Genomic DNA, 55128 nt, shown 5'->3' on the forward strand with positions numbered 1-55128 from the left:
CGCCTCAAGCGCCCTCACCCAAGCTTTCGAAACTGAAGTCTCTTACTGCTTGACCAGGATGCTCTACAGACGACCCGCGATGCCGATCCCCCTTCCGAAGAACTGGTCCGCGGCCAACGGCCAAAACACCGCCGCCTGCGCATCCCTTCTCGATTTCACGTTTAACGATGTCCAAGAACCAGTCCCCGCCCGACCCGACAGCGTTGCCTCCGGTGATCCGGTGGCTTTGCGCCCAAAGGTCTGGAAGATCGGAGAAGCGCGAACGATCGTCGCGCCGGCAGAGGGTCAACTTAGTGCTTTCGTCAGAGGCCGTCAAGCCCTTTGTTTTGACTTTCGCCAAACCGCCGAAAGCACTTTCGTGCCAGGCGGCCAAGCCGCACCGAAATCCCCTGCCCTTCCCTTCCCGAGGAGCCCCGCGATCAGCGGCCGTGATGGCCGTGTCCGCCGGGGAGGCGCTATATAGGGGAGAGCCGTCCGGCGATCCAGCGGAAAACACCCCGTCCGCTTTTTGCCACAGATCGGCCGTGGCACGGATCGTCCGCACATAAGTCTTCCCTGGGCCTTTGACGCAGGCACGGGCATTGGTGGACAGGCTCGGCGGCGGGCTTTATCCTTTGAAACATCACGCGGCGAACCATCGGAAGGGTGCCGCGTGCCTGCTGGCATAAAGGGGTCCGGCATGCGCCCACGCGCACGCGCAACCGCCGAGGTGATGGCCCAAGTGCTGCGGACGACGGCCAACCTCGCCTTTACCGAGGGGCTGAACCCGGCCCAATGGGCGGCCTTGCGCTATTTCGCCCAGGCGAACGCGAGCGCGCGCAGCGTCGTTGCCTTCGCGCGCCATCACGGCACGACCAAGGGCACGGCCAGCCAGACCATTTCCGCGCTGCTGAAGAAGGGATTGCTGGAGCGGCACCGCAGCGAGAGGGACCGCCGCTCCGTCAGCCTGATCCTGACGGAGCGGGGCCACGGCATCCTCGCCAACGATCCGCTGAACGAATTGGCGGCGGCCATCGCCAGCCTGAGCGACCAGCAGCATGGCGCGCTGGCCGACGGGCTCGACCAGGTTCTGCGCACGCTTCTCCTGCGGCGTGCTCAGCGCTCCGCCGGCCAGGGCGGGCGGAGCCGCGACGCGGATGAGGACGGTGAGCAGGACGAACGGGTCCGGCCGGCCGGTGCGGCGGCGGATTGACCGGCTGGCGCAGAGCGGACCGTGACGGGCTTCATGGGGAAAGGGCGTCGATGGCGCGGATTCTGGTGATCGACGACGTTCCTTCCGTCACGGCGCTGCTGCGCATGACGCTGGAGAATCGCGGCCACGCGGTGGTCGAGGCGCAGGACGGGGCCTCCGGCCTTGCCGAGGTCGCCAAGGCGCCCTTCGACCTCGTCGTCGTGGACATGATGATGCCCGGCATGGACGGCATGGAGCTGGTCAGGCGCTTGCGTGCGGATGGCGGCGCATTGGCGGGTGGTGGGCCGGCGGTGATCGCCATGTCCGGCGGCAGCGACGACTTCCCGGCCGCCTATTCGCTCAAGCTTTCCGAAATGCACGGCGCCGACAGGCTGTTGTTCAAGCCCTTCGACACCGACGAGCTGCTGGCCGCCGTCGACGACCTTCTGGCCGGACCCGCGGCCTGAACGCACGGGCGCAAACCGCCAAATCGTCCATGTGTGTGCCACCATGCTTGCAGCGGCGGGTGTCCCGGCCCATACAGGACGCCCCACAGCCTAGACTTGTTTTTGCGGCGCACACGGCCATGCACGATCCCCGACTTCTCCTCGACATCCTGTTCCTTCTGCTGAGCGCCATCGTCGTCGTGCCGCTGTTCCAGGCGCTGTGCGTTCCCGCGGTGCTGGGCTATCTGGTGGCGGGCGCGATGCTGGGTCCCCACACGCCGGGGCCGGTCGTGGACGTGGAAATGCCCCAGATCCTGTCGGAGTTCGGGGTCGTGTTCCTGCTGTTCGCCATCGGGCTGGAGTTGCCGCTGTCGCGGCTGCGGGCGATGCGCCGCTACATCTTCGGCCTTGGCCTGATGCAGGTCTTCTTCACCAGCGCGGCCATCGGCGGCGCGGCCTACGCACTGGGGGAGAGCGCGGCTGCGGCGCTGGTGATCGGCGGCATGCTGGCCTTCTCCTCCACCGCGACGGTGCTGAAGCTGCTGGTGGAGCGCGGGGAGACGGTGGCGCGGTTCGGCCGAATCTCCGTGGCGGTGCTGATCTTCCAGGATCTGGCGGTGGTGCCGCTGCTGACGCTGCTGCCCCTGCTGGCGGGAGGAGACACGAGCATCCCGCAGGCGCTGGCGCTCGCCGCCGTGAAAGCTGGCGGGGCCATCGGCGTGATCATGCTGCTGGGGCGCTTCGTGGTGCGTCCGCTCTACCAGTTCGTCGCCTCGGCCAACAGCCCGGAGGTCTTCACCGCCACCAACCTGTTCCTGGTGCTGGCGGTCGGCTGGCTGACGGCGGAGGCCGGCATGTCGATGGCGCTGGGCGCCTTCCTCGCCGGCATGCTGCTGGCCGACACCGCCTTCCGCCATCAGGTGGAGGCGGACATCGAACCGTTCCGGGGCCTTCTGCTCGGCCTGTTCTTCATGACCGTGGGGATGACGCTGGACCTTCCGGCCATGGGCGCGCGGATGGACGAAATCCTGATGCTGACCGCCGCGTTGCTGGCCGGCAAGAGCGTGTTGCTGTTCGCGCTATGCCGGCTGTCGGGGCTGGGTGTGGCGACGGCGCTGCGGGTCGGGCTGCTGCTCTCGCAAGGCGGCGAGTTCGCCTTCGTGCTGATCGGCAAGGCGACCGGCCTGTCCGTGCTGGACCCTGAGACGGGGCTGCTGCTGTCCTCCTCCGTGGCGCTCAGCATGGCGGTGACGCCGCTGATCGGCGCCGTCGCCCAGCGTCTGGCCCAGGCCATCGAGGCGCGGCTGGGCGCGGAGGCCTTCGGCATCGAGACCAACGACATGAAGGGCCATGTGCTGATCGCCGGCTATGGCCGGGTCGGGCGGGCCATCGCCCGCCTGCTGACCGCGCACGGCATCCCCTTCGTCGCGCTGGACCTCGACCCCCAGCGCGTCGCCAAGGCGCGGGCCGAGGGGTTGCCGGTCTATTACGGCGATTCCAGTCAGGTCGGGGTGCTGCGCGCCGCAGGCATCGAGCGGGCGCGGACCGCGGTGATCACCGTCAACCGGCCGGAGACGGCAGAGCGCGCGGTCGAATCGATTCGCCGGGCCGCGCCCAGCCTGTCCATCGTCGCCCGCGCCCATGACCTGAACCGGGGCGCCACGCTGAAGACGGCCGGCGCCAGTGCCGTGGTGCCGGAAACGATCGAGGCCAGCCTGCAGATGGCCAGCCTCGTCCTGCGCAGCGCCGGCGTGGAGGCGGAGGCCGTGGATCGCAGCCTCAAGGACGTCCGCGACCGCGGCTACGCCGAGCTGGCCGAGCAGCCCGGCGCCGAGGGGCGCGACAACGCCGCCTGAGTCACGGGACTTGAGTCACCGTTCCACCTTCCACAGGTCGAAGACGTCGCCCCGGTAGCGCTCCTCCACGCCCGGCGGCGGGCGCAGGCCGAACTGGTGGAAGGTGTTGGCGAACATCACCAGCACATAGTCGTACTTCTCGCGCCAGCCGATGTAGTGCGGGCAGGGTTCCACATGGTCGCGCTGGGTGGCCTCCTCCGGCCGGGTCAGCAGGCGCACGTCCACCGGCACGCCTTCGTAGATCGCCATGCAGCGGTCACGGTAGGGCTTGGTCACGGTCAGCGGCTGCTTGCCGGGGTGGCTGAACAGGGTCGGCACATAGGCGCGCCGCTCCACCGTGATGATCGAGGGCAGGTGGATCAGGCTCGGCAGCGCTACCAGCGAGTGGCGCCAGGGCGGCTGCGTCAGCAGGAACTCGCGCGTGTTGCAGCAGCCCGCCTCCTGCCCGGCCCAGGCGATCAGCACGCTGCTGCCCGGCTCGATCCGCTCCATGGCGCGGCGCAGGTCGGCCACGTCGCCCTGATAGCCGTACCAGTTGGAAACCAGCACCGCCGTGCGGACCCCGAGCAGGGCCAGGAAGGCCACCGCGAAGACCGCCGCCGCGCGCGGGCTGCCGAAGCGCACGTCCGTGCCGGCGACCAGCAAAAGCGCCGCCAGAATCCAGAAGCGGATGGAGACGAAGTAGGTGCCGAAGAAGGGGTCGGGGATCACCAGAAAGCAGACGACGAAGATGCCCACCACGAGCATCATCGCCTTCGACGCCCGCAGCCGCCGCGTCAGCGCCGCCAGCACCACCCCGCCGACGACCAGAAGCAGCGTCACCGCGTCCAGCAGCGTGTTGTAGTTCAGCGTCGGCGTCAGCATGTCGTTGAGGCGATAGCCCCAGTGCCGCAGCTCCGTCAGCTTCTTCAGGCGCCAGTAGATCTCCTTCACGATCAGCAGCGGCGACTTGTCGTGTGCGCCCACCGCCGCCGCGTCGGAATGGAGCAGTTGCATCCCCACCGTGGTGGCGAACAGCAGAACCGGCAGGATCAGCAGGGCGGCGAAGCGGGCGGCGTCGCGCCCGATGTTGGCGACCGTGAAGGGCTTTCGGCCGGCACCGACATACTTGGTCGCCTCCACGCCGAACAGGCAGAGCGCGTAGGCGCCCAGCACGATCGCGTGCGAGAAATAGAGGAACAGCGCGAAGGCCGCCCCAACGGGAAGCTGCGATCTCCTGCCCTCCAGCCCGATCCACAGGGACAGGCCGATCAGCAGGAAGGCGATCCCCAGCGTGAAGCTCATGAATCCGCCGATCAGCGTGGCGTTGTAGACGAACAGCGCCCCGCACAGCGGCCACAGGCTCCAGCGCTGGAACAGCGTCCGATGCAGCATCAGCACGCCGACCAGCGTCAGCACCACCGTCAGCGCCACATACAGCCGCCCGGCCACGTAGAGCGGCAGGAGGCTGGCGAGCGGCAGCATGACCGCTTCCATCAGCAGGTTCGGCACCGGCGTCAGGGAGGCGGTGTAGTGTTCGCCCAGGAACGGGTCGGTGCGGTAGTGCAGCAGCACGTCCACCCGCGCCAGATGGTTCGGGTAGTCGAGGAGCGGCGGCATCTCCACCAGCAGCAGCGGCAAAACCAGCAGGATCAGCGTGATCGCCAGCGGCAGCGCCGACGCCAGCGACGGGAACCACGCCCGCGACCCGACCCTCGCCCCCACCAGGACTCCGTCGTGCCGTGCGGCCTGTGACAGTCCGGGGTGCTCCATCCGCCTTCTCCTGCCTACGGTGCAATGCGGAATGGACAACACGTCCGTAGCATGGGAGGTCAAAAAGCAATGGCGTTACGGCTCAGCTTTCGGAATTAGTCCCCGGATCGGACGGGTCCCGCCCATCGTCATTGTGACTAAGCCCGCCGGGCAGAGTCCCCGACGCCATCAGAACGAAAACGCACAGCACCGGGAGCGATCGTGACCGCCTTGGACAGTTTCCTGACCGCACTCGGCCGCCGCACCGTCGGCCCCGGCGTTTTCCGGCCCTGGACCGACTGGACGCCCGGCGTCGACAGCGGCCCCGACGCACCGAAGGTCCGGCGCGCCCACCTGAAGGCCTATCTGGGCTCGCGGATCGACCGGGCGGAGCTGGTGCTGATCGCGGAGGCGGTCGGCTACCAGGGCGCCCGCTTCAGCGGCGTGCCCATGACCTGCGAGCGCACGCTGCTGGGCGCCAAGCCGGGCGTGCCGCCCGATCTGGTCTTCGCCGGCCCGAAGCGCCGCACCAGCGCCGAATCCATCGCCCGCAACACCGCCGAGCGCGCGGGCGGCTTCTGCGAGCCGACCGCGACCATCGTGTGGACGACCCTGTTGGGGCTGGGCCTCGCGGCGGACCGCTTCGTGCTGTGGAACAGCTTCGCCTTCCATCCGCACCGGTCGGACGAGCCGCTGACCAACCGCACCCCGACCGACCAGGAGGTGGAGGAGCAGGCCGACCTGTTGGACCGCTTCCTGGCGCTGTTCCCGGGCCGGACGGTGGTCGCCGTCGGCGAGACCGCCCGGCGGCGCTTGTCAACCCTCACCATGTCCGCGCTCGGCTCCACCGTCCCCGCCGTGCGCCATCCGGCGAACGGCGGCGCCACGGCCTTCCGGGAGGGGGTGAGAAGGGTCGTGCGGGGGTGAGTGCCCTTTACCGCCTCGGGAAGACCCGCGCGCGGTCGATGTGGACGGCGCAGCCGTCGCCGGGGCGGAGGCCGAGGACGGACAGGCGCTCGCGGTCCATTTCCGCTTCCAGCGTCAGGCCGGCCAGATCGACCTCGATCCGCGCGTCCGGGCCGACGACGTGGATGCCGGAGACGCGGCCGGGGCCGCCCGTGCAGGGGCTCAGCCCCAGGTCGTGCGGGCGCACATAGGCGATGGCCGGCCCCTGGACTCCGCCGTCGGTCGGGATCGACAGGGCGCCGTTGGCGGTGCGCGCCACGCCGTCGTTCACCGTGCAGTCGAAGCGGTTCACCTGCCCCAGGAACTCGTACACGAAGGCGGAGGCCGGGTGGTCATAGACCTCGGCCGGGCTGCCCACCTGCTCGATGCGGCCCTGGCTCATCACCACGACACGGTCGGCCAGCTCCAGCGCCTCCTCCTGGTCGTGGGTCACGAAGACGGAGGTGATGTGGATGTCGTCGTGCAGCTTGCGCAGCCAGCGCCGCAGTTCCTTGCGGACCTTGGCGTCGAGCGCGCCGAACGGCTCGTCCAGCAGCAGGACCTTCGGCTCGATGGCCAGCGCGCGGGCCAGCGCCACGCGCTGCCGCTGGCCGCCGGAGAGCTGCGCCGGGTAGCGGTCGGCGAAGTGGGCGAGTTGGACCAGCTCCAGCAGCTCCATCACCCGCCGCTTGATCTCCGCCCGGCCGAAGCGCTGCGCGCGCGGGCGAACGTTCAGGCCGAAGGCGACGTTATCGAACACCGTCATGTGCCGGAACAGGGCGTAGTGCTGGAAGACGAAGCCCACCTGACGCTCGCGCGGGGACAGGCCCAGCGCCTCTTCGCCGTGGAGTTGGAGGCTGCCGCTGTCGGCGTGCTCCAGCCCCGCCATGATGCGCAGCAGCGTCGTCTTGCCCGAGCCCGACGGCCCGAGCAGGGCCAGCAGTTCGCCCGAACGCACGTCGAGATCCACCGAGTCGAGCGCGGTGTAATGCCCGAACTGCTTGGTGATACCGGAAATCTGGATCGCCATGGTCGTGGATCGCCTCAATGACGGGTCGCGGCCAGCTCGGCCCCGAAGCGCCATTCCAGCAGCGTCTTCGCCACCAGCGTGACGAGGGCGAGCATGGCCAGCACCGAGGCCACCGAGAAGGCGGCGACGAAGTTGTATTCGTTGTAGAGAATCTCGACGTGCAGCGGCATCGTGTTGGTCTCGCCCCGGATGTGGCCGGAGACGACGGACACCGCGCCGAATTCGCCCATCGCGCGGGCGTTGCACAGCAGCACGCCGTACATCAGGCCCCACTTGATGTTGGGCAGCGTCACCCGCCGGAAGGTCTGCCAGCCGCTGGCGCCCAGCACCAGCGCCGCCTCCTCCTCCTCCGTGCCCTGCTCCTGCATCAGCGGGATCAGCTCGCGCGCGACGAAGGGGAAGGTGACGAAGATGGTGGCGAGCACGAGTCCCGGCACCGCGAAGATGATCTGGATGCCTTGCGACTTCAGGAACGGCCCGAACACCCCGTGCAGGCCGAACATCAGCACGTAGATGATGCCGGAGATGACCGGCGACACCGAAAAGGGCAGGTCGATCAGCGTGATCAGCAGGTCCTTGCCGCGGAAGTCGAACTTGGCGATGCACCAGGACGCGGTGATGCCGAACACCAGGTTCATGGGCACGGCGATGGCCGCGACGATCAGCGTCAGCCGGATGGCCGCCACCGCGTCGGGTTCGACCAGCGCGTCCCAATAGGCGTCCACGCCGCGGCTCAGCGCTTCGACGAAGACGGAGACCAGCGGCAGCACCAGGAACAGCAACAGGAAGGCCAGCGCCGTCGCGACCGCCAACCCGCGCACCCAGTTCCGATCGGCCAGCGCCGGGGGCTGACCGCTCTTGCTAGCGAGCATGGCGCGACCTCATCCAGGCTTGCAGAATGTTCAGGATCAGAAGCAGCACGAAGGACGCCATCAGCATCAGCGTGGCGACCGCCGACGCGCCGGCGTAGTCGTACTGCTCCAGCTTGATGACGATCAGCAGGGGCACGATCTCCGACACGCCGGGCATGTTGCCGGCGATGAAGATGACCGACCCGTACTCCCCCACCCCGCGCGCGAAGGACAGCGCGAAGCCGGTCAGCAGCGCCGGGAACAGCGCGGGGAACACCACCCTACGGAAGGTCTGCCAGCGCGTGGCGCCGAGCGAGGCCGCGGCCTCCTCCTCCTCCGGCGGCAGGTCCTGCAGGATCGGCTGCACCGTCCGCACCACGAAGGGCAGGCCGATGAAGGTCAGCGCGACGGCGATGCCCAGCGGCGTGAAGGCGACCTTCAGACCGAACCAGTCCATCAGCAGCTTGCCCACCCAGCCGTTGGGGGCGTACAGCGCGCTGAGCGCGATGCCGGCGACCGCCGTCGGCAGGGCGAAGGGCAGGTCGACCAGCGCGTCCACGAGGCGGGCGCCCGGAAAGCGGTAGCGGACCAGCACCCAGGCGACGATGAAGCCGAACACCGCGTTGATGCCGGCGGCAACCAGCGACAGGCCGAAGCTGATCTCGAAGGCCGCCAGAACGCGGGGCGTCAGCACCGCGCTCCAGAAGCCGGACCAGCCGAGCCCCGCAGCCTTCACCGCCAGCGCCGCCAGCGGCAGCAGCACGATCAGGCCGAGGTAGGTCAGGGTGAACCCCATGGTCAGCCCGAATCCGGGGATGACGCTGGGCTTCTTGAGCGTGCTCAGCACCGAGCCCCCCGTCGTGGGGAGCGCGGTGTCCGTTGTCGATGCCGCGACCACGGATCAGCGGCCCTTCTGGTAAATCTGGTCGAAGACGCCGCCATCCGCGAAATGCTTCTCCTGGGCCGCGCGCCAGCCGCCGAAGGACTGGTCGATGGTCACCAGCTTAACATTCGCGAAGCGGTCCGCATACTGGGTTGCCAGTTCCGGCAGGCGGGGGCGGTAGAAGTTCTTCACGGCGATCTCCTGCCCCTCCCGGCTGTAGAGGAACTGCAGATACGCCTCCGCGATCTTGCGGGTGCCCTTGCGGTCGACGACGCTGTCCACCACGGCGACCGGCGGTTCGGCCAGGATCGACAGGGACGGGGCGACAATCTCGAAATTTTTCGCCCCGAACTCCTGGAGCGCCAGATGCGCCTCGTTTTCCCAGGCGAGCAGCACGTCGCCGATGCCGCGCTGGCTGAAGGTGACGGTGGCGCCGCGGGCGCCGCTGTCCAGCACGGGGACGTTCTTGAACAGGTCGGCGACGAACTGCTTGGCCTTGGCCTCGTCGTTGCCGGTCTTGTCGAGCGCGTAGGCCCAGGCGGCCAGATAGTTCCAGCGCGCCCCGCCCGAGGTCTTCGGGTTCGGCGTGACGACCTGGACGCCCGGCTTCGCCAGATCGTCCCAGTCCTTGATCTGCTTGGGGTTGCCCTTGCGCACCAGGAACACGATGGTCGAGGTGTAGGGCGCGCTGTTGTTGGGCAGCCGCGACTGCCAGTTCTTGGCGAGCACCCCGGCGTCGGCGATCGCATCGATGTCGTAGGCCAGCGCCAGCGTCACCACGTCGGCGTCCAGCCCGTCGATCACCGAGCGCGCCTGCTTGCCCGACCCGCCGTGCGACTGCTTGATCGAGACGCTGCGGCCGCTCTCCGCCTTCCACGCCTTGGCGAAGGCCTGGTTGATTTCCACGTAGAATTCGCGCGTCGGGTCGTAGGAAACGTTCAGCAGCTTGTCCTGCGCCTGGGCGGCGGTGGCCATCAGGAGGGATAAGAGGACCCCCGTGGCCAGTGTCGACAAGCGGTGGCGGAACGACATGACGCACTCCATTCTGTTGACCGGACTCGGCGTAGGGCCGGGTTCTCGCTGGGCTGGGGCTTGCACTGTTCCGGCAGGGCGGACCGTCGCCGGCCCAATCTCATACCACAGTATTTACCCACTTTTATCGTGTTATATTTTCTATTTTTCCCCTAGAGTTTGCCAAACCGGCCGCCCGCTGCAAAGCCATTTTTCGTCGTCCCACGTCCAAGGCAAGACAGTTTCACACATTCATCCGAAGGGGCTGGTGAAGAGGCTGGTAGCAAAGCACCGTATCCGTATCATGGCGGCTCGCCTCCCCGCCCGACAACCGCTCCCGAACCGACCCCGCCACGATGCAGTCCACCCCCCTCTCCCCCGCCATCCTGACCGCCTTGCTGGAGGCCGAACGTGCGCTCGGCCGGCTGGCCGAGGTCATGCACGATCCGGAGCGGCGACGCCGGCTGTGGGCCGACGCGGCGCGGCGCGAGGCCTGCGCGGCGGCGCGACTCGACGGGGTGGCGGTGGACGCGACGGACTTCCTGGTGGCGACCGTCAATGCCGACCTCGTGCCCACCGCGGGGCGCGGCGCGGCGCAGTCGGTCCGCGCCCTGTGGCAGGGCGCCCGCTTCACCCAGGGCGTCATCGCCGCCCCCGCGCGGCGGGACGACTCAGCCCCGCCCCGGCCCGCCGGAGGTGCCGCCGCCGAGGCTTGGCGTGCCGTCGCGGAGCTGGAGGCCGGGTTGGAGGATTTGGGCGGCCCCCTGGACAGCCCGCCGGACGAGGGCACGGACGGGGAGTCGGGCGCCCGGTCGTTGGACGACCGCCCACCGGCCTGGACACTCGCCTGGATGGAGGCGCTGTGGCGCTGCCTGCAGGCGGAGGTGTCGGGGCGCGACCCCGGCCGGCTGGCCTTCTCCCCCCAGCGGGAGGAGGAGGCTGCGGCGCTGCTCCGGCGGCTGGACGGCGCCGGACAGGATCCGGCGCTGCTCGGCGGGGTGGGCATGCTGGCGGAACTGCTCCGTCCCGCGCCCGACCTGCGCATCCCGGCCTGGGCCGTGCCCGCGGCCCGGCTGATGGGGGCCGTGGCGGTGGCGCGAACCTGCCGCGTGCCGAACGTCTGGCTGCCGATGTCGGTGGCGATGCAAAGCGACCGCACCGCCGCCGGCATCGCCGCGCGCGGGCGGGAGGAGGACTGGCGGGGCTGGTTGGCCGACGCGGTGGCCGAGACCGCCCGGCGGGAGCGCGAACGCGCCCTGGCGCTGGAGCATGTGGCAGCGGGATGGCGTCGGCGCGTGGGCGTGAAGCGCCGCAACTCCCGCCTGCCCGACGTGCTGGACATCCTGTTCGAGGAGCCCGCCTTCACCGTGCGCCGCATTCAGAAGCGGCTGGGCAGCACCTTCCGCGGCGCGCAGCTTCTGGTGGATGAACTGCTGGAGGCCGGTGTGGTGCGCGAGGCCACGAACCGCGCGCTGGACCGCGTGTTCGTGGCCGTGGACCTGATGCCCTGACCCGCGCCCTCCCCCAGTCAGCCGCCTCCGGTCAACCGACGAGGCGCGGAAAGGAGACCACCTTCTCGTAGTTCATGTGATTGAAGAAGCGCTCCGGCGTAAAGGGGCCGGTGAAGCGGTCGCCGATCAGATCGTTGCGGACGTAAAAGCCGTTCGCGCTGTACAGCGTGCAGCCCACCAGCGTGTAGCCCTTCTCACTCGCCAGTCTGGCCATCGAGGTCAGCGACGCGCCGAAGTCGGACTGCCCGGCGCCCCACCGGTAGTCCGGATTGTAGGGCATCACGTATTCGACACCCGGATCGTAGCAGTGGTTGTGCTCCAGGCACACCACGCGCGGGTTGATGACGTCGATCGCCTTGAAGACGTGGTAATCGTTCCCGTCGATGTCGATGGACAGGAAATCGATCTCGCCACCGAGCCCGGCGCCGCTGATGATCGGGTTGATGTTGTCCTTGGTCACATACTCGTCATGAAACTTCAGGTCGCCGCGGGCGATGCGGTGACGGAAGTTCCATTTGATGCTGCCGACATAATCCGGATAACCTTCGATCCACAGTCCGGACCAGCCGGTTTCCAGCAGAAGGCGCGTGTTGTTCTCGCTGCCCACTTCGGCGCCGAATTCGACGAACACGCGGTTCGTCACCCCGATGCGCCGGAAAATCTCCGCTATGATCCCGTCCTCATCGGACTGACTGAAAATTTTCGCTCCAAACCACTCAAGACGGGTTTCGTCGCCCCCCGTGCGCTCTGCCCGATCCTCTTCAAGAGACATTGCCACTCCTGGAATTCGTTTTTTGTTTTCCGGCGGCAGGCAGACTTCGTTCCCCCCAAAGACCACCCCGCCCACACAGCATAAATGGATTACCGCTGAAGGGATATCTGCCGGAGCAGGCTGGGGCCAGCCGGGCTTTCCGGCTATGCAAGAGGGCCGGCTTTGGCCCGGACCGGCTCAAATGTCGAAATTGACCGGAAGGCCGCCCGTGGACTGCCGATGGCGCAACGCGTCGGCCAGCGTCTGGTTGTCCAGCACGCCCGCGGTGGCGTCGCGCACCTGCACCATCAGCCAGCGCACGGAACAGGTGGCCGGGTCGATGCAGTCCTCGCAAGGGCGGAAGGAGTATTTGCTGGCGCAGGGGATCGGCGCCAGATGCCCGTCGATCAGGCGGATGACCTCGCCGAAGGTGATCTCCGCCGCCGGGCGGGCCAGCCGGTAGCCGCCGCTCTTGCCGCGCTTGGCGAACAGCAGGCCGTGCTTGCGCAACTCCACCAGGATGGCTTCCAGGAACTTGCGCGGGATGTTCTCGCGCTCGGCGATCTCGGCAATCAGCACAAGCTCGTCATCCGTCCGTTCGGCCAGCATGATCAGCGCGCGCAGCGCGTATTTGGCTTTTTGCGACAGCATTCGGTGCGAATCCGTTCCCGGCGGCGGGCAAAGGAGAAGAAAAACACGGGGCGCACCCCATATAGCCGCGTTGATCGGGAAATGGTACCGGATCTTGCCCGGACCGGCCGTGGCGCGTAAGGTCCAGCCCGATCGACCACCGATTCGCGAAGGACAGGGCATGCAGACCATCATCGTTCCGGTCACTCCGTTCCAGCAGAACTGCACGCTGCTGTGGTGCCCCGAAACGATGAAGGGCGCCGCCGTCGATCCCGGCGGGGACATCGACCTGATCCTGCGCGCCGCCCAGTCGAAGGGCGTGACGCTGGAGAAGATCCTCGTCACGCACGGCCACATCGACCACGCGGGCGGCGTCGCCGACCTCGCGGACCAACTGAAGCTGCCCATCGAGGGGCCTCAGCGCGAGGACCAGTTCTGGATCGACGGCATGCCGCAGCAGAGCCAGATGTTCGGCTTCCCGCCGGTGCGCAGCTTCACGCCCGACCGCTGGCTGGAGGACGGCGACACGGTGACCGTCGGCAACCTGACGCTGGACGTGCTGCACTGCCCCGGCCATACGCCGGGCCATGTCGTCTTCGTGCACAAGCCGAGCAAGCTCGCCATCGTCGGCGACGTGCTGTTCCAGGGTTCCATCGGCCGCACCGACTTCCCGCGCGGCAACCACGGCGACCTGATCACGGCCATCAAGACGAAGCTGTTCCCGCTGGGCGACGACGTGTCCTTCATCCCCGGCCACGGCCCGATGTCCACCATCGGGGAAGAGCGCCTCTACAACCCCTTCCTAACGGATTGAGGCGGCTCCGGGGGAAGCCCCCCGGCTCCGCCCCGGAACCCGGTTACCCCGCCACCCCCGTCTCGATCGTCAGGGAGATCGGCGGTGGGCTGGCCAGCGTCTGGTAGACCACGCAATAGCGTTCGGTCAGCCTGGTCAGGGTGGCGATGCGCTCCGGCGACTCGTCGGTGTCCAGGTCGAAGCGCAGGCGGATGGCGCGGAAGCCGACCGGCGCGTCCTTCGTCACGCCCAGCGTTCCGCGGAAATCCAGGTCGCCTTCCGCCGACACGGTGCCGCCGCGCAGATTGAACTCCAGCGCCGTGGCGACCGCCTTCAGCGTCACGCCGGCGCAGGCGACCAGCGCTTCCAGCAGCATGTCGCCGGAACAGGCCTGGGTGCCCGGCCCGCCCGTCGCCGGGTGCAGGCCGGCCTCCACAAGCGCGCGGCCGGTGTCCACCTTGCAGGCGATGCCGGTGTCGTCCAGCGCCCCCTTGGCCTTCAGCGTGACGACCGCCGACTCCGGCGCGTCCTTGTACTTGTCCTTCAGCGGCGCCTGAAGCGCCCGCAGGTCCTGTGCGTCCATGCCCGTGCGTTTCCTTATGTCGGTTTCGTTGAGGGGCGACCGGATGATGGCCCGAAGGCTCGACCACTGACAATCCTCACGGCGAGGCCCCCACGGCGACGCTTCCGGTCGCGCAGAGCCGCCCTGCATACCCATGGGTGGCCCGCTGCGACATTTTCGGCTAATACGGCGGACAGAATCATAATGAAAAGGGAAGGGAGACCCCACCCCATGAAACGTCGTGCCTTTCTGACCAGCGCCGGCGCCGGCATCGCCGCCGGCACCGTCGCCGCCCCGGCCATCGCGCAGAGCCAGCCGGAAATCAAGTGGCGCCTGGCGTCGAGCTATCCCAAGAGCCTCGACACCATCTACGGCGCCGTGGAACTGATCGCCCGGCGCGTGGCCGCGGCAACCGACAACAAGTTCCAGATCCGCACCTTCGCGGCGGGCGAGATCGTCCCGGCGCTCCAGGTGCTCGACGCGGTGCAGAACGGCACGGTGGAGTGCGGCCAGTCCGCCGCCTATTTCTACATCGGCAAGGACCCGACCTTCTGCTTCGACACGGCCATGCCCTTCGGCCTGAACACGCGCCAGCACATCGCCTGGATGATGCACGGCGGCGGGCTGGAGCTGATGCGGGAGCTGTTCAAGGAACATAACATCTACAACATCCCCGCCGGCAACACCTCGGCCCAGATGGGCGGCTGGTTCCGCAAGGAGATCAAGACCACCGAGGATCTGAACGGCCTGAAGATGCGCGTCGGCGGTCTGGCCGGCACGATCATGGGCAAGCTGGGGCTGGTCCCGCAGCAGCTCGGCGGCGGCGACATCTACCCGGCGCTGGAGCGCGGCACCATCGACGCGGCGGAGTTCGTCGGCCCCTATGACGACGAGAAGCTGGGCTTCCACAAGGTCGCCAAATACTACTACGCGCCCGGCTGGTGGGAGGGCTCGGCCCAGATCCCGCTGATGATCAACATCACGGCCTGGGAACAGCTTCCCCCCGCCTACAAGGTCATCCTGGAGCAGGCCTGCTGGGAGGCCAACAGCTGGATGATCGCCAAGTACGACACCGTCAACGCGGCGGCGCTGAAGCGTCTGGTCGCCGGCGGCGTCCAACTCCGCGCCTTCCCGCGCGAGGTGATGCAGGCCTGCGAGAAGATCGCCTACGAGCTGTATGACGAGCTGTCGGCCAAGAACCCGCGCTTCAAGAAGGTCTACGACGCCTGGAAGCCCTTCTGCGACGAGGAGCGTCTGTGGTTCCGCGTGGCCGAGAATTCCTTCGACTCCTACATCTACGCCCAGTCGGCGCAGCGCAAGTAGGCGCGGTCCGGTCAGGCCCCTCCCGCTCCGGAGCCCCCGGGACGGGAGGCGATTTGCTTTTTCCTCTTGATATGCTCATTCAGAGCAATTACCGTTTTGCTCAGACAGAGCATTAAGGGGATGCGTCATGACCGCCTCCAGCGCCCTCGCCTACACCCCCGCCATCGCCGAGGCCACGCGCCCGGTTTACGAGCGCGTCAAGCGCGTGATCCCCGCCGTGGAGTGGCCCTTCCACGCCCCGCTGGTGCACGAGATCAACCGCCTGAAACGGGAGCGCAACGCGGTCATCCTGGCCCACAACTATCAGACGCCGGAGATCTTCCACGGCGTGGCCGACATCGTCGGCGACAGCCTCGCGCTGGCCGCCAGGGCGACGCAGACGGAGGCCGACGTGATCGTCCTGGCCGGCGTGCATTTCATGGCGGAGACGGCGAAGCTGCTGAACCCGGCCAAGACCGTGCTGATCCCGAACACCGGGGCCGGCTGCTCGCTGGCCGAATCGATCACCGCCGCCGACGTTCGGCTGCTGCGGGAACGCTATCCGGGCGTGCCGGTGGTCGCCTACGTCAACACCTCGGCCGAGGTGAAGGCGGAGGTGGACATCTGCTGCACCTCCGGCAACGCGGTGGAGGTTGTGGAATCGCTGGGCGTGCCCCGCGTCATCATGCTGCCGGACGAGTTCCTGGCGAAATACGTCGCCACCCAGACCAGCGTGGAGATCATCGCCTGGAAGGGCCATTGCGAGGTGCACGAGCGCTTCACCGGCGACGAGATCCGCGACTTCCGGGGCCGTTTCGACGATCTGGTCGTCATCGCCCACCCGGAATGCCCGCCGGACGTGCTGGAGGCCGCGGACTTCGTCGGCTCCACCGCGCGCATGATCGACTTCGTGTCGGAACGCCAGCCCCCGCGCGTTCTGATGGTGACCGAATGCTCGATGAGCGACAACGTCGCCGCCTCTTCTCCGGAAACGGAGTTCGTGCGGCCCTGCAACCTGTGCCCGCACATGAAGAAGATCACGCTGGCGAACATCCTGGAGTCCCTGCGCACGCTGGAACCGCGCGTGGAGATCGCCCCGGACGTCGCCGAGCGGGCGCGCCGCTCCGTGGAGCGGATGCTCGCCGTCAAGCCGCGCTGAACCACAATTCAGGGAGGCCGCGATGGTCACCCCCTACACCGTCCCCTACACTGTCAGAGACGCTGATGTGGTCGTCGTCGGCTCCGGCCTTGCCGGGCTGACGGTGGCGCTGGAGCTGGCGCCCCGGTCCGTCACGCTGCTGACCAAGACCGCCGATCTGCCGGGCGGCTCCAGCCATTACGCCCAGGGGGGCATCGCCGCCGCCATCGGCCCCGGCGACCGGCCGGAGGACCACGCCGCCGACACGGTGGCGGCCGGCGCCGGCTTCGTGGACGCCGAACGCGCGCTGGTCCTGGCGCGGGAGGGGGCGGAGCGGGTGCAGGCGCTGCTCGACGCCGGCCTTCCCTTCGACCGCACCGCCGACGGCGCACCTCTGCTGGGGCGCGAGGCGGCGCACGGGACCGCGCGCATCGTCCACGCCGGAGGCGACGCCACCGGCCCGACCCTGGTCGCGGCGCTGTCCGCCAAAGTCCGCGCCACACCGTCCATCCGCGTGGAAACCGAAGCCTTCGCCGTGGATCTCGCGGTTCGCAACGGGCGGGTCTGCGGCGTGCTGGCCTGCCACCCCGACGGCTGGGTGTTCCACCGCACCTCGCGCATCGTGCTGGCGACCGGCGGCATCGGCGCCGCCTTCGCCCGCACCACCAACCCGCCGGAAGCCACCGGCGACGGGCTGGCGCTAGCCGCCCGCGCCGGGGCGACCCTGGCCGACGTGGAGTTCGTGCAGTTCCACCCCACCGCGCTCGCCGTGGACGCCGACCCCGCCCCCTTGCTGACCGAAGCCCTGCGCGGGGCCGGCGCCCGGCTGCTCGACCGGCGCGGCGAGCGCTTCATGGTGGCTGAGCACCCGCTGGCCGAACTGGCGCCGCGCGACGTGGTGGCCCGCGCCATCGGCGCCCGCGTGGCGCGGGGCGAGCCGGTGTACCTCGACCTGCGCCCCGCGCTGGCCGCCAAGCCCGACGGCTTTCCCACCGTGCTGGCGCTCTGCGCCCAGCACGGGCTGGACCCGTGGGCGGCATCCATGCCCGTCGCCCCCGCCGCGCATTACCACATGGGCGGCGTCGTCACTGACCTGTCCGGCCGCACCGACCTGGACGGGCTGTGGGCCTGCGGTGAGGTCGCCTGCACCGGCGTGCACGGCGCCAACCGGCTGGCCAGCAATTCCTTGCTGGAAGCGCTGGTGTTCGGCGCCCGCGTCGCCCGCGACGTGGCGGAACGCCCGCTGTCCGCCCCGCCGCCCTTCGCCCTGCCCAACCCGCCGGCCATCGCGGGCGGAATGGCGGCGGCGCTGATCGACGCCATGACGGCGGAGGCGCGCGACACGCTCTACCAGGCCGCCGGGCTGGTGCGCGACGGCGCGACCCTGCGCGCCGCGCGGCAGCGGCTGGACCGCCTGTCGGTCGCGCTCGACATGCTCGGCCAGGACGGCCGCCCCCTCGACCCGCCGACCGTCGCCACGGTCCGCCGCTGGGGCGAGGCGCGCAACCGGCTGCTGACCAGCCGTCTCGTCGTCCACGCCGCGCTGAACCGCAGCGAAAGCCGGGGCGCCCACGTCCGGTCGGACTTCCCGCAGGAGGACCCCTTGGCCCGGCGCGACCGCTTCACCCTGAACGACCTTCCCGACGTGCCCCGTGCCCGCCCCAACGAACCTGTGACCGGAGAGGCCGCATGCTCCATCCTCTGACCTACGAGCCCATCGTCCGCGCCGCCCTGGCTGAGGATCTCGGGCGCGCCGGGGACATCACGACCGACAGCATCATCCCAGCCGACGCCATGGCGACCGCGCGTCTCGCCGCGCGCAAGGACGGGCGCGTCGCCGGGCTGGAGGTGGCGCTGGCCGCCTTCCGCACGCTGGACCCGGACGTCGCCATCGCCATCGGGCATGGCGACGGCAGCGACGTGCCGCCCGGCGGCACCATCGCGACGGTGACCGGCCGCGCCCGCGCCCTGCTGACCGCCGAGCGCACGGCGCTGAACATCATGGGCCGCCTGTCCGGCATCGCCACCGCCACCCGCGCGCTGGTCCGCGCGGTGGAGGGCACCCGTGCCCGCATCGTCTGCACCCGCAAGACCACCCCCGGCCTGCGCGTTCTGGAGAAGCACGCGGTGCGGCTCGGCGGCGGCTTCAACCACCGCTTCGGGCTGGACGACGCGGTGCTGATCAAGGACAACCACATCGCCGTGGCCGGCGGCATCCGCCCGGCGGTCGAGCGCGTGCGCGCCGCCATCGGCCACATGGTGAAGGTGGAGGTGGAGGTGGACACGCTGGCGCAGCTGGAGGAGCTGCTGACCCTGCCGGTGGACGTCGTCCTGCTCGACAACATGGACCCGGAGACGCTGCGCCGCGCCGTCGCCATGGTGGACGGCCGCATGGTGACGGAGGCGTCCGGCAACGTCACGCTCGCCACCGCACGGGCCATCGCCGAGTCGGGCGTGGACATGATCTCCGTCGGCTGGCTGACCCACAGCGCCCCGAACCTCGACATCGGGCTGGACATGTGAGTTTACGGGAGGCGGCGGCCGGCCAGCCGGTCCCTCTCCTGCCTTACGGTCTCCGCCAGGAAGTCGGCCACCGCCCGCACGCGGGCGGACGCGGCCACGTCGGCGTGGATCACCAGCCAGATGTCCTGTTCCACCAGACCGGCCGGCCCGGCAACCCGCAGCAGCCCGGCTTCCCCGTCGCCCACGAAGCAGGGGAGCAAGGCCAGCCCCAGCCCGGCGCGGGCGGCGGCGACCTGCTGGCCGATGCTGGTGGTGTCGAACACGGGCCGGCGGCCCCGCAAGCGGTCGTTCAGCCAGCGCACCACCGGCATGGCGGCGAACTCCTCGTCCCATCCGATGACCGCGTGCGCCGCCAAATCCTCCGCATCAACGGACGGTCTTCCCTGCAAATAGGCGGGGGCGGCGTAGAACCCGTGCGCCATGGTGCCGAGCTTGCAAACCACCAGATTGCCCTGTTCCGGCCGCGCCAGCCGCAGGGCGAGGTCCGCCTCCCGCCGGGTCAGACCGATGGTCCGCACCGACGTGGCGACCTGGAGCCGTACGCCCGGATGGCGGGCGCGGAAGGCCGGCATCCGGGGGATCACCAGATGGGTGGCGAAGCTTTCCGCCGTCGCCAGACGCACGTCGCCGAAGCTGCCGCGCGCCAGCCCGGCGACCTCGGTCTCCAGCCGCTGGAATTCGCCCTCCACCGTCTCCGCCCGCGCCAGCAGCGCCCGCCCCTCGTCGGTGAGGCTGTAGCCGGAGACATGCCGCGCGAACAGCGTGACGCCAAGCGCCTGTTCCAGCAACGCCAAGCGCCGCCCGACCGTCGAGGGGCTGGTCTTCAGCCGCCGCGCGCTGTCCGTCAGCGTGCCGCCGCGCGCCACGGCCAGGAAAAAGCGCAGGTCATCCCAATCCATCAGCTTTCCATTTTTGGAAAATGGACCGCCGATCTTGGTCGTAGCCGTTCCATTCGTCGAGGGGCACCCTTGCCGCACCCACCCATTGCGCGAGGATGAACACCATGAGCGAAAACGTGCTGACCGCCTTCTTCCAGGCCCTTGGGCGCAAGGACATGGACGCCGTGCTGGCGCTCGTCGATCCGGCGGCGGACTTCGTCGCGGTCCGTCCGGAACCCTCGCCGGAGCTGTTCCTCTACGGCACCTACCACGGCCACGACGGCGTCCGCCGCTTCTTCGCCGGGCTGAGCGAGGCCTTCGAACCGCAGACCTTCACGATCGAGAAGACCATGCAGGACGGCGATAGCGCGGTCGCCTGGGGGCACTTGCGCCACCGCGTCCGCAGCACCGGGGCGCTGTTCGACACCGCCTGGGCCGTGGCCTGCCGCATCCGCGACGGCCGCATCGCCCATTACCGCTTCTTCGAGGACACCGCCGCCCTGCACGCCGCCTTCGGGGTGGGGGCATAAAAGCCATCCACGAACGGTGCGATTCGCCCTATCCTCCCGCAAACGACCAAAGTCGGATTGTTCGCGGGAGGATGCATGCCGGTCGATTTCAGGGACGCCCTGTTCCGCCGCATTGAGGAGCGCCGGGAGGATCTCGTCGCCCTCACCCGCGACCTGATTCGCATTCCCACCGTGAACCCGCCGGGCGACGCCTACACGCCCTGCGCCGAATTCATCGGCCGGCGGCTGGCCGCCCGAGGCTTCCAGGTCGAGTATGTGCGGGCTGAAGGGGCGCCCGGCGACAGCGACCGCTACCCGCGCACCAACGTCGTCGCGCGCATCGAGGGTCGGCGGCCCGGCCCCTGCGTGCACTTCAACGGCCACATCGACGTGGTGCCGGCCGGGCGGGGCTGGACGGTCGATCCCTTCGAAGGGGTCGTGAAGGACGGCCGCGTCTACGGGCGCGGCGCCTGCGACATGAAGGGCGGCATCGCCGCCTCCATCATCGCCGTCGAATCGATCCTGGAGGAGGGCATCCCCTTCGCCGGCGCCCTGGAAATCTCCGGCACGGTGGACGAGGAGTCCGGCGGCTACGGCGGCGTCGGGCATCTGGCGAGGCTCGGCTATTTCTCCCGCCCGCGCGTCGATCACGTCATCATTCCGGAACCGCTGAACGTCGACCGGGTGTGCATCGGCCACCGCGGCGTCTGGTGGGCGGAGATCGAAACGAAGGGCCGCGTCGCCCACGGCTCCATGCCCTTCCTCGGCAACTGCGCGGTGCGCCACATGGGGGCCGTGCTGCACCGGATCGAGACGGAGCTGATTCCACGTCTGGCCGCCAAGCGCACCGCCATGCCCGTGGTGCCGGAGGGCGCGCGCCAGTCCACCTTGAACATCAACGCCATCCACGGCGGCCAGCCGGAAGACCACGAAGGACTGCCCAGCCCCATGGTACCGGACAGCTGCCGCATGGTCATCGACCGCCGCTACCTGATCGAGGAGGATCCGGACGCGGTGAAGGCGGAGATCGTCGGCATCCTGGAGGATCTGCGGCGTGAACGCCCCGGCTTCGACTACGAGCTGCGGGAGGTGCTGGCCTTCCTGCCGACCATGACCGACGCCGACGCCCCGGTTGTCCGCGCGGTGGAGGCGGCCATCGAAACGGTCCTGGGCCGCCCGGCGGCGCAGGTCGTGTCCCCCGGCACCTACGACCAGAAGCACATCGTCCGCGTTGGGCACCTGAAGGACTGCATCGCCTACGGCCCCGGCATCCTCGACCTCGCCCACCAGCCGGACGAGTATGTCGGCATCGACGACATGGTCCACTCCGCGCAGGTCATGGCGCTGGCGTCGCTGGATCTGCTGAAGCGGTGAAAAAGCAGCATCCGTAGGTTGGGTTAAGCCGCAGGCGCAACCCAACATCGCTCACATGGCGACGGGTGTTGGGTTGCGCTGACGCTTAACCCAACCTACGGCTGCGCTCGACCGTATAAGTAGAAATCGCCCTACTCCGGCGCCACCCTTGGGAACCGGAAGGTGAAGGTCACGCCCGCGCCTTCTTCGCTGGCGACCTTGATGGTGCCGCCCATGCGCTGGGCGACGAGGTTGTAGACGATGTGCAGCCCAAGCCCGGTGCTGCCCTGGGGGCGGCGGGTCGTGAAGAAGGGGTCGAAGATGTTGGGCAGGTTGTCCGCCGCGATGCCCCGGCCGTCGTCGCTGTAGGCGATTTCCACGCTCTCCGGGTCGGGTTCGGTCACCGTGATCGCCATATGGCCGGCATGGCCGGTTTCGAAGCCGTGCACCAGCGTGTTGGAGATCAGGTTGGTCAGGATCTGGGCGAGCGCGCCCGGATAGTTGTCCAACTCGATCCCCTCCGGACATTCCACGGCCAGCTTGTGGCCGGGCTTCTGCCACATGGGGCGCAGGCTCAGCACAAGATCGCCGATCCAGTCGTGCAGCGTGAAGACGCGCCGCTCGTCGCTGGTCTGGTCGGCGGCCACCTGCTTGAAGCCCTGCACGAGGTCAGCGGCCCGCCGGATGTTCGCCAGCAGCAGGCTCGTGGAATCGATGGCCGTCGCGGTGTAGGCGTCGAACTCCGCCCGGCGCAGCTTGCCGGCCTCGACCCCCTTGGTGATCCTATGCGTCTCGTCCGACAGGTAGGAGGCGGCGGTCAGCGCCACGCCCAGCGGCGTGTTGATCTCGTGCGCCACGCCGGCCACGAGCTGACCGAGCGCGGCCATCTTCTCCGCCTGGACGAGCTGCTGCTGCGTTTCCTGCAAGCGGGCGTGCGCGGCGCTGACCTCGTCCAGCGTGCGGCGCAGCACCTCCGACTGCTCGGACAGCGCGCGGGTGCGGTCGGCGACCTGGGCCTCCAGCGTCCGGTTGAAGGCGGCCAGATCGTCGTAGAGCCGCGCGTTCTCCAGCGAAATGGCGATCTGCGCGGCCAGCAGCAGCGGCGCTTCCAGCCGCTGGTCCACGAAGGCGTTGGTGACGAGGTTGTTTTCCAGATAGAGCAGGCCGACCAGCGCCCCCTGGCGGGTCAGCGGCAGGCACAGCACCGATTTCGGCCGGCGCGTCCAGATGTAGGAATCCTCGGCGAAGCGCGGGTCGGTCGTGGCGTCGGCCAGCACCAGCGGCTCCTGCACGCGGGCGGTGTAGGCGACGATGGTCGCCGGCAGGCGCGGCCCGCCGTCCTGGGCCGGGGTGTCCAGCGCCAGCGCCGGCAGGGCGCGGTAGACGGCCGCCGACTCGTCGCCCTCCGCCGCCAGGACCAGCTGGCGGTTCGGCCCGGCCAGCAGCAGCAGCCCGCGCTGCGCCCCGGCAACCTCGAACACCGTGCGCAGAAGCCGGTCGACCAGCGCTTCGCGGTGGATTTCGCCGGAGATCGCCTGCGCCGCCTTCAGCACCGCCTCGATGTCCAGTGCCCCGGTGCCGATGCGGTCGGTGGAGGATCGTTGCGACGTCCCGCGCCGCGACACCGTGCCCTGCACCGTCACCAGCTCGGGGAAGCGGCGTTCCATCTCCGCCACCTTCGCCCAGGCCTCCCAGCGGCGGTACACGTCGCGCGCCTGGGTCCGGTGGAACAGCGCCAGGGCGCCCATGCCGCGCTCGCCGTAGAAGTCGGCGGCGCGTTCGTTGGCCGCCGCCAGCTCGTGGGTGAAGCCGGACGCGCCGGCCGCCGAAATGGCCTCGGCGTAGCGCTGGGCGGCCTTTTCCGCCTTGCCGAACAGGCGGAGCTGTTCGGCCTCCAGCAGCAGCAGCCGGTGGCGGTGGTTGGCCGGACCGAAGGCGGCGCTCTTGCGGAACCAGCGGATCGTCTTGGCAAGCGCGCGGGCGGCGCGGCGGCGCTCGTCCTGGGTGGGGAACGGCCCCATCGTCCCGATCAGCCCGGTTTCGAACAGGGCCACCGCCAGCAGGAAGTTGCCGCGCTGGACCTGCTTGTAATTGGCGAACTCCTTCAGGATGGCCCGTGCCTCGGCCGCCGCGCCGAACATGCGGGCGACCTGCATCTTGATCAGCAGCAGGCCGGCGTAGGCGAAGCCGTTGTTGGCCGCCTTCAGCTCGGCCACGGCCTTGTCCTCGTCCAGATAACGGCCGGTCAGCCGCCACGGCGTTTCCGCCCCCTGGCGCAGGTTGTCGACCGCCTGGGTCAGTCCGGCGATCATCGGCGTGTAGAAGCAGAAGCCCAGGCGGTTCACCCGGCGCATCACGTCCTGCGCCTCGGTCTCCAGCCGCGACAGCTCGGTGCCGATGTGCCAGCCGATGCGCAGCCACGTCACCAGCGCGTAGTTGGCGGCGTCGCTTTCGCCCACGTTCAGGGCGAGCTGGTTCGCCTCCAGCAGCGCCGGCCGGATCTCGGCCAGCGGCCGGACCCAGTGCTGGCCGTAGTAGTTGGAGACGTAGACCGCCTGTCCCGCCCGCATGGACGGGGTGCCCGACGCCACCACCTCGATCGCGCGCTTCGTCGCCCGGTAGGCAGCCTTGCGCGCGCCCAGGCTGGAGACCAGCGCCCCCCAGGTGACGTGGGCCATGGCCTCCATGTTCGGCAGGCCGGAGCCCAGCGCGATCTCCACATTGCGCATGGCGACCGGGACCATCAGGTCGCGCCGCGCGCCGTAGGAGGCGTAGCCGAGCGCCGACAGCAGGCTGGTCGCCAGCTTCACCCGCTCGATCTCCGCCGGGTCGGTGACCGGGCGCGCCGGGCAGTGGCGGTGCCGGACCATCGCCCACCAGCCGCGCGCCAGGGAGGTCAGGATGCTCAGCGGCGTGCCGCGCTTGGGCACGTCCACGCCCAGCGCCCGCACCGCGTCCAGCCCGATGGCGAGCGCCTGGAGCGGGTCGCCGCGCACCGTCGCGGCACTGACCTGGAAGAAGCGGGCCGGCACGGCGTCGGCCGGGTCGCGCACCTTGGCCGCCAGCGCCTCCGCCAGCGCGCCGGCCTTGGCGTAGTCGCTGCCCATGCAGGCGGCGCCCACCGCCTCCATCGACAGCTCCAGCATCAGGCCATAGTCGGCGGTCCAGCCTTCCTCGCTCATGAAGGCGAGGCCCGCCTCGGCGTAGACGGCGGCCGGCTCGAAGGCGGCCGACGCGTTGGCCTGCTTCGCGGCGGTCAGGTTCAGCGCGGCAATGCGGCGCCGTTCCTCCCCGTCCACGACCAGCGACACGCCGTGGTTGACGTGCCCCAGGACGTCGAACAGCCGCTCGCCATGGTCGCCCCCGTCGCCGCGCGCCAGCAGCAGGCGGCCGATGGACAGGTGGGTCGCCGCGCGCGCCTCGTCCGGGATCAGGGCGTAGGCCGCCTGCTGCACCCGGTCGTGCAGGAACCGGTAGCGGCTGGCGAGCAGCACGGCCGCCTGATCCGCCGTGACGTCGCCCGCGGCGTTGGCCGCGTAGCGGTAAGCATCGCCGACGGGAACCACCAGCTCTTCCCGCAGGGCCGGCCACAGGGCCCGGGCGAGGTCCGGCATGGGCCGGTCGGCGGCGACGGTCAGCGTGCCCAGATCGAAGCCGTTGCCGACGCAGGCCGCAAGACTCAGCACCCGCTGCGTCTCCGCCGGCAGGCGCTGGAGCTTGGACACCATCAGCTCCACGACATTGGCGGTGATGGCATGGCCGGCGACGGCGGCCTGGTCCCAGGTCCAATGTCCGGTGTCCGGATCGAAGGAAACGAGCCCGGCGTCGAGCAGCGACAGCAGGAACTGCGCCAGGAAGAAGGGGTTTCCTTCGGTCTTGGCGCGGCAGATCTCCGCCAGCGCCGCGACCTCCCACGGCTCGCGGCGCAGCGTGTCGGCGACGAGATCGCGCACCGCCGCCTCGTCCAGCGGCCCCACGGTCAGCGTTTCCACCCGCGTGCCAGCCTCGCGCACCGACTCCACCATCCGGTGGAAGGGGTGGCCGGGCGGCACCTCGCCGTCGCGGAAGGCGCCGATCAGCAGCATGTGGCGCAGGTCGGCGCAGGCCGCCAGCTTCGCCAGCAGGTCGAGCGAGGAGCGGTCGGCCCATTGCAGGTCGTCCAGGAAGACCACCAGCGGCCGGTCCGGCGTGGCGAGCGCCACCACCAGATTCTGGAAGGTGATCTGGAAACGGACTTCGCTTTCCACCGGCCCCAGCGGGGACGCCGGCGCCTGTTCGCCCAGGACCAGCGCGAAGGACGGGATCAGTTCGGTGATGACCGCCCCGGTGGCGCCGACCGCCGCGCGCAGCACGGCCCGCCGTTCGGCCAGCTCGGCTTCCGGCTCCGCCAGAAGGCGCCGGGCGAGCTGGTCGAAGGCCTGGATCAGCGCGGAGTAGGGGATGGAGCGCTTGACCTGATCGAACTTTCCCTCGACGAAATGGCCGCGCTTGGCGGTCATCGGCTTGTGCACCTCGTGCACCAGCGCCGACTTGCCGATGCCCGGCGAGCCGCCGACCAGCAGCAGCTCCGCGCGGGACGCGCACACCCGCTCGTAGGCCGACAGCAGGACTGCCGCCTCGTCCTCGCGGCCGTAGAGCCGTTCCGGGACGCGGAACCGCTCGCTGCGGTCCTGGCGGCCCAGCGGGAAGGCCGGCACCGCCCGCCCCTGCTCCAGCGCGGCGATGCACGCCTCCAGGTCCGCCTTCAGGCCGAAGCCGCTCTGGTAGCGGGCCTCCGGATCCTTGGCGAGCAGCTTCATGACGATGTCCGACACCACCGGCGGAATCGTCGGATCGATTTGGTGGGGCGGGACCGGCGCGCGGGCGATGTGGCCGTGCACCACGGCCAGCGTGTCCTCCCCCTCGAACGGCACGCGGCCGGTCAGAAGCTCGTACAGCGTGGCGCCCAGCGAGTAGAAGTCGGACCGCCAGTCCACCGACCGGTTCATGCGGCCGGTCTGCTCCGGCGCGATGTAGGGCAGCGTCCCCTCGAAGGCCTGGGCGGAGACGCTGGCCGTTTCGCGGGCCAGTTCGGCGGCGATGCCGAAGTCGATCAGCTCGACCGTGCCATCCTGGCGGTTCCAGATGATGTTGGCCGGGTTGACGTCCTTGTGGATGACGTTGCGCGCGTGCACGGCGCTGAGCGCCGCCGCCGCCGCCGCCGCGATGCGCAGCGACTCGGCCAGCGTCGGCCGGCCGGCTTCCAGGACATGGTCCAGGCTGTCCCCGCCGCGGTCGCGCATGACCAGCGTCAGGCCGTCCCGCCCTTCGTCCAGGTCGAGCACCTCGACCACCCCGTCCGCCGCCAGCCGTCGGGCCAGCGCGAATTCCCGGCGGAAGCGCGGCACGTCGGACGAGTTGGGGCGCGGCCGCTCCAGCCGTTTCAGGACGACCGGCATCCCGTCGTCCAGGCGCACGCCCCGGTACACGCACACCAGCGCACCGTGGTGAACCTTCTCGCCGACCGAATATCTGGACGCGGTGACCAGCCCTTCCATGCACCACTCATTCAACGCGCCGGGGCGTTCCGTTCGGTCGCCCGGCGTTCATCCGCGCCCGCCGCCACGCGTGATTCCACCGGCGCGGATCCTTCATACCACTTACGAAGGCCGGCGGAAATCGGGTTCCATTGAATTCGAACGAATGCCGAAGGACAGGAGACGGCAACCTACTCCAGGGCGATCTCCCCCTTGATCTCGTGCGAGAGGCCGACGCTCTCGATGGTCAGGACGACGCGCGCCTGAAGCTTTTCGGTCCCCGTCAGACGGCCGGCGGCCAGCGCGTCGTTGACGGCGTGCTCGATCTCCCGCTGCGAGGTGACGCCGACGACCTTCAGGAACTTGCGGACATCCATGTTGAACGTGTCTTCGTTCATCGCTCCCTCCCTGGTGTTGGGCTCTTCGGCTTTGGACAACAACTGTAGCTGCCGTCCCGTCCCCGGCGGCGGGCGCAAAAGCCCTTCTCCTCTTGGCCTCACGCGCAAACGAAGTTTGCGCTGACGGCGACAGGCGGCCTGTGGCCGCCGAGAGCGGGGAGAAGGGTTGGGATGAGGGGTCGTTACCGCCCGGCAGGGCGGGAAGAATGCTGGCCGGCTTTCGCCGGCTGCCACCCTCACCCCACCCCCTCTCCCCTCAAGGGAGAGGGGCTTTTGCGCACCAGTTCAGCTCTTTACCGTGCTTGCGAGATATGTGCATGCCGCGCGGGGCTCCCCTGCGGCCGGTGCAAGGCCATGCCGCGTTCCCGCTTCTGGCGATCGGGCCGGGACGCCCTACAGTAAAGCCCTTGACGCGGCATCGACCGGGAGGCAGGGAATGGACAAGCGACGACTGGGCCAGGGGCTGGAGGTTTCGGCCATGGGCCTCGGCTGCATGGGCATGTCGGAGTTCTACGCGGGGCGCGACGAGGCGGAATCCGTCGCGACGATCCACCGGACGCTGGAGCTTGGGGTTACCCTGCTCGACACCGCCGACATGTACGGCGTCGGCCACAACGAGGAGCTGGTCGGCCGGGCCATCCGCGACCGCCGCGACCGGGTCGTGCTGGCGACCAAGTTCGGCAACGTGCGCGGGGCCGACGGCAGCTTCCTCGGCGTCAACGGGCGGCCGGACTATGTCAGACAGGCTTGCGAGGCCAGCCTGAAGCGGCTCGGCGTGGAGGTGATCGACCTCTACTACCAGCACCGCGTCGATCCCAACACGCCCATCGAGGACACGGTGGGGGCCATGGCCGATCTGGTGCGGCAGGGCAAGGTGCGCTTCCTCGGCCTGTCGGAGGCCGCACCCCAGACCATCCGCCGCGCCCACGCCGTGCACCCCATCGCAGCACTTCAGACCGAATATTCGCTGTGGAGCCGCGACCCGGAGGACCAAATCCTGCCGACGGTGCGGGAGCTGGGCATCGGCTTCGTCGCCTACAGCCCCTTGGGCCGCGGTTTCCTGACCGGACAGTTCAAAAAGTTCGAGGACTTGGCGCCCGACGACTACCGCCGCAACTCGCCCCGTTTCCAGGGGGAGAATTTCCAGCGCAACCTGGACCTCGTCCGCCGGATCGGGGAGATGGCCCGCGCCAAGGGCTGCACGCCCGCCCAGCTGGCGCTCGCCTGGGTGATGACGCGCGGTCAGGACGTGGTGCCGATCCCCGGCACCAAGCGGCGCACCTATCTGGAGGACAACGTCGGCGCCCTGTCGGTCCGGCTGTCCGCCGACGACCTCGCCGCCATCGACGCCGCCTGCCCGCCGGGCGCCGCCGCCGGCACCCGCTACCCCGAGGCGGGCATGCAGAGCGTCAACCGCTGATGACCCGTTGCTGACAACCCGTTGGTGAAAGGACCGTCATGAACCTCGACCTTCGCAACCGCCGGGCGCTGGTGACCGGCTCCACCGCCGGCATCGGCTTCGCCATCGCCCAAGGGCTGGCCGCGCAAGGCGCCTCCGTGGTGGTCAACGGCCGCTCGACCGAGAGCGTGGAGCGCGCCGCCGCCCGCATCCGGGAGGCCGTGCCCGGCGCCGCCGTGGAGCCCGTCGCCGCCGACGCCGCCACGCCGGAGGGCGCGCGGACGCTGATGGAGCGTGTGCCCGCCGTGGACATCCTGGTCAACAACCTCGGCATTTTCGAGCCCAAGCCCTTCTTCGAGATCCCGGACGAAGACTGGCAGCGCTTCTTCGACGTGAACGTGCTGAGCGGCATCCGCTTTTCCCGCCATTACGCGCCGGGCATGGCGGAGCGCGGCTGGGGGCGCATCCTGTTCATCTCCAGCGAATCGGCCCTGAACATCCCGAAGGAGATGATCCACTACGGCATGACCAAGACCGCCCAGCTCAGCGTCTCGCGCGGCTTGGCGATCGAGCTGGCGGGGACCGGGGTGACGGTGAACGCCGTCCTGCCCGGCCCGACGCGGACGGAAGGGGTGGAGGGCTTCCTCGGCAACCTCGCCCGCGACAGCGGCCGGACGCAGGAGCAGGTGGAGGCCGACTTCTTCCGCTTCGAGCGCCCGTCCTCGCTGATCCGCCGCTTCGCCGATCCGGAGGAAATCGCCAACCTCGCCGTCTACCTGTGCAGCCCGGCGGCCTCCGCCACCACGGGTGCGGCTCTGCGGGTGGACGGCGGGCTGGTCGCCACGATCACGTAAGGTCGATCACGTAAAATCAGTCATCCTCGTAAAGCCCCCGGGCGGCGTCGCGGTGGCAAGCTTCGCAGTCCACCTTGGACCGCACGTCGCTGCGCCCCCAGATCTCCGGCCGGAAGCGGTGCTCGCGGGTCCACCAGCGCTGTTCGGTGATCCGCAGGAGTTGCCCGTCGCCCCGCCCGGCGGCGTTGCGCGTCAGGTAGCTGCGGATGTCCGCCGCGACGTCCGGGGGCAGCGAGGCCTTCTCGCCGAAATGGTTGTCGAGCTGGTCCATGATCCGGTCCCAGCTCGCGGCCGGCAGAAGGCCCGGCTGGAAGGCCATGTGGCATTCGCCGCATTCCTTGCGGGTCGGCTCATGGCTGACCGGGCGGACATGCTCGAACTCGTTGGCGAAGGCGGCGGTGGCGGCCAGGGCGACGGCCGCGGCGGCGAGGTAGCGCAGGGGGATGGCGGTCATGGTCATTGTCCGGCAAGGTAGGTGATGAAGTCGCCCTTCTCCTGCGCCGTGCAGGCGCGGCCGAGGACGTTGGGGCAGTCGCGCTCGAACCGTTTTTCGATTTCGGTACGGTCGGTGAAGCGCTTGGGGTTGGCGGACACGGCCATGGGCTCGATGGCGCGGCCGGTCTTCTGGTGGCGTCCCTGGGCCGCCGGGTTCGGCGTGTGGCAGGCGGCACAGGCGTTCGTCTCGGCCTTTCCGCCGCTGTGCGGGCCGAGGTAGAGCGCCCGCCCGCGATCCGCCGAGAAGCCCGCGAAGGACGGCGCCTCGCTTTTCGCCTGCGCGGCGTAGCCGTCGAGGATGGCGGTGCGGGCGGCACTCTCCCCCGCGGCCAGCGCGGCGCCGGCCCCGGCGACGAGCAGGGCGGCGCTCAACACGACAAATCGGTTCATGGAATGGAAGCCTCCTGGCGGATGACGCGGACGCGTCGGATGAGGGAGCGGAGCGCGGCGCCCAAGGCGGCGGCGTTCTTCAGCCCGTGCAGGGCGAAGACCAGCGCGATGTGGGCCAGCACGATGGTCAGCGAGAACTCGCCAAGGGCCTTGTGCAGATGCTCCACCGGCGTGACGAAGTCGGCGACGGCCCCGGTCGCCGCCGCGATCCCGACGCCCGCCAGCAGCGCCACGGCCATCCAGGCCAGCAGGGGGCTGCGCTGGCCGCGCGCCCGCGCGTCGCCGGTCAGCAGCCGCCCCAGCCAGTCGAGCGTCGCCGGCACCGACGGGCGCGGCAGGCGCAGCGGGGGCGCCGTGGCGACCATTCCCACGGCCAGACGCACCGCCAGCGCGGCCAGCGCCGTGTAGCCGGCGAACTGGTGCATGGCGTAGGTGTCCTCGTCGCCGGTCAGGTAGCTGACCAGGAAGGCGCCCGACAGGGTGGCGTGGAAGGCGAGCAGGAACAGCAGCTTGGCCGGGGTCGGCTTGCGATCAGTCGTCATGGCCACCCCCGAACAGCACGGCGGCCAGCGCCCCGGCGGTGCCGGCGGCCCCATCCCGCGTCGCCAGCGCCTGCCAGGAAAAGGCGGCGGCGGCCACGAGCAGCGCCGCGACCAGGGAGTGGATCATCATCCTGCGGATCATCCGGCGACCTCCGGTTCGGTGAACGGTCCCCGGAGACTGCGCCGACCACGCTGAACGGAGCCTGAGCGCGCCGTTCAGGTGCCGTTCAGCCGCGATCGTGTTAACTGATGCGATCAGTCCGACCCGCGGCGGCCCATGCACGCATTTCGCCCCTTCCTGCCCGTGATGGCCCTGCTCCTCGCGCTGGGAACGGCGGGTTCCGCCGCCGCCGATGAGCAGGACCACGACCGTGCCCGCGAGGCGCTGCGCTCCGGCCGCGCCCTGCCGCTGGAGGACATCCTGGCGAAGGCCAACGCCGCCTACCCCGGCGACGTCCTGGACGTCGATTTCGAGGACGAGGACGGGCAGATCGTCTACGAGATCAAGACGCTGACCGCCGAGGGGCGTATCCTGAAGCTGAAGTACGACGCCGCCACCGGCGAGCTTCTGGAGGTCCGGGGCCGGCACGGCCACCATGGCCGGCACGGGCACGGCGGAAGGGAGTGACATCATGCGCCTGCTCGTGGTCGAGGACGACGCCGCGCTCAGCCAGCAACTCGTCGAGCGGCTGGAGGCCGCCGACTACGCCGTGGACCGCGCGGCCGACGGGGAGGAGGCGCAGTTCCTGGGCGAGACGGAGCCCTACGACGCCATCGTCCTGGACCTCGGCCTGCCGCGCGTCGATGGGCTGACCGTGCTGCGGGCGTGGCGCGGGAAGGGCATCGGCACGCCGGTCATCATCCTGACGGCGCGCGGCGCCTGGACCGAAAAGGTGCAGGGCATCGACGCCGGGGCCGACGACTACCTCGCCAAGCCCTTCAGCATGGAGGAGCTGCTGGCCCGCCTGCGGGCGCTGATCCGCCGCTCCAAGGGCCACGCCTCGGCGGAGATCGCCTGCGGCGGGGTGGTGCTGGACACCCGGTCGGGGCGGGTGGCGGTGGACGGGCACCCGGTGGACCTGACCGCCCACGAATACCGCGTGCTGGCCTACCTGATGCACCGCAAGGGGCAGGTCGTGTCGCGCAGCGAACTGACCGAGCACATCTACGCCCAGGACTTCGACCGCGATTCCAACACCATCGAGGTCTTCGTCGGGCGTCTGCGCCGCAAGCTGGGCGTGGACATCATCAGGACGGTGCGCGGCCTCGGCTACAAGGTGGAGGAGCCGTGAGTGGCGCGCCGCTCTGGCGTGCGCTGACCGGCTCCCTGCGCTTCCGCCTGCTGGCCGGCGCGGCGGTGTGGATCGCGCTGGCGCTCGCCATGGCCGGGGTGGTGCTGTCGGGCCTGTTCCGTGACCATGTCGCCCGGCGGTTCGACGCCGAGCTGTCCACCCATCTGAACCAGCTCGCCGCCCTGATCGAGGTTTCGGCGAACGGCACGCCGGCGCTGCGCCACCCGCTCAGCGACCCGCGCTTCCGCCTGCCGCTGTCGGGTCTCTACTGGCAGATCAACGACGAGACCGGCCCCCGCCTGCGCGCCCGCTCCCTGTGGGACGAGGCGCTGGCCCTGCCGGCGGACACGGTGGAGGACGGCGAGCTTCACCGCCACAGCATCCCCGGTCCGGCGGACCGCCGGCTGATCGTGCTGGAGCGCACCGTCACCTTCCCCAACGCGCCCGCCCCGCTGCGCATCGCCGTCGCCGCCGACGCGGCGGAGATGACCGGCGTCTTCGCCGCCTTCGACCGGGTGCTTTGGCTGTCGCTGGGCGTGCTGGCGCTGGTGCTGATCGGTGCCGCGGTGGTGCAGGTCTCCGTCGGCCTGCGCCCGCTGGTGCGGCTGCGCGCCGAGCTGGCCGACGTGCGCGCCGGCCGCAAGAAGCGCTTCGGCGCCGCGGCCCCGCGCGAGGTCCAGCCGCTGCTGGAGGACCTGAACGCCCTGCTCGCCCATTCGGAGGAGGTGGTGGGCCGGGCGCGGCTCCAGGCCGGCAATCTGGCGCACGCGCTGAAGACCAACCTCGCCGTGCTGGCGAACGAGGCGGACGGGCTGGCCCCGGAAAACGCGCGCACGGTCGGCGCCTCCATCGGCCGGCAGGTCGCGGTGATGCGCCGCCACATCGACCACCACATGGCCCGCGCCCGCGCCGCCGCCGCGCGCGGCCTGCCCGGCGTCGCCACCCCCGTCGCGGCCAGCGCCGCCGTTCTTGGCCGGGTCATGGAGAAGCTCCACGACGGCGGGCGTATCGCCGTCACCGTCCGCGTCCCGCCCGAGGCTGTCTTCGCCGGGGAGCGCGAGGATCTGGACGAGATGTTGGGCAATCTGATGGACAACGCCTGCAAATGGGCGCGGTCGCGCGTGGAGGTGACCGCGCGCCCCGCGCCCGGCGGCATGCTGGCGATCGCCGTGGACGACGACGGGCCGGGCCTGCCCGCCGACCGGCGCGAGGCGGTGCTGGCGCCGGGCGTGCGGCTCGACGAGAGCACGCCGGGAGCGGGCCTGGGCCTTGCCGTGGTGCGCGACGTGGCGCGGCTTTACGGCGGGGATGTGCGCCTGGGGGATTCGCCGCTCGGCGGGCTGCGCGCGGAACTGGTGCTGCCGGCGGCGGGCGCGTAGACGTTTCTCCGAGTTCTCGCTGTAGAACACGAAGATCAAAAGGACAGAAGATCAAAAGGACAGGGTGATCGCATAGAGACACTCCTCCTTCAGATCCGTCGTCATCCCCGCGAAGGCGGGGATCCAGAACTTCCCGCAGGTGAACGTTGCGCAAAATCCTGGATCCCCGCCTTCGCGGGGATGACGGGTGTCTTGTACAAGGAATGCATTCTCGATATGTAATTGCCGTGATCAAAAGGGCTTTTCCCAAAGCCTCTCTTCTGATCTTTTGACCTTCTGATCTTTGTGTCCAAACCCCCGCCACCTTGCAGGAGACGACGATGACCCAGCGCGCCGGGCATGGGGTGAGCCTCGGCGAGGCGTTCCGCGTCTGGGCGCGGATCGCGGCCCTCAGCTTCGGCGGGCCGGCCGGCCAGATCGCCGTGATGCACCGCATCCTGGTGGACGAGAAGCGCTGGATCGGGGAGGAGCGGTTCCTGCACGCGCTGAACTACTGCATGCTCCTGCCGGGGCCGGAGGCGCAGCAGTTGGCCGTCTACATCGGCTGGCTGATGCACCGGACGCTGGGCGGCCTGATCGCCGGCATCCTGTTCGTGCTGCCGGGCGTGGTCTGCATCATGGCGCTGAGCTGGATTTACGCCACGCTGGGCAACGTCGGGCTGGTGCAGGGGCTGTTCTTCGGGCTGAAGGCGGCGGTGCTGGCGGTCGTACTGGAAGCGGTGGTCCGCGTCGGCAGGCGGGCGCTGAGGAACCGCGTCATGGTCGGCCTGTCGGCGGCGGCCTTCGTGGCGATCTTCGCCTTCGACGTTCCCTTCCCGCTGATCGTCCTGACCGCCGGCGTGATCGGGCTGGTCGGCGCGCGGCTGGGCCATCCCGCCTTCCGGACCGGCGGAGGGCACGGGGCGTCCGCCGGCAAGGCGCTGGCCGACGCCGACAGCCTGCTGGGCGAGCACATCCCCGCCCACGCCCGGCCGACGCTGAACTGGTCTCTGCGGGTCGGGGGCGTCTGTCTGGCGCTGTGGCTCGGCCCCGTGCTGGCGCTGCTGCTGGCTTTCGGCCCGGCGGACGTGTTCAGCCAGATCGCCGTCTTCTTCTCCAAGATGGCGGTGGTCACCTTCGGCGGCGCCTACGCCGTGCTGGCCTATGTGGCACAGCAGGCGGTCGAGCATTACGGCTGGCTGCAACCCGGCGAGATGCTGGACGGGCTGGGCATGGCCGAGACGACGCCCGGCCCGCTGATCATGGTCGTGCAGTTCGTCGGCTTCATGGGCGCCTTCCGGGAGCCGGGAGCCCTGTCGCCGCTGCTGGCCGGCACGCTGGGCGGGCTGCTGACGACCTGGGTGACTTTCGTTCCCTGCTTCCTGTGGATCTTCCTCGGCGCGCCCTTCGTCGAGGCGCTGCGTGGCAACAAGGCGCTCGGCGGGGCGTTGTCGGCCATCACCGCCTCCGTCGTCGGCGTCATCCTGAATCTGGCGATCTGGTTCGCCCTGCACACGCTGTTCGCCCGGCTGGAGCCCTGGCGCTTCGCCGGGGCCACGCTGGACCTGCCGGTCCTCGGCAGCGTGAACCTGCCGGCCCTCCTGCTCACCATCGGCGCGGTGCTGGCGGTGTTCCGCTTCAAGGTCGGGATGGTGCCCGTGCTGGGGACCTGCGCCCTGATCGGGATGGCGCTGCACCTGACGGGCGTGGTGGGCTGAAGGAGCGGAGTTGCGCAGTCGCCGAAGGCCGCGCGGAGAAACGCGCGGCCTTGGCCCGTGTCAGTGCGTCGACCGCACGCGGCTGATGCTCTCGGTGAGCGTGTCGAGGTCGCGGATCAACTGATCCTCGTCTTTCGGCTCGATCTGCCCCTTCCGCTGGGCCAGCCGCAGCGCCGCCTGCGCCTCCTCCAGGCAATCGATGGTGTGGCGCACGTAATCGTGTTGGGCCATGGTCCGTCGTCTCCTGACTCACATCAATTCGAGCACAAACAGCCTCCCGTCCGGTCGGTTCCTCCCTCCGGCGGGCCAAAAAGCGCGGGTTGGTTACCCTTCGCGCTCCGCGAGCGCACGCAAAGCCGCTACAGCGTCGGCCAGGGCGTGACGGGCGCCGTTGGTGGGCGCCTCCGCCAGCGTCTCAATCCTGCCGGCAATCCGCCCGGCCTCGGCAAAGCCGAAGCTGCCCGCCGTGCCGCTCAGCCGGTGGGCGAGGCTGCGGATGCGCTCCGCCGCCTCCGGATCGCGGTCCAGCCGGGCGGCGGCATCCGCGATGTCCCGCGCGTCGCGGCGCAGGCGGGCGGCGAAGCCGGCGCGCAGTTCGGCAAGCCGCGCCTCGAAGGCGTCCCTATCCGGCATGCAGCCCGTCCCAGATGGCGCGGACCCGGTCGGACAGGGCCACCGCGTCGAAGGGCTTGGTGATCACGTCCACCGCGCCCAACTGCTTGAATCCGCGCACCTCGTCGGGGCGGGCCTTGGCGCTCATGAACACCACGGGCACGTCGGCCAGCGATTCCCGGGCGCGCAGGGCGGCCAGCGTTTCCGCGCCGTCCATCCCCGGCATCATGAAGTCCAGCAGGATCAGGTCGGGCCGGATCGCGGGCGCCTTCTCCACCGCCTCGCCCCCGGAGGAGCAGAGCGCCACCGTGAACCCGCCGAACGTCTCCAGCGACAGGCGGGCGATCTCCTGGATGTCCGGGTCGTCCTCGACCAGCAGGATGGTGCGAAGCGGGCGCTGCATGCCGTCTCCCTGGGTTATGGCGGGCTGAACTGTTGCGGGTTCGGTCCGCCGGCCGGCGGCAGGTCGATGTGGAAGGTGGTGCCCCGGCCGCTTTCCGTCGTGAAGCCGACGCGGCCGCCGTGCCGTTCCACGATGCTGCGGGTGATGCTGAGGCCGAGCCCGCTGCCCTCGTGCCGCCGCCGGGCGGAGCCGTCGGCCTGGGCGAAGCGCTCGAAGATGCGCCCCCGGAACGCCTCCGGGATGCCCTCGCCGCGGTCGGTCACGGTGATGCGGGCGAACCCGTCATCCCGGAGAGCGGCGGCGACGGCCACTGTCTGTCCCTGCGGCGAGAACTTGATGGCGTTGGACAGCAGGTTGCCGACCGCCTGCAGCAGCCGGTCGGGATCGGCCATGACCGCGAGGTCCGGCACCGGCGGCAGGTCGAGCGACACGCCGAACCGCGCCGCGTAGGGGCGGTGCTGCTCCACCGCCTGCCGCAGAAAGGGACCGAGGGCAAGGCGCTGCATGCGGAATTCGACCTTGCCGGCATCCATCTTGCCGATGTCCAGCAGGTCGTTGATCAGGCGGATCAGCCGTTCCGCGTTCTTGTGGGCGATGGCGATCAGGTGCCGCGCCTTGTCGTCCAGCGCGCCGCCGGCCCCGGCGCCCAGCAGGCCGAGGGCTCCGGCGATCGAGGTCAGCGGCGTGCGCAGCTCGTGGCTGACGGTGGACAGGAACTCGTCCTTCATCCGCTCCATCCGCTTGCGCTGGGTGATGTCGGCGTAGGTCACCACATGGCGCCCGTCCGGCATTCGGGCGCGCCAGACGTCCAGCGTGCGGCCGTCGCGCGTGGCGAGTTCGAAGCGGCGGGTCGGCAGGGCGCGCATGGTGCCCACCGTCCGCCCGACGACCTCCTCCGCCGGCCCCTCGCCCAGCTCGCCGCGCTCCGCCAGCACGCGGGCGACCTCCGTGACCGGCGTGCCGGCCCGCCGCAGATCCTCCGGCAGGCGCAGCATGTCGAAAAAGCGCTCGTTCCAGACCAGCAGCCGCAGCTCCGCGTCGAACACGGCCAGCCCCTGCTCGATGTTCTCCAGCGTGGAGTGCAGCAGCGCGGTCTGCGCGGAGAGGGCCAGTTCGCGGTCCTTCAGGGCGGTGACGTCGGTGTTGACGACGATCAGCAGGCCCGACGCGGTGCGCCGCTCCAGCCGCCGCAGCCAGCGTCCATCGGCCAGCCGCACCTCCTGCGGGCGCCGCGCCGGCCCGTCACCGTGATCGGTCGGCAGAACACAGTGGCCCCGTTCCGCGAGCGCGGTCAGCACCTCCGCCCGTGTCTGGCCGGGCTGGACGACGCCCGCCGCCTCCGGGTGGTAGAGATCGCGGTAGCGGCGGTTGGTGCGCAGAAGCCGGTCCCCGGCATCGTAGATGGCGACGCCCGCCGGCATGGCGTCCAGCACCTCGTCCACCTGACGGAAGGCGCCTTCCGCCCGCTCCCGGCTCTCCTCCGCGATCCGGTGCCCGAGGCGGAGCGTCATCAGGTCGGCGACCGTCGCCGCGAGCGCCGCCAGCCGCCGCCGCTCCTCATGCCCGAACCCGCGCGGGCGGTCGTCCACCACGCACAGGGAGCCGACGCGGTGCCCCCCGACGCGCAGCGGCGCCCCGGCGTAGAAGCGGATCCCCGGCGGCCCGGTGACGAACGGGTTCCGCGCGAAGCGCGGGTCCAGCCGGGCGTCCGGCACGACCATCACCTCGTCCGACAGGATGGCGTGCGCGCAGAAGGTGAGGTCGCGCGGAACGGTCCCCCCCTCGATGCCGCAGGCCCCCAGGGAGGTCTGCACGTCGTCCAGCACGAGGTTGACCAGCGCGATCGGGGTTCTGAACAGGTCGGCGGCCAGCCGGGCGATGCGGTCGAACTCCGGCTCCTTGCCGGTGATCCGCAGCCGGTACTGCTCCAGGGCCTTGATCCGCCCAGTCTCCTCCGGCGGGCGCGGGGCTGGCGGATGGAAAGGCGTGTCGTCCGGCATCGCGGCTCCCGGCTGGTCGTGGAGTTCCCAACAGCCGTCCGGGGGCTTTGTGTCGAAACGGCCGGGGCATAAGGAAAGGGCCGGGCGATGTCATGCCGCCCGGCCCGTCCGTCCGCGTCCTTCGAGATGTACCGCAGAGTCCGCCTTACTTGCGGACCTTGGCGATCTCGGCCTGAAGTTCCTTCAGCTGGTCGGCCCCGCCCTCGGCGGCGTACTTGTCCATGGCGGGCTTGACCAGCTCGCGCATGTGGTTCAGCTCGGCGTCGCTCAGCTCGTTGATCTGCATCCCCTTTTCCTTGAGGAAAGCGACGCTCTGCACCGACGCCTCGCGGCTGTCCTTGCGCTCGAAGTCGCGGGCGGCGGCGGCGGCCTCGCGGAGGATCTTCCGCTCGTCGTTGGACAGGCCGTCGAACCAGCGCTTGCTGGCCAGCACGATCCACGGGCTGTAGACGTGCTTCGAAATCGTCAGGTACTTCTGCACTTCATAAAATTTGGAGGACTGGATGGTGGTGACCGGGTTCTCCTGCCCGTCCACCGTGCCGGTCTCCAGCGCCGTGAACAGCTCGGAGAAGGCCAGCGGCACCGCATTGGCGCCGAAGCGGTTGAACATGTCGATGTAGACCGGGTTCTGCATCACGCGCAGCTTGATGCCGCCCAGGTCCTCGGCCTTGGTCACCGGGCGCTTGCTGTTGGTCAGGTTGCGGAAGCCGTTCTCCCAGTAGACGAGGCCGACCAGCCCCTTGTCCTCCAGCTTCGCCAGCAGCTTCTGGCCGAACGGGCCGTCCAGCACGGCGTCGGCCTCCTGCTCGTTGTTGAACAGGAAGGGCAGGTCGTAGACGGCGAAGTCCTTGACGATGCCGACCAGCGTGGCGGTCGAGCCGACCATCATTTCCTGCGCGCCGCCGATCAGGGCGTTCTGCATCTGGATGTCGCTGCCCAGGCTGGCGTCGCCGAAGCCCTTCAGCTTCAGCTTCCCGCCGGAGCGCTTGGACAGTTCCTCGGCGAAGAACTTCACGGCGCGGCCCTGGTTGGAGCTTTCCGACAGGCCGTAGCCGAAGCGGATCAGGCGCGGCTTGACGTCCTGCGCCTGCACGGCGGCGGGGACCAGCGCGGCGGCGGCGAGCCCGGTCGCCAGCAGGAGGGTGCGCAAGAACTTCATGGTTGGGTGTCTCCCTGTACAGGTTTCTTGTCGGTCAGCGAACCAGATGGGCCGGCACGGTGATGATTTCCGGCACGGCGATGAACAACGCGACCAGCACGATGTAGGTCAGAAGGAACGGCCAGATGCCGCGCGTGGCGCTCTCCAGCGAGATGCGGGCGACGCCGCACACCACGTTCAGCACGGTGCAGACCGGCGGATGGATCAGGCCCAGCGTGCCGATCAGCACGAACATCACGCCGAAATAGGTCGGGTCGATGCCGGCGGAGATGGCCAGCGGCGTCAGCACCGGCCCCAGCACCAGGATGGTCGGGGTCAGGTCCATCACCGTGCCCACGGCCAGCAGCAGCAGCGCGATGGCCGCCATCAGGATCTTCGGGTGCCCCATCAGCGGGTGCAGAAGCTCGTTCATCTGCTGCGGCAGGTCGGCCAGCGTCACCATGTAGGACGACACCAGCGCCGCCGCGCACAGGAACATCACCGTCGCCGTGGTGCGCGCCGCCTGGACGAAAAGCGGCACGACCTGGGGAAGCGTGATCTGGCGGTAGACGAACAGCGCCACGACCAGGGAGTAGACGGCCGCGACCACCGCGGCCTCGGTCGGGGTGAACAGGCCGCCGCGCAGGCCGCCCAGGATGATGACCGGCAGCAGCAGCGCCCACACGCCGTCGCCCAGCGCGCGCAGCCGCTCCCGCCCGCTGGCGCGGGGCTGCAGGACGACGTTCATGTCGCGCACCACGAACACCCAGGCCAGCACCAGCCCCAGCCCCATCAGCAGGCCGGGCACGATGCCGGCCATGAACAGGCCGCTGATGGAGGTGTTGGTGGTCACGCCGAAGATGATGAAGGGCATGCTGGGCGGGATGATCGGGGCGATGATGCCGCCCGACGCGATCAGCCCGGCGGAGCGCGGCACCGGGTAGCCGTGGTCGCGCATCATCGGGATCAGCAGGGTCGCCAGCGCCGCCGTGTCCGCGATGGCGGAGCCGGACAGGCTGGCCAGCAGCACCGATGCGCCGATGGTGACGAAGCCCAGGCCGCCCCGGATGTGGCCGACGAGGCTGACCGCCAGATTGATGATCCGCTGCGAGATGCCGCCGGCGTTCATCAGCTCCCCGGCCAGGATGAAGAAGGGCACCGCCATCAGCGGGTAGTTGTCAGCGCCGCTCAGCATGTTCTGGGCGACGAGCTGGGCGTCGAAGAAGTCCAGATGCACCATCAGCGCCACGCCCGTCAGCATGAGCGCGAAGGCGATGGGCATGCCGAGCAGCATGAGGCCGAACAGCGAGGACAGAAAGACGGTGAGCGTCATGGCCGCAAGTCCTTGATCGGGTTCGGCGTCAATGTTCGGGAATGGCAGCACCGGCGGGCGCATCGCCGGGGACGCGGGCGCCGGGCTCGCCGGCCAGGATCTTCCACAGGTTCGCCACCACCGTGCAGCCCATGGCCAGCGCCGGGAAGAAGCCCGCCGCCGCATAGAAGGCCATCGGGAAGCGCAGCACGGTCGAATAGGTCTCCATGCCGATCAGCAGCTGCATCCAGCTGCCCTCCACGAACAGCCACAGCGCGTAGAGCATCAGCAGGTGGCTGACCACGGCGCAGGCGCGGCGGACGCGCGGCGGCAGGCGGACCTGAAGGATCTCCATGCCCAGATGCTGCTGGCGGCGCAACGCCAGCGTGGCGCCCAGGAAGACCAGCCAGACAAACATCAGCCGCGCGATCTCCTCGGCGGCGACGATGCCGCTGTTGAAGACGTAGCGCAGGACGACGTTGCCGAAGATCAGCGCCACCATCACGGCCAGCATCGCCGCCATGATCCATTCTGTGACCCTCTCCAGACCATGGATGACGCGTTTCATGCCTGCTCCTCCGCGCGGGTGGTGGTTGGGGGCCGCGCACCGGGCAGAAGGTCGGGAAGGCGGCCGAGGAATTCGGTGACGATGTCGTCGGGCTGGCTGATGACGGAGACGGTCAGCGCCCCTTCGTCGGGACCCGGCGGCTCCAGCGCGGCGAACTGGCTGTCGATCAGGCTGGCCGGCATGAAATGGCCGGGGCGCACCTTCATGCGTTCGGCGAACAGCGCCTTGTCGCCGGACAGGTGCAGGAAGACCACGCGCCGGCTGTCGCCGCGCAGCACGTCCCGGTAGCGGCGCTTCAGCGCGGAGCAGGACAGCACCAGCCCCTCACCCTTGCGGTCGGCCTCGGCGATAAAGCCGGCCAGCACCTCCAGCCAGCCGGCGCGGTCCTCGTCGGTCAGCGGGATGCCGGCGGACATGCGCGCGATGTTGGCGGGCGGGTGGTGCTCGTCGCCCTCGATGAAGGCGAAGCCCAGGCGCGCGGCCAGGGCGCGCCCGACCGACGACTTGCCGCAGCCCGACACGCCCATCACGACGATGATCGGGTTCGACATGGGACTCATGGAAGACCTCGTGGAAGGAGCGAAGGGCGATCAGCGGAAGACGGAGGCGCCGCTCTCCGCGCCACCGACCGCCCGTCGAAAGACGGAAAACAGCGCGCGACCGCAGGTCATTGCCTCCGGAGCGTGAAATTCGGCGGCGTTTTCGGCCCGGCGCGCCCAGTCGGCGGCGTCCACCAGCGCCTCCAGCGTGCCGGCCTCCGCGTCGAAGCGGACGAGGTCCCCGTCGCGCAGCCGGGCGAGCGGCCCGCCGGCCGCCGCCTCCGGCGTGACGTGCAGCGCGGCCGGCACCTTGCCCGACGCGCCGGACAGGCGCCCGTCGGTGACCAGCGCCACCCGGTGCCCGCGGTCCAGCAGCACGCCCAGCGGCGGGATCAGCTTGTGCAGTTCCGGCATGCCGTTGGCCTGCGGCCCCTGGAAGCGGACGACCACGATCACGTCGCGGTTCAGCTCCCCGGCGGCGAAGGCCCGCTGGACCTCGTCCTGGTGCCCGAAGACGCGGACCGGCGCCTCGACGATGCGGCGCTCCGGCGCCACGGCCGACACCTTGACCACCGCCCGGCCGAGATTGCCGGTCAGCACCCGCAGGCCGCCGTCCCGCGCGAAGGGCGCCGCTGCGCTGGCGAGCACCGCCGGATCCTCCCGCCGCTCCGGGGCGCGCCAGACCAGGGCGCCGTCCTCCAGCCCGGGGGCTTGCCGGTAGGCGTCCAGCCCGCCCTCGCCCCATACCGTGGCGACATCGGCGTGCAGCAGTCCGGCGTCGAGCAGTTCCCCGATGACGTGGGCCATGCCGCCGGCCTCGTGGAAGCGGTTCACGTCGGCGCTGCCGTTCGGGTAGACGCGCGCCAGCAGCGGCACGACCGCCGACAGGTCCGCGAAGTCCTCCCACGTCACCTGGAGGCCCGCCGCCGCCGCGATGGCCGGGATGTGCAGCGTGTGGTTGGTGGAGCCGCCGGTCGCCAGCAGCCCGACGATGGCATTGACCACCGCGCGCTCATCGACCTGGAGCCCCAGCGGCGCGCGGCGGGCGGTCATCGCCACGACGCGGCGCCCGGCCTCCTCCGTCAGCGCGGCGCGCAGGGGCGTGCCGGGGGCGACGAAGCTGGCGCCCGGCAGGTGGAGGCCCATGACCTCCATCAGCATCTGGTTGGTGTTGGCGGTGCCGTAGAAGGTGCAGGTGCCCGGCGCGTGGTAGGCGGCGGCCTCCGCGTCCAGCAGCGCGTCGCGACCGACCTTGCCTTCGGCGTGGAGCTGGCGCACGCGGCTCTTCTCCGGGTTCGACAGGCCGGACGGCATCGGGCCGGCGGGCACGAAGACGGCCGGCAGATGCCCGAAGGCCAGGGCGCCGATCAGCAGGCCGGGCACGATCTTGTCGCACACGCCCAGGCACAGCACGCCGTCGAAGCTGTCGTGCGACAGCGCCACCGCCGTCGCCATGGCGATCACGTCGCGCGAGAACAGCGACAGTTCCATGCCCGCGTGGCCCTGGGTGATGCCGTCGCACATGGCCGGAACGCCGCCCGCCACCTGCGCCACGCCCCCGGCCTCGCGCACCGCGCGCTTCAGCAGCGCGGGATAGGTCTCGTAAGGCTGGTGGGCCGACAGCATGTCGTTGTAGGCGGTGACGATGGCTATGGCTGGCGCGTCGCTGCCGCGCAACGTCGCCTTTTCCGCCGCCGCGCAGGCCGCGAAGGCGTGCGCCTGGTTCGCGCAACCGAGCCCATGCCGGCGCGGCCGCGCCGCCGCAGCTTCCAGGTGCCCCAGATAGGCCGCGCGGCTGTCGCGGCTGCGCTCGGCGATCCGCCGGGTCACCCGCTGGACGACATCGTTGAGCGAATGGGGGGCGAGCAAATCGGACATGTGGACATTCCCTCCGATCGGTCTTCTGCCGAGACCTTGGTGATCAAACGATAGCTGCGGGGCTCCGGTTTGTGAAGAAAATTTTTTTCATATCGCAGCGCTGCGCCGGTATGCTGTTGCGTCTGATGAAAAATTTCGCCATTTTGGGAGAGAGATGATGTGAGGGAATCAGTCGCCTCTTCCACCGTCATCCCCGCGAAGGCGGGGATCCAGGGCACTTCAGGCGCTCATGTGCGGAGCTTTCTGGATCCCCGCCTTCGCGGGGATGACGGAAAAAGGAAAGTGGTGGCGGGTACGAAAGGCAGGATGGCCGCGGTTCCATCCGGTTGCGATAACGCCTATGGATTTCAACGCCACCCCAGACGCGCCGAACGGACCGCCGCCATGCTCTCTCCGCTGAACATCCTCGACCACATCCGCCAGAGCCTGCCCGAGCTGAAGCGGTCGGAGCGGCAGGTGGCGGAAATGGTGATGGCGGACCCGCAGAAGGTGCTGGGGCAGAGCGTCACCGCGCTGGCCCAGGCGGCGCGGGTCAGTGACGCGACGGTGGTCCGCTTCTGCCGAAGCGTCGGCTGCGGCGGCTTTCCCGACTTCAAGCTGCGTCTGGCGGAATGCCAGGCGCGCGGCGGCACGCCCTTCGTCAGCCAGGTCGTGGCGCCGGACGACGACCTGCCGGCGGTGGCGCGAAAAATCTTTTCATCGGCGGCGGCGGCGCTGAACGACGCGGCGGGCCTGCTGGACATGGAATCCGTCGCGCGGGCCATCGACCTGCTGGCCGGGGCGTCGAGCATCCTGTGCATCGGCACGGGGGCGTCCGCCATCGTGGCGGCGGACGCGGCGCACAAGTTCCTGCGCTTCGGCATGACGGCGCAGTCCAGCGCCGACCCGATGCTGGTGCAGATGCTGTCGGTCAACCTCGCCAGCCAGGGGGGAATCCTTCTGGCGGTGTCGAACACAGGGCGCACCCGCGTGGTGGTGGAGCTGGCGCGGGTGGCCCGCGACCAGGGCGTCCCGGTCATCGCCATCACCGCGCCGGGCTCCCCGCTGGCGTCCGTCGCCACCGTGGTCATCGGCAGCGAGCCGGTGGAGGACGCGGAGGTCTACACGCCCATGGCGTCGCGCCTGATCCACCTCGCCATCGTGGACGTGCTGTCCACGGGGGTGGCGCTGCGCATCGGCACGACGGCCCGGCGCCACCTCGCCCGGGTCAAGGCGACCCTGGCCGACACGCGCTCCGGCCTGGGCGAGGCCGCCCCGGCGGAAGGCGGCCGCAAGCAGCGGCGGTAAGAAGGGCCGACTACGCCGTCCGGCGGAAGATCAGCGACGTGTTGATGCCGCCGAAGGCGAAGTTGTTGGACATCAGATACTCGGTCTCGATCCGCCGCGCCTCGCCGGTGATATAGTCCAGCGGCGCGCAACGCTCGTCCACCACGTCGAGGTTGATGGTCGGGACGAAGCGCCCCTCCCGCATCATCTCGATGCCGAGCCACGCCTCCATCGCGCCGCAGGCGCCCAGCGAGTGGCCGAAATAGCTCTTGAGCGAGTGGATGGGCATCCGCTCGCCGAAGACGGCGTTGGTCGCCTTGGTCTCGGCGATGTCGCCCCACTCCGTCGCCGTGCCGTGGCCGTTGACGAAGCCGACGGCGTCGGGCGGAAGGCCCGCGTCCTCCAGCGCCAGCCGCAGGGCGATCTCCATCGTCTCGGCCTGGGGCTGAGTGACGTGGTTGCCGTCGGAGTTGCTGCCGAAGCCGACCAGTTCCGCGTGGATGCGGGCGCCGCGGGCCACGGCGCGCTCGTATTCCTCCAGGATCAGGGTGCAGGCGCCCTCGCCGATCACCAGCCCGTCGCGGTCGCGGTCGTAGGGCCGGGGGGAGGTGTGCGGGCGGTCGTTGCGGGTGGAGGTGGCAAACAGCGTGTCGAAGACGGCCGATTCGGTCACGTCCAGCTCGTCAGCACCACCCGCGATCATCACGTCGGCCTTGCCCCACTTGATGGCCTCGTAGGCGTAGCCGATGCCCTGGCTGCCCGAGGTGCAGGCGCTGCTGGTGGTGATGATGCGGCCGGTCACGCCGAAGAACAGGCCGATGTTCACCGCCGCCGTGTGGCTCATCATCTGGATGTAGCTGGTGGCGTTCAGCGTCTTCGACCGCCCCTCGGTCATCAGTTCGGCGAAGGCGATGACCGGCGCCGGGCTGCCGAAGGAGGAGCCGTAGGCGATGCCCGTCCGCCCGCCCTTCACCACCGGGTCGTCGAGCAGCCCGGCGTCGCCCAGCGCCCGTTCGGTGGCGTAGACGGCCATGCGCGACACCGGCCCCATGGTGCGGGTCTTCTTGCGCGGGTAGCGGTCGTCGATGGAGAAGTCCGGGACGGGCGCGGCGAGGCGGGTGTTGATGCCCTCGAACCGCTCCCACTCCGTCATGGTGCGGACGGCGGTCTCCCCCCGGTCCATGCGGGCGCGGATGGACGGCCAGTCCTGCCCCAGCGCGGTGACGCCGCCGAACCCCGTGACCACGACCCTGCGCATCAGACCATGCCCCCGTTGACCGAAATGACCTGCCGCGTGATGTAGCCCGCCTCGTCGGAGCAGAGGAAGGCGACGGCCGCCGCCACCTCCTCCGGCTGGCCGAGGCGGCGCATGGGCACGGCCTTCATCACCTCGTCCATCGGCAGCCCCTCGACCATCGCCGTGTCGATGACGCCGGGGGCGACGCAGTTGACGGTGATGGCCCGCTTCGCCAGCTCCACCGCCAGCGCCTTGGTGGCGCCGATGATGCCGGCCTTGGCGGCGCTGTAGTTCACCTGCCCGCGGTTGCCGGCGATCCCCGACACGGACGACAGCGTGACGATGCGCCCCCCCTTGCGGGCGGAAACCATGGGCATGACCAGCGGCTTCAGCACATTGTAGAAGCCGTCCATGTTGGTGCCGAGAACGCTGTCCCAGTCCTCGTCCGACAGGGCGGGGAAGGCCGCGTCGCGGGCGATGCCGGCGTTCAGCACGACGCCGTAATACATGCCGTGCGCGGCGATGTCGGCGTCCAGCGCGTCCCGGCAGGCGGCGCGGTCGGCGATGTCGAAGCCCAGCGTCCGGCCCTGCCCGCCGCCCTCGCGGATGGCGGCCAGCGTGGCCTCCGCCCCCTCCGCGTCGCGGCCGTAATGGACGACGATGGAGAAGCCGTCGCGGGCCAGCCGCTCGGCGATGGCGCGGCCGATGCCCTTGCTGGCGCCGGTGACGAGTATCGTGCGTGTCATGACCCGACCTTTCCCCCCTGAATCTTCACCCCCTGGCTCGCCAGCAGCGCCGCCGTGTCGGCCGGCTGGTAGACGGTCAGCTGCGCCTTCGCCAGGGTTCGCCCGTCCGCCTCGGCGGCGCAGTCGAACACCCCCATCTCCCCGTCCCGGTAGACGAGCGACGCCGACACCGCCACCCGCAACCCCTCCGGGAACCAGGACAGGGCCGCCGTGAAGTCCCGCGTGCCGAGCAGCAGGCCGAGCCGCACCGGCGCGCCGCTCTCCAGCGCCTCCGCCCCGACAAAGGCGCCGCAGGCCTGGGCCATCCACTCGATGGCGACGTGGGCGGCCATGCCCCGGCCGGGCTCGAAGAAGGGGGCGCCGGCGCGCACGGTCAGGGCCGCGACCAGCCGCGTCTCGTCCCGCCCAAGCACCTCGTCCAGCAGGATCATCGGCCGGGCGTGCGGCAGCAGGTCGTCCACGGGGTAGGGGTAGGGCTTCACGGCTGGCGTCATGGCCGGCCTCCCCGCCCGAAGACCAGCGCCACGTTGCTGCCGCCGAAGGCGAAGGAGCTGCTGAGCATCGCCGCCGGCCCGCGCGGATCGGGCAGCGCGTCCCCCGGCGCCGTCAGGGCGAGCGGCGGGATGGCCGGGTCGGCGGCGCCGTCCCAGAGATGCGGCGGCAGCCGGCCGTCCGGGTTGTGGTCCGGGTGCAGGGTCAGCCACAGGAAAGCCGCCTCGCAGGCCCCGGCGGCGCCCAGCGTGTGGCCGGTCATCGCCTTGGTGGAGCTGCAGGGCGTGCCGGCCCCGAACAGGGCGCTCATCGCCTTGCCCTCCATGGAATCGTTCAGCGGCGTGCCTGTGCCGTGCAGGTTGACGTAGGCGATGTCGCGCGGAGTCAGGCGGGCGTCGTCCAGCGCCGCCGCCATGGCGGCCAGCGCGCCGCGCCCCTCCGGGTCCGGCGCGCTGACGTGGTGCGCGTCGGAGCTTTCGCCGACGCCCAGCAGGTTCACCGCCGCCGGCTCCCGCGTCAGCAGGAAGGCCGCCGCCGCCTCGCCGATGTTGATGCCGTCGCGGTTGGCGCTGAACGGGTTGCACAGGCCCGCCGACACCGCCTCCAGCGAGGCGAAGCCGCCCACCGTCATGCGGCACAGCGTGTCGGCCCCGCCCACCACGGCGGCGTCCGCCAGCCCGGCGCGGATCAGCCGCCGGGCCGAGCCGAAGACCTTCCCGCTGGAGGAGCAGGCCGTCGCCACCGTATAGGCCGGGCCGGTCAGCCCCAGCGCGCGGGCGGCGAAGTCGGCGAGGCTGCCGGTCTCCTGCTGGCGGTAATCGAAGCCGACGGGCCAGGCGCCGTCCCGCTCGCGGACGGCGAAGGCCGCCTCCCCCTCCGCGATGCCGGCGGTGCTGGTGCCCAGCACCACCGCGACGCGGTGCCGGCCGAAGCGGCGGGCGGCGTCCTCGACGGCCCCGGCGATCTGGTCGAGCGCCAGCAGCATCAGCCGGTTGTTGCGGGACTCCCAGCCCTCCAGGCCGGCGGGAACGGGGGGCAGCGCGTCGGGGACCGCGCCGACATGGACCGTGCGGCCGGGGACGAACCCCTCGCGCGGGACCAGCCCGGCGCGGGTGCCGGCGAACAGGGCGTCCGCGACCGCCGCCGCCCCGCTGCCGATAGGGGTCGCGAGCCCCATCGCGGGCAGGCCGAAGGCCACGGCACTCATCGGCCCTGCTCCTGCGACTGCACCTCGATGTCGTAGCCCCAGGCGAGGTTCGTGTAGCGCAGCGTGCCGGTCCAGGGGCCGCCCGCCGGCCAGCCGTAGGCCGCGCGCAGCAGGTCTTTGCCGTCGGCGCGCACCGTGCGCGACGTGGCGTCCGCGACCAGATCGGCGACGGCCGGGGCCAGCGCCTGGCGCACCACCGCCTCCGGCCAGTAAAGCACGACGAGGTCGGCCAGCATGGCGCCGGGGCGCACGCCCTCCGGCAGCCAGGGGGCGGTCTCCACCTCCACGCCCGCATCGGTCCAGGTGACGGTCATGGCGCGCCGGCCCAACGTGTCCAGCCCGACGAGCATGAAGCGCTCCGGCGTGACGCTGACGTGCCCCTCGAAGACGAAGGTGTCGCCGCCGCGCCGCGCGGTGATGAGCTGTGCGGCCTCCACGCTGCGGCCGAGGTCGGCCGGGCGCGGCAGGGCTAGACGCTGGCGCGGCCCGATCATCGGCGCGCGCGCGTCCATCTCCGACGGCATGGCCGCGCAGGCGCCCAGCAGCAGAACCAACCCCAGAACATACTTTCGAAAGGCTTGAACCAACGCGCGAACACCCTTTGACTCGACACCCGATTTTACATCAATCGCCGACATATGCACGCGGCGGCGTTGTGACCTTGCGCGTCCCCCCAGCGGCCAGCGGGGCCAGCAGAAAGGACAGCGACACGCCCACCAGCATGGTCAGCCCGAAGCTGTGCACGGCGGCGACCTGGCTGAAGGCCAGCAGCCCGAAGGACAGCAGCGTCGTCAGCGTGGCGAGCCACACCGCGACCATGGTCACCGCCCTCCGGTCCGTCTCAGGACTGTCTCCGGACTCCGCGCAGAAGATGCTGTAGTCCACGCCGACCGACAGGATCAGCACCAGCGCCATGGCGTGGAAGAAGGTGAAGCCCTGCCCGGCCAGCGCGGCCACCGCCGGGGCCAGCGCCAGGGCCAGCGCCGACGGCACCAGCGTCCGCAGCGCCCCCCGCCAGCCGTAGCGCCAGACCAGCGCCGGCACCATCAGCAGGGCCGACGCGGCGATCAGCAGCAGCGCCCGCTGCCGGTACTTGGCGAGCAGCGCGCTGAAGTCCGCCGTGGGATCGACCAGCCGCACCCCCTCCGCCCCGGCCAGCGCCGCCCGCACCGCGTCGGGCCGGGTCAACCCCTGCAAGGCGACGACGTGCAGGCCGGGGCCGAGCACCAGCTCGCCCAGGAAGGGCACATCGCCACGCCCCAGCGCGGCGGCGAGGGTGAGCGGGGGCGACGCCTCGTCCTTCTCCGGCGGCGACGGCGGCAGGCCGAGCTGTTCCCGTTGCGCGGCGAGCCACGGCCCCTCCAGCGCGTCGCGCACCAGCGCGCGGTTCTCCGCCTGCCGCCGGGCGGAGGGCACGAAGGCGGCCGGCATCTGGAAGCCGGCGAGCACGCCCTCCCCCCTCAGCCGGTCGAGCGTGCCGGCGATGGCCTCCTCCCGCCGCAGCGCCTCCTCGTCGTCCGCCCCGCGCACCAGGATGAACTGCGAGGCGGTGGTGGCGCCGATGCGGCGCTGGATCTCCTCCTGCTCCTGCACCAGGGCGGGAGACAGGGATTGCATGCGCCGCACGTCGTCGTCCGCGTGCAGACGCGTGAGCCCGGCCACCCCGAGGAGGCCGAGTACCAACAGCAGCAGCGCGCGCGGGCGCCGCCAGCGCGGATCCTCCCAAAAGCGCCAGAGATGGCCGGCGGCGGCCAGCATCCCGGCGCCGTGCCGCAACGGTGCCGAACGGTCGAGCGCCGGCAGCCACAGCACCACCGTCAGGAAGGCCGCGACCAGCCCCAGCACGGAAAACACCGCGATCTGCCGCAGCCCCGGAAAGGGCGCCAGCATCAGCGCCATGTAGCCGATCAGCGTGGTCAGCAGCCCCAGCAGGATCCCCGGCAGCACATGGGCCAGCCGGTCGCGCGGCGTGCGGGCACCACGGTCGAACAGGCAGGCGCTGTAATGCAGGCTGTAGTCCACCGCCACGCCGATCAGGCTGGTCCCGAACAGCAATGCTGCCACATGCAGCTCCCCGAACAGGAACAGGCTGCCGGCCAAGCCGACCCCGATCCCGACGCCGAGCGCCAGCAGATTGTGCAGCAGCGGCCCGACGCGGCGGAAGACCAGCAGGATCAGCAGCACCGTCCCGCTGAGCGACAGGGTGGACAGCCAGCTCGATTCCCGAAGCGCCGCCTGCGACCCGGCCTGCGCGAAGAACACCGCCCCGAGCCGCTTGACCTGGAGCCCCGGCGCCTCCCGCCGCAGCCGCTCCACCGACGCGTCGAAGGCGCCGATCACGCGGTCCTGCACGTCCAGCTCGAACGGCTCCCCGGCCAGCACGGCGGGGACGAGGATCCAGGTGACGCCGTCCTCCACCACGGTCAGCAGCCCGTCGTCGGGCGCCAGCCGCGACAGCGGGAACGGCAGGCCGGTGAAGAAGGAGGGCAGCAGCAGGAACGGGTCGTTGCGCAACAGGTTGGCGTCGGCCATGCCGAACACGCCGAAGGCCTGGGCCAGCGCGCGCTGCGCGATGTCCTCCCCCCGTCCGGCCAGCAGCAGGGCGCGGTCGCCCTCGCTCAGCAGGGCGCGCCGGTGCGGGAAGTAGAGCGCGCCCAGCGCCTTCAGCCGGTCGGCACCGATGTCCTCCCCGGCGGAGGCGACGAGCCCCGTCGCCTTCAGGTCGGCGGACAGCGCCCGCGCGGCGGCGCGCGCCCGTTCCCGCGAGGCATCGCCGACCAGCGCGATCACCCGGCGCCCCAGCGCGCGGGACACCGCCTCGTTGGCGCGTTGCAGGACCGGGTCCTGCTCTTCCCGCGGCAGCAGGGCCAGCAGGTCGGTGCGGAATCCCAGCCCATCCTGGATGCGCAGCCCCAGATACAGGCCGGCCAGCAGGACGAGCACCAGCCAGGCCAGCGCCGCAATCTTCCTCATGGGCGGTGTCATGGGCGCTCTGGGGCGCCGAGCAGCTGGGCCTCGTCGGGCGCCGGCGGGCCGGCGGTCAGGCTCTGGTCGAGGAAGCGCAGCCGGTCGAAATCGCCGTCGGGCTTGGTGATCTCCACCGCCTCCACGAGGCGGGCGCCGGTCAGCGTGATGCTACGGATCGGCATGGCCGGGTCGTCGGCCTTCAGCGGGGTCAGCACCAGCCGCCAGCCGTTCGCGTCACGCTCGCGCGCCACCGTGAACATGCCCTCCAGCGCCTTCAGATCGCCGCCGAGCGCCCCGCCGAGCATGGCGTAGAGCCGCGACAGGAAGGGCAGCTTGGACGCCGGCATCCGCATCGTCTCCGCCCCGCGCACCTCCTGCACGAGGCCGGAGGGGCTCATCACCGTGGTCACGGCGAAGGGCGTCTCGGTCCGCCACAGCAGCCCCCGTCCGGGCACCAGCGTGAAGCGCCCCTCGCTTTTCAGCGGCGCCTGGAAGCCCTTCAGATGGCGTTCCTGCACGAAGCGCCCGCGCAGCACCTGCCCCTCACCCAGGGTCGCCGGTTCCGGCGGTGCGGCAAGGACGGGGGAGGCAAGGGCCAGGACGGCCACCAGGGCAAGGATGAAGCGGGTCACAGCAGCACCCTCACCTTCTCGATCAGCACGGGCGGGGATTCGAAGGACAGCTCGCCGGTCTTGGCGTCGACGGCCAGCTGCACGGTGCGGGCCTTGGTCAGCAGCTCCCCCGTCTTTTCGTCGCGCAGGCGGTAGTCGATCTTGATGCGGTTCTCGTATTCCACCAGCGTCGCGGTGACCACCACCGTCTGGGCGAAGCGGATGGGCCGCACGTATTTCAGCTGCATGTCCACGATGGGCCACATGAAGCCGGACGCCGCCATCTCCGGATAATTGTAGCCGATGCGGTCCAGCAGCGCGCAACGCGCCTGCTCCAGATAGCGGGCGTAGTTGCCGTGCCAGACCACCTCCATGGGGTCCAGGTCGTAGAACTGCGCCTGGATGGTGACGTCGGCCGAGATCATGGTCCCAGATGTCATGATGGCGGGTTTCCTTCCGGGCGGGCCCAGAAATCGAAGAAGTTGAACCATTGGTACGGGTCAGCCAGCGCGTGGCGTTCCAGGCGGCTGGCGAAGGCGGCGGCGTAGCCGGCCAGCGCCTCCTCCCGCTTTCCGCGCGGCAGGACCACGCGATCGGCCAGCTTTTCGGCGGACAGATAATGGCGGTCGCCGTCGCGCCGGCAGAACAGCAGGTAGACCGGGCAGTCGAGCAGCGAGGCCAGGATGTAGGGGCCTTGCGAGAAGGGGGCCGGTTCGCCCAGGAAGGGCACGGTGCTGACGCGCCCGCGGCTCTGCACCGGCACGCGGTCGCCGGCGATGACCACCCACTGACCCTGCTCCACCCGCTCCTGCAAGGCGATGGCGGTCTCCGGCCCGATGTCCGTCACTTGGAGCGTGTTGACGGCGGCCTCCGGGTTCCATTCCCGCAGGACGCGGTTGTAGTTCTCGGCGTGGCGGGTGTGGACCAGCACCAGCAGGCGCCGCCGCGTCTGCGCGTCCAGCACCGCGCGCGACAGGTCCACGTTGCCGAGATGGGCGACGATGAACAGCGCGCCGCGCGGATTCCCTGCGGCTTCGCGCAGGGCGTCCACCTCGCCCGGCTGGACCGCCTCCGGCCCCAGCCGCCCGGCCCAGCCGGCGAAGGTGTCGAGCGCGCGCCCGGCGAAGGACAGGAAATGGCGGTAGCCGTCCAGCGCCGTCGGCCGCCGCGCCTCCCCCCGCGCCGCGAAGGCGCGCGCCAGGAAGGCGGCCGAGGCGCGGCGCTGCTCGATTCCCGTCAGGTAGAAGTAGAGCACCACCGGCGCGATCACCGCCAGACAGCCGCGCCGCCCCAGCAGCCGGTAAGCCGCCGCGCAGAAGCGCAGCCCCCAGTACAGCCCCCGCTCCCCCAGCCCGGCCCAGTGGGTCGCGTGGTTCGGAAGGGCATCGTTAAGCCCCTCTCCCTTGAGGGGCGCGCCGCCGGAGGACGCCGAAGGCGTTCGCAGGCAAGCGTGGTTGGGGTGAGGGTGGCGCCGGTTCAGCCGGCCGGTCTCTTCCCGCTCTTCGAGCGGTAACGACCCCTCATCCCAACCCTTCTCCCCCAAGGGGAGAAGGGCTATGGCGCGCGAGATATTGCGCGGCCGGTTGGCGAGGATGCGCGGCAGGCGCAGCAGCATGGTGCAGACCAGCCGCGTGTGCATCAGGGAGATCTGGACGTTGTCGCGCAGCAGCTTGAAGTTGGAGGTGTTGTCGGGCGGGTAGGTCACGCGCACCGGCAGTTCGGCGACCGGCGTGCCGCTCCAGAACAGGCGGACCATGACCTCCGTGTCGAAGTCCATGCGCCGGCCAAGCCGCTCGCCGGAGACCAGCAGCCGCTCCACCGCCGCCAGCGGGTAGACGCGGAAGCCGCACATGGAATCGCGGATGCGCAGCGACAGCGTTTCCACCCACACCCAGACATGGGTGATCCAACGGCCGATGGCGCGCCCCTTGGGAATGGTCGCGTCGTAGACCGGCACGCCGGTGACCAGCGCGTCGGGATGGCGGCGGGCGAGGTCGAGCAGGTCCGGCACCGCCGCCGGGTCGTGCTGCCCGTCCGCGTCGACCTGGGCGGCGTGGGTGAAGCCGCCCTTCAGCGCCAGACGGAAGCCCTCCAGCACGGCGCCGCCCTTGCCCTGGTTCACCTCCAGCCGGTGTACGATCACCCCGCCCGCCGGGTCGTGCAGCGCGGCCAGCGTGGAGCGCGCCGGCTCCCCGCTGCCGTCGTCGATGACGAAGACCGGCAGCCCGCGCGCGCGCAGGCCCGCCACCACGGCGCCGACGGCGCGCCAGTGGTCGTGGCTGGGCACGATGGAGCAGGGGCGGAAGGGAGCGGTCA

53 protein-coding genes (2 of these 53 cut by a window edge) are annotated in these 55128 nt (G+C 70.3%); 19 read left to right on the forward strand and 34 right to left on the reverse strand.

Going from position 1 to position 55128, the window contains the following annotated elements; genetic code table 11:
* Positions 1–679 precede the first annotated feature (679 nt).
* The 3 genes from ACSVC7_RS22770 (at position 680) to ACSVC7_RS22780 (ending at position 3473) form a co-directional block, all read left to right on the forward strand.
* Entirely contained in the window at positions 680–1192 is a 513-nt protein-coding gene (locus tag ACSVC7_RS22770) for a MarR family transcriptional regulator (protein WP_448207107.1), read from the forward strand.
* Positions 1193–1242: 50 nt separating this feature from the next.
* Positions 1243–1638 carry a response regulator gene (locus ACSVC7_RS22775; protein WP_448207108.1) on the forward strand — a complete coding sequence of 132 codons (396 nt, stop codon included), beginning with the start codon at positions 1243–1245 and terminating at the stop codon, positions 1636–1638.
* Between the two features lie 119 nt (positions 1639–1757).
* Complete coding sequence (locus ACSVC7_RS22780) at positions 1758–3473, forward strand: monovalent cation:proton antiporter-2 (CPA2) family protein (protein ID WP_448207109.1); 1716 nt, start codon at positions 1758–1760, stop codon at positions 3471–3473.
* A 15-nt stretch (positions 3474–3488) separates the two neighbouring features.
* Here ACSVC7_RS22780 and ACSVC7_RS22785 read toward each other — a convergent pair whose 3' ends face one another.
* The gene (locus tag ACSVC7_RS22785; RefSeq protein ID WP_448207110.1) at positions 3489–5225 is read right to left on the reverse strand and encodes a hypothetical protein; all 1737 of its coding nucleotides are present in this window, start codon (positions 5223–5225) and stop codon (positions 3489–3491) included.
* 201 nt (positions 5226–5426) lie between these two features.
* Between ACSVC7_RS22785 and ACSVC7_RS22790 the strand changes: the two genes are divergently transcribed.
* Positions 5427–6131, forward strand: a complete 705-nt coding sequence (locus ACSVC7_RS22790; protein ID WP_448207111.1) for a uracil-DNA glycosylase — start codon at positions 5427–5429, stop codon at positions 6129–6131.
* Between the two features lie 7 nt (positions 6132–6138).
* On the opposite strand, the gene ACSVC7_RS22795 is transcribed toward ACSVC7_RS22790, so the two are convergent.
* The 4 genes from ACSVC7_RS22795 to ACSVC7_RS22810 are packed head-to-tail and all read right to left on the reverse strand — an operon-like array spanning position 6139 to position 9945.
* Positions 6139–7179: a sulfate/molybdate ABC transporter ATP-binding protein gene (locus ACSVC7_RS22795; protein WP_448207112.1), complete on the reverse strand. Its 1041-nt coding sequence runs from the start codon at positions 7177–7179 to the stop codon at positions 6139–6141.
* A 14-nt stretch (positions 7180–7193) separates the two neighbouring features.
* Positions 7194–8051, reverse strand: a complete 858-nt coding sequence (gene cysW, locus ACSVC7_RS22800; protein WP_448207113.1) for a sulfate ABC transporter permease subunit CysW — start codon at positions 8049–8051, stop codon at positions 7194–7196.
* Positions 8041–8928, reverse strand: coding sequence for a sulfate ABC transporter permease subunit CysT (gene cysT / locus ACSVC7_RS22805; RefSeq protein WP_448207114.1), 888 nt, complete (start codon positions 8926–8928; stop codon positions 8041–8043). The genes cysW and cysT overlap by 11 nt, the downstream gene beginning before the upstream one ends.
* 3 nt (positions 8929–8931) lie before the next feature.
* Positions 8932–9945 (reverse strand): sulfate ABC transporter substrate-binding protein, encoded by a 1014-nt coding sequence (locus ACSVC7_RS22810; RefSeq protein WP_448207115.1) that lies wholly within the window; start codon positions 9943–9945, stop codon positions 8932–8934.
* Between the two features lie 335 nt (positions 9946–10280).
* On the opposite strand from ACSVC7_RS22810, the gene ACSVC7_RS22815 reads away from it, so the two are divergent.
* On the forward strand, positions 10281–11435 hold the full coding sequence (locus tag ACSVC7_RS22815) for a hypothetical protein (protein WP_448207116.1): 1155 nt from the start codon (positions 10281–10283) through the stop codon (positions 11433–11435).
* A gap of 31 nt (positions 11436–11466) precedes the next feature.
* Here ACSVC7_RS22815 and ACSVC7_RS22820 read toward each other — a convergent pair whose 3' ends face one another.
* A complete protein-coding gene (locus tag ACSVC7_RS22820; RefSeq protein ID WP_483508681.1) occupies positions 11467–12078 on the reverse strand; it encodes a class I SAM-dependent methyltransferase in 612 nt (203 codons plus the stop codon).
* A gap of 306 nt (positions 12079–12384) precedes the next feature.
* Positions 12385–12837 carry an RrF2 family transcriptional regulator gene (locus ACSVC7_RS22825; protein ID WP_448207118.1) on the reverse strand — a complete coding sequence of 151 codons (453 nt, stop codon included), beginning with the start codon at positions 12835–12837 and terminating at the stop codon, positions 12385–12387.
* 160 nt (positions 12838–12997) lie between these two features.
* Here ACSVC7_RS22825 and ACSVC7_RS22830 point away from each other — a divergent pair, with 160 nt between their 5' ends.
* Complete coding sequence (locus tag ACSVC7_RS22830) at positions 12998–13630, forward strand: MBL fold metallo-hydrolase (RefSeq protein WP_448207119.1); 633 nt, start codon at positions 12998–13000, stop codon at positions 13628–13630.
* 43 nt (positions 13631–13673) lie between these two features.
* Here the strand turns inward: ACSVC7_RS22830 and ACSVC7_RS22835 are convergent, their stop codons facing one another.
* Positions 13674–14192, reverse strand: coding sequence for an OsmC family protein (locus ACSVC7_RS22835; protein ID WP_448207120.1), 519 nt, complete (start codon positions 14190–14192; stop codon positions 13674–13676).
* A gap of 210 nt (positions 14193–14402) precedes the next feature.
* Here ACSVC7_RS22835 and ACSVC7_RS22840 point away from each other — a divergent pair, with 210 nt between their 5' ends.
* The 4 genes from ACSVC7_RS22840 to nadC all read left to right on the forward strand — a co-directional run bounded on the left by ACSVC7_RS22840 (position 14403) and on the right by nadC (position 19134).
* Entirely contained in the window at positions 14403–15494 is a 1092-nt protein-coding gene (locus tag ACSVC7_RS22840) for a TRAP transporter substrate-binding protein (RefSeq protein ID WP_448207121.1), read from the forward strand.
* A 127-nt stretch (positions 15495–15621) separates the two neighbouring features.
* A complete protein-coding gene (gene nadA, locus ACSVC7_RS22845; RefSeq protein WP_448207122.1) occupies positions 15622–16632 on the forward strand; it encodes a quinolinate synthase NadA in 1011 nt (336 codons plus the stop codon).
* 22 nt (positions 16633–16654) lie between these two features.
* Positions 16655–18316 carry an L-aspartate oxidase gene (locus ACSVC7_RS22850; protein ID WP_448207123.1) on the forward strand — a complete coding sequence of 554 codons (1662 nt, stop codon included), beginning with the start codon at positions 16655–16657 and terminating at the stop codon, positions 18314–18316.
* Positions 18301–19134 carry a carboxylating nicotinate-nucleotide diphosphorylase gene (gene nadC / locus ACSVC7_RS22855; protein WP_448207124.1) on the forward strand — a complete coding sequence of 278 codons (834 nt, stop codon included), beginning with the start codon at positions 18301–18303 and terminating at the stop codon, positions 19132–19134. Before ACSVC7_RS22850 ends, nadC begins: the two co-directional genes overlap by 16 nt.
* Before the next feature lie 2 nt (positions 19135–19136).
* Here the strand turns inward: nadC and ACSVC7_RS22860 are convergent, their stop codons facing one another.
* Positions 19137–20033, reverse strand: a complete 897-nt coding sequence (locus tag ACSVC7_RS22860; RefSeq protein ID WP_448207125.1) for a LysR family transcriptional regulator — start codon at positions 20031–20033, stop codon at positions 19137–19139.
* Positions 20034–20137: 104 nt separating this feature from the next.
* On the opposite strand from ACSVC7_RS22860, the gene ACSVC7_RS22865 reads away from it, so the two are divergent.
* Complete coding sequence (locus ACSVC7_RS22865) at positions 20138–20542, forward strand: nuclear transport factor 2 family protein (RefSeq protein WP_448207126.1); 405 nt, start codon at positions 20138–20140, stop codon at positions 20540–20542.
* 75 nt (positions 20543–20617) lie between these two features.
* A complete protein-coding gene (locus tag ACSVC7_RS22870; protein ID WP_448207127.1) occupies positions 20618–21895 on the forward strand; it encodes an acetylornithine deacetylase/succinyl-diaminopimelate desuccinylase family protein in 1278 nt (425 codons plus the stop codon).
* Positions 21896–22026: 131 nt separating this feature from the next.
* Here ACSVC7_RS22870 and ACSVC7_RS22875 read toward each other — a convergent pair whose 3' ends face one another.
* The gene (locus ACSVC7_RS22875) at positions 22027–27411 is read right to left on the reverse strand and encodes a trifunctional serine/threonine-protein kinase/ATP-binding protein/sensor histidine kinase (RefSeq protein ID WP_448207128.1); all 5385 of its coding nucleotides are present in this window, start codon (positions 27409–27411) and stop codon (positions 22027–22029) included.
* Between the two features lie 170 nt (positions 27412–27581).
* On the reverse strand, positions 27582–27788 hold the full coding sequence (locus tag ACSVC7_RS22880) for a DUF6494 family protein (RefSeq protein ID WP_448207129.1): 207 nt from the start codon (positions 27786–27788) through the stop codon (positions 27582–27584).
* Positions 27789–28224: 436 nt separating this feature from the next.
* Between ACSVC7_RS22880 and ACSVC7_RS22885 the strand changes: the two genes are divergently transcribed.
* Together ACSVC7_RS22885 and ACSVC7_RS22890 are read left to right on the forward strand one after the other, a co-directional pair.
* Positions 28225–29208 (forward strand): aldo/keto reductase, encoded by a 984-nt coding sequence (locus tag ACSVC7_RS22885; RefSeq protein ID WP_448207130.1) that lies wholly within the window; start codon positions 28225–28227, stop codon positions 29206–29208.
* Between the two features lie 38 nt (positions 29209–29246).
* The gene (locus tag ACSVC7_RS22890) at positions 29247–30041 is read left to right on the forward strand and encodes an SDR family NAD(P)-dependent oxidoreductase (protein WP_448207131.1); all 795 of its coding nucleotides are present in this window, start codon (positions 29247–29249) and stop codon (positions 30039–30041) included.
* Between the two features lie 16 nt (positions 30042–30057).
* On the opposite strand, the gene ACSVC7_RS22895 is transcribed toward ACSVC7_RS22890, so the two are convergent.
* From ACSVC7_RS22895 to ACSVC7_RS22910, 4 genes are read right to left on the reverse strand one after another with little or no spacing between them, the layout of a single operon-like run.
* A complete protein-coding gene (locus ACSVC7_RS22895) occupies positions 30058–30495 on the reverse strand; it encodes a cytochrome C (RefSeq protein ID WP_448207132.1) in 438 nt (145 codons plus the stop codon).
* 2 nt (positions 30496–30497) lie between these two features.
* On the reverse strand, positions 30498–30926 hold the full coding sequence (locus ACSVC7_RS22900; protein ID WP_448207133.1) for a DUF1924 domain-containing protein: 429 nt from the start codon (positions 30924–30926) through the stop codon (positions 30498–30500).
* Positions 30923–31468, reverse strand: a complete 546-nt coding sequence (locus ACSVC7_RS22905; RefSeq protein ID WP_448207134.1) for a hypothetical protein — start codon at positions 31466–31468, stop codon at positions 30923–30925. The genes ACSVC7_RS22900 and ACSVC7_RS22905 overlap by 4 nt, the downstream gene beginning before the upstream one ends.
* Positions 31458–31610 carry a hypothetical protein gene (locus tag ACSVC7_RS22910; RefSeq protein WP_448207135.1) on the reverse strand — a complete coding sequence of 51 codons (153 nt, stop codon included), beginning with the start codon at positions 31608–31610 and terminating at the stop codon, positions 31458–31460. Before ACSVC7_RS22910 ends, ACSVC7_RS22905 begins: the two co-directional genes overlap by 11 nt.
* A gap of 135 nt (positions 31611–31745) precedes the next feature.
* Between ACSVC7_RS22910 and ACSVC7_RS22915 the strand changes: the two genes are divergently transcribed.
* The 4 genes from ACSVC7_RS22915 (at position 31746) to chrA (ending at position 35836) form a co-directional block, all read left to right on the forward strand.
* Complete coding sequence (locus tag ACSVC7_RS22915; protein WP_448207136.1) at positions 31746–32096, forward strand: PepSY domain-containing protein; 351 nt, start codon at positions 31746–31748, stop codon at positions 32094–32096.
* Between the two features lie 4 nt (positions 32097–32100).
* Positions 32101–32760, forward strand: a complete 660-nt coding sequence (locus ACSVC7_RS22920) for a response regulator (protein ID WP_448207137.1) — start codon at positions 32101–32103, stop codon at positions 32758–32760.
* Positions 32757–34139: an ATP-binding protein gene (locus ACSVC7_RS22925; RefSeq protein ID WP_448207138.1), complete on the forward strand. Its 1383-nt coding sequence runs from the start codon at positions 32757–32759 to the stop codon at positions 34137–34139. Before ACSVC7_RS22920 ends, ACSVC7_RS22925 begins: the two co-directional genes overlap by 4 nt.
* 320 nt (positions 34140–34459) lie before the next feature.
* Positions 34460–35836 (forward strand): chromate efflux transporter, encoded by a 1377-nt coding sequence (chrA, locus tag ACSVC7_RS22930; protein WP_448207139.1) that lies wholly within the window; start codon positions 34460–34462, stop codon positions 35834–35836.
* A 60-nt stretch (positions 35837–35896) separates the two neighbouring features.
* Here the strand turns inward: chrA and ACSVC7_RS22935 are convergent, their stop codons facing one another.
* From ACSVC7_RS22935 to edd, 9 genes are all read right to left on the reverse strand, one after another.
* Positions 35897–36067: a hypothetical protein gene (locus tag ACSVC7_RS22935; protein WP_448207140.1), complete on the reverse strand. Its 171-nt coding sequence runs from the start codon at positions 36065–36067 to the stop codon at positions 35897–35899.
* Between the two features lie 93 nt (positions 36068–36160).
* On the reverse strand, positions 36161–36469 hold the full coding sequence (locus ACSVC7_RS22940; RefSeq protein ID WP_448207141.1) for an Hpt domain-containing protein: 309 nt from the start codon (positions 36467–36469) through the stop codon (positions 36161–36163).
* Complete coding sequence (locus ACSVC7_RS22945; protein ID WP_448207142.1) at positions 36459–36851, reverse strand: response regulator; 393 nt, start codon at positions 36849–36851, stop codon at positions 36459–36461. Before ACSVC7_RS22945 ends, ACSVC7_RS22940 begins: the two co-directional genes overlap by 11 nt.
* Before the next feature lie 14 nt (positions 36852–36865).
* Positions 36866–38851, reverse strand: coding sequence for a GAF domain-containing sensor histidine kinase (locus ACSVC7_RS22950; RefSeq protein WP_448207143.1), 1986 nt, complete (start codon positions 38849–38851; stop codon positions 36866–36868).
* A gap of 145 nt (positions 38852–38996) precedes the next feature.
* Positions 38997–40010 (reverse strand): TRAP transporter substrate-binding protein, encoded by a 1014-nt coding sequence (locus ACSVC7_RS22955; RefSeq protein ID WP_448207144.1) that lies wholly within the window; start codon positions 40008–40010, stop codon positions 38997–38999.
* Between the two features lie 34 nt (positions 40011–40044).
* Positions 40045–41322 (reverse strand): TRAP transporter large permease, encoded by a 1278-nt coding sequence (locus tag ACSVC7_RS22960; protein ID WP_448207145.1) that lies wholly within the window; start codon positions 41320–41322, stop codon positions 40045–40047.
* A gap of 28 nt (positions 41323–41350) precedes the next feature.
* Entirely contained in the window at positions 41351–41869 is a 519-nt protein-coding gene (locus ACSVC7_RS22965; RefSeq protein WP_448207146.1) for a TRAP transporter small permease, read from the reverse strand.
* Positions 41866–42429, reverse strand: coding sequence for a gluconokinase (locus tag ACSVC7_RS22970; protein WP_448207147.1), 564 nt, complete (start codon positions 42427–42429; stop codon positions 41866–41868). The genes ACSVC7_RS22965 and ACSVC7_RS22970 overlap by 4 nt, the downstream gene beginning before the upstream one ends.
* 30 nt (positions 42430–42459) lie before the next feature.
* Positions 42460–44286, reverse strand: a complete 1827-nt coding sequence (edd, locus tag ACSVC7_RS22975) for a phosphogluconate dehydratase (protein ID WP_448207148.1) — start codon at positions 44284–44286, stop codon at positions 42460–42462.
* Between the two features lie 384 nt (positions 44287–44670).
* Here edd and hexR point away from each other — a divergent pair, with 384 nt between their 5' ends.
* Complete coding sequence (gene hexR, locus ACSVC7_RS22980; RefSeq protein ID WP_448207149.1) at positions 44671–45573, forward strand: transcriptional regulator HexR; 903 nt, start codon at positions 44671–44673, stop codon at positions 45571–45573.
* Between the two features lie 10 nt (positions 45574–45583).
* Here the strand turns inward: hexR and ACSVC7_RS22985 are convergent, their stop codons facing one another.
* Positions 45584–46810: a beta-ketoacyl-ACP synthase gene (locus tag ACSVC7_RS22985; protein ID WP_448207150.1), complete on the reverse strand. Its 1227-nt coding sequence runs from the start codon at positions 46808–46810 to the stop codon at positions 45584–45586.
* Positions 46810–47535 (reverse strand): 3-ketoacyl-ACP reductase FabG2, encoded by a 726-nt coding sequence (locus ACSVC7_RS22990; RefSeq protein WP_448207151.1) that lies wholly within the window; start codon positions 47533–47535, stop codon positions 46810–46812. The genes ACSVC7_RS22985 and ACSVC7_RS22990 overlap by 1 nt, the downstream gene beginning before the upstream one ends.
* Positions 47532–48029 carry a hotdog family protein gene (locus ACSVC7_RS22995; protein WP_448207152.1) on the reverse strand — a complete coding sequence of 166 codons (498 nt, stop codon included), beginning with the start codon at positions 48027–48029 and terminating at the stop codon, positions 47532–47534. The genes ACSVC7_RS22990 and ACSVC7_RS22995 overlap by 4 nt, the downstream gene beginning before the upstream one ends.
* Entirely contained in the window at positions 48026–49234 is a 1209-nt protein-coding gene (locus tag ACSVC7_RS23000) for a beta-ketoacyl-[acyl-carrier-protein] synthase family protein (RefSeq protein ID WP_448207153.1), read from the reverse strand. The genes ACSVC7_RS22995 and ACSVC7_RS23000 overlap by 4 nt, the downstream gene beginning before the upstream one ends.
* Entirely contained in the window at positions 49231–49821 is a 591-nt protein-coding gene (locus ACSVC7_RS23005; protein WP_448207154.1) for a DUF3261 domain-containing protein, read from the reverse strand. The genes ACSVC7_RS23000 and ACSVC7_RS23005 overlap by 4 nt, the downstream gene beginning before the upstream one ends.
* A gap of 37 nt (positions 49822–49858) precedes the next feature.
* Positions 49859–52207, reverse strand: a complete 2349-nt coding sequence (locus tag ACSVC7_RS23010) for an MMPL family transporter (protein WP_448207155.1) — start codon at positions 52205–52207, stop codon at positions 49859–49861.
* Between the two features lie 8 nt (positions 52208–52215).
* Complete coding sequence (locus tag ACSVC7_RS23015; protein ID WP_448207156.1) at positions 52216–52833, reverse strand: LolA family protein; 618 nt, start codon at positions 52831–52833, stop codon at positions 52216–52218.
* Positions 52830–53252, reverse strand: coding sequence for an acyl-CoA thioesterase (locus ACSVC7_RS23020; RefSeq protein ID WP_448207157.1), 423 nt, complete (start codon positions 53250–53252; stop codon positions 52830–52832). The genes ACSVC7_RS23015 and ACSVC7_RS23020 overlap by 4 nt, the downstream gene beginning before the upstream one ends.
* Positions 53249–55128, reverse strand: partial view of a glycosyltransferase family 2 protein gene (locus ACSVC7_RS23025; protein ID WP_448207158.1) — the 3' portion only. Its footprint extends 1 nt past the window's final position; 1880 of the gene's 1881 nt are visible here — the last part of the coding sequence; only part of the start codon is in view: it crosses the right edge, with 2 bases visible at positions 55127–55128; it ends in the stop codon at positions 53249–53251. Before ACSVC7_RS23025 ends, ACSVC7_RS23020 begins: the two co-directional genes overlap by 4 nt.
* Positions 55126–55128: the 3' portion of an ApeI family dehydratase gene (locus ACSVC7_RS23030; protein ID WP_448207159.1), read on the reverse strand. The gene runs 1707 nt beyond the window's last position; 3 of the gene's 1710 nt are visible here — the last part of the coding sequence; its start codon lies off the right edge, out of view — the gene reads right to left on this strand; the stop codon is at positions 55126–55128. The genes ACSVC7_RS23025 and ACSVC7_RS23030 overlap by 4 nt, the downstream gene beginning before the upstream one ends.

The organism is Azospirillum mesophilum (assembly GCF_053470405.2).

Excerpts from the sequence above, each read along its gene's own strand:
- ACSVC7_RS22780 (WP_448207109.1), top strand. The coding sequence starts at position 1,758 with ATGCACGATCCCCGACTTCTCCTCGACATCCTGTTCCTTCTGCTGAGC.
- ACSVC7_RS22960 (WP_448207145.1), bottom strand. The coding sequence starts at position 41,322 with ATGACGCTCACCGTCTTTCTGTCCTCGCTGTTCGGCCTCATGCTGCTC.
- ACSVC7_RS22900 (WP_448207133.1), bottom strand. The coding sequence starts at position 30,926 with ATGAACCGATTTGTCGTGTTGAGCGCCGCCCTGCTCGTCGCCGGGGCC.
- ACSVC7_RS22955 (WP_448207144.1), bottom strand. The coding sequence starts at position 40,010 with ATGAAGTTCTTGCGCACCCTCCTGCTGGCGACCGGGCTCGCCGCCGCC.
- ACSVC7_RS22985 (WP_448207150.1), bottom strand. The coding sequence starts at position 46,810 with ATGCGCAGGGTCGTGGTCACGGGGTTCGGCGGCGTCACCGCGCTGGGG.
- nadA (WP_448207122.1), top strand. The coding sequence starts at position 15,622 with ATGACCGCCTCCAGCGCCCTCGCCTACACCCCCGCCATCGCCGAGGCC.
- ACSVC7_RS22965 (WP_448207146.1), bottom strand. The coding sequence starts at position 41,869 with ATGAAACGCGTCATCCATGGTCTGGAGAGGGTCACAGAATGGATCATG.
- ACSVC7_RS22890 (WP_448207131.1), top strand. The coding sequence starts at position 29,247 with ATGAACCTCGACCTTCGCAACCGCCGGGCGCTGGTGACCGGCTCCACC.
- ACSVC7_RS22895 (WP_448207132.1), bottom strand. The coding sequence starts at position 30,495 with ATGACCGCCATCCCCCTGCGCTACCTCGCCGCCGCGGCCGTCGCCCTG.
- ACSVC7_RS22885 (WP_448207130.1), top strand. The coding sequence starts at position 28,225 with ATGGACAAGCGACGACTGGGCCAGGGGCTGGAGGTTTCGGCCATGGGC.
- ACSVC7_RS22815 (WP_448207116.1), top strand. The coding sequence starts at position 10,281 with ATGCAGTCCACCCCCCTCTCCCCCGCCATCCTGACCGCCTTGCTGGAG.
- ACSVC7_RS22915 (WP_448207136.1), top strand. The coding sequence starts at position 31,746 with ATGCACGCATTTCGCCCCTTCCTGCCCGTGATGGCCCTGCTCCTCGCG.
- ACSVC7_RS22950 (WP_448207143.1), bottom strand. The coding sequence starts at position 38,851 with ATGCCGGACGACACGCCTTTCCATCCGCCAGCCCCGCGCCCGCCGGAG.
- ACSVC7_RS22905 (WP_448207134.1), bottom strand. The coding sequence starts at position 31,468 with ATGACGACTGATCGCAAGCCGACCCCGGCCAAGCTGCTGTTCCTGCTC.
- ACSVC7_RS22940 (WP_448207141.1), bottom strand. The coding sequence starts at position 36,469 with ATGCCGGATAGGGACGCCTTCGAGGCGCGGCTTGCCGAACTGCGCGCC.
- ACSVC7_RS22880 (WP_448207129.1), bottom strand. The coding sequence starts at position 27,788 with ATGAACGAAGACACGTTCAACATGGATGTCCGCAAGTTCCTGAAGGTC.
- ACSVC7_RS23020 (WP_448207157.1), bottom strand. The coding sequence starts at position 53,252 with ATGACATCTGGGACCATGATCTCGGCCGACGTCACCATCCAGGCGCAG.
- ACSVC7_RS22995 (WP_448207152.1), bottom strand. The coding sequence starts at position 48,029 with ATGACGCCAGCCGTGAAGCCCTACCCCTACCCCGTGGACGACCTGCTG.
- ACSVC7_RS22770 (WP_448207107.1), top strand. The coding sequence starts at position 680 with ATGCGCCCACGCGCACGCGCAACCGCCGAGGTGATGGCCCAAGTGCTG.
- ACSVC7_RS22795 (WP_448207112.1), bottom strand. The coding sequence starts at position 7,179 with ATGGCGATCCAGATTTCCGGTATCACCAAGCAGTTCGGGCATTACACC.
- edd (WP_448207148.1), bottom strand. The coding sequence starts at position 44,286 with ATGTCCGATTTGCTCGCCCCCCATTCGCTCAACGATGTCGTCCAGCGG.
- ACSVC7_RS22920 (WP_448207137.1), top strand. The coding sequence starts at position 32,101 with ATGCGCCTGCTCGTGGTCGAGGACGACGCCGCGCTCAGCCAGCAACTC.
- ACSVC7_RS22870 (WP_448207127.1), top strand. The coding sequence starts at position 20,618 with ATGCCGGTCGATTTCAGGGACGCCCTGTTCCGCCGCATTGAGGAGCGC.
- ACSVC7_RS22945 (WP_448207142.1), bottom strand. The coding sequence starts at position 36,851 with ATGCAGCGCCCGCTTCGCACCATCCTGCTGGTCGAGGACGACCCGGAC.
- ACSVC7_RS22850 (WP_448207123.1), top strand. The coding sequence starts at position 16,655 with ATGGTCACCCCCTACACCGTCCCCTACACTGTCAGAGACGCTGATGTG.
- ACSVC7_RS22910 (WP_448207135.1), bottom strand. The coding sequence starts at position 31,610 with ATGATCCGCAGGATGATGATCCACTCCCTGGTCGCGGCGCTGCTCGTG.
- ACSVC7_RS22775 (WP_448207108.1), top strand. The coding sequence starts at position 1,243 with ATGGCGCGGATTCTGGTGATCGACGACGTTCCTTCCGTCACGGCGCTG.
- ACSVC7_RS22860 (WP_448207125.1), bottom strand. The coding sequence starts at position 20,033 with ATGGATTGGGATGACCTGCGCTTTTTCCTGGCCGTGGCGCGCGGCGGC.
- ACSVC7_RS22835 (WP_448207120.1), bottom strand. The coding sequence starts at position 14,192 with ATGGACGCACAGGACCTGCGGGCGCTTCAGGCGCCGCTGAAGGACAAG.
- ACSVC7_RS22875 (WP_448207128.1), bottom strand. The coding sequence starts at position 27,411 with ATGGAAGGGCTGGTCACCGCGTCCAGATATTCGGTCGGCGAGAAGGTT.
- ACSVC7_RS22810 (WP_448207115.1), bottom strand. The coding sequence starts at position 9,945 with ATGTCGTTCCGCCACCGCTTGTCGACACTGGCCACGGGGGTCCTCTTA.
- ACSVC7_RS22840 (WP_448207121.1), top strand. The coding sequence starts at position 14,403 with ATGAAACGTCGTGCCTTTCTGACCAGCGCCGGCGCCGGCATCGCCGCC.
- cysW (WP_448207113.1), bottom strand. The coding sequence starts at position 8,051 with ATGCTCGCTAGCAAGAGCGGTCAGCCCCCGGCGCTGGCCGATCGGAAC.
- chrA (WP_448207139.1), top strand. The coding sequence starts at position 34,460 with ATGACCCAGCGCGCCGGGCATGGGGTGAGCCTCGGCGAGGCGTTCCGC.
- ACSVC7_RS22865 (WP_448207126.1), top strand. The coding sequence starts at position 20,138 with ATGAGCGAAAACGTGCTGACCGCCTTCTTCCAGGCCCTTGGGCGCAAG.
- nadC (WP_448207124.1), top strand. The coding sequence starts at position 18,301 with ATGCTCCATCCTCTGACCTACGAGCCCATCGTCCGCGCCGCCCTGGCT.
- ACSVC7_RS22935 (WP_448207140.1), bottom strand. The coding sequence starts at position 36,067 with ATGGCCCAACACGATTACGTGCGCCACACCATCGATTGCCTGGAGGAG.
- ACSVC7_RS22970 (WP_448207147.1), bottom strand. The coding sequence starts at position 42,429 with ATGAGTCCCATGTCGAACCCGATCATCGTCGTGATGGGCGTGTCGGGC.
- ACSVC7_RS23010 (WP_448207155.1), bottom strand. The coding sequence starts at position 52,207 with ATGAGGAAGATTGCGGCGCTGGCCTGGCTGGTGCTCGTCCTGCTGGCC.
- ACSVC7_RS22830 (WP_448207119.1), top strand. The coding sequence starts at position 12,998 with ATGCAGACCATCATCGTTCCGGTCACTCCGTTCCAGCAGAACTGCACG.
- ACSVC7_RS22825 (WP_448207118.1), bottom strand. The coding sequence starts at position 12,837 with ATGCTGTCGCAAAAAGCCAAATACGCGCTGCGCGCGCTGATCATGCTG.
- hexR (WP_448207149.1), top strand. The coding sequence starts at position 44,671 with ATGCTCTCTCCGCTGAACATCCTCGACCACATCCGCCAGAGCCTGCCC.
- ACSVC7_RS22990 (WP_448207151.1), bottom strand. The coding sequence starts at position 47,535 with ATGACACGCACGATACTCGTCACCGGCGCCAGCAAGGGCATCGGCCGC.
- ACSVC7_RS22785 (WP_448207110.1), bottom strand. The coding sequence starts at position 5,225 with ATGGAGCACCCCGGACTGTCACAGGCCGCACGGCACGACGGAGTCCTG.
- ACSVC7_RS23000 (WP_448207153.1), bottom strand. The coding sequence starts at position 49,234 with ATGAGTGCCGTGGCCTTCGGCCTGCCCGCGATGGGGCTCGCGACCCCT.